This window comes from Kitasatospora sp. MAA19 (assembly GCF_029894125.1).
In the GTDB taxonomy this organism is placed as follows: domain Bacteria; phylum Actinomycetota; class Actinomycetes; order Streptomycetales; family Streptomycetaceae; genus Kitasatospora.
The window spans coordinates 57,672-107,897 of sequence record NZ_JARXYZ010000028.1 but is presented as its reverse complement, the minus strand read 5'-3'; the positions used below and the strand labels follow the sequence as shown (position 1 = coordinate 107,897).

Here is a 50,226-nt window from a genome sequence, read left to right as displayed (position 1 = left end):
GGTTCTTCTGCAGGTGGCCACGTTCGGCCGCGACCACCCCGTCGTCCGGCATCCGCTCCTGGTCGCCGATCCGGTCCGCCAGGACGATCCGGCGCGCAGGCGGGGACCCTGCGCCGGTCACGGCAGCCACGGCCAGGGCAGTGAACAAGGCGACGACCACCACACCCGCGACCCAGGCCGTGCGGGGCACCGTGCGGTACCAGGGCAGTGGAGCTGCCGGCTCCAGGGTGTTGGCCCAGATCGCTTGGAGGCCACTGGGCTTCTCGGATGGCTGCTCGGTTTCCATGCCCGCCATGTCATCTCAATTCATGCAAACAAACGTTCAACAGATTGCCGGATGGTACGTCAGCACTCGAATGCATTGCAGCCGCCTTCCGGATCCGACGAACGCTCACCACCGCGGTGCCCCGCACCCCACCCCGCTGAACAGCGCGACCTGGACGGCACTCCAGCGCTGCCTGGACCACAGAGCCGAGACCGCGACGGCGAACCCCCACATCCTGACCACCCGCCGAACCACCACCACCCGCGCACCCGCGGGCCCCGCCCACATCCGCGACAGCCTCGCCCGCTAGATGATTGATGCCAAGGGCTCGTTGACACGCAGGAGATGAAGCGAGGGAGTCCAAAGGTCGGTTGTGACGCCTGACCTGGACTCCCTCGCGACCGCACTCTAGGTGAAGACCGACGGCCTGCTGAAGGAATCGCCGCATCTGGCGCCGTGGCGGCCCGAGATCGGCATCGCGCCCCGGCTCAGTGACGCCGAGCTGGTCACCCTCGCCGCGATGCAGGCCCTGCTCGGCTTCACCTCCGAACGCCGCTGGATCCGCCACGCCCAGGCGCACCTGCGGCACCTGTTCCCCTACGTGCCCGGGCAGTCGGGCTGCAACCGGCGGCTGCGCAAGGCAGCCGACCTGGTCGCACGGGTCAACCGCCTGCTGGCGACCGACACCTCACCCCGGGACGGCGCCATGGCCTCCTGCCCGGTGCCGGCCGCGGGCGGTGCGACGGCTTCGCCGCTGGACCGGACGGCGTCCAGGACGCGCTGGTGGTACCGGGCCAGGGACTCGCCCACGGGCAGGAGAGCGGGGGTGCGGTCAGGGTGTACCACTCATCGGCGCCGCGGTACTGGACCGCGACCCACGCCTGCCCGTTCGGGAAGGCGGTGGTCACGACGGTCACCTCGCCGGTGATGCAGCCGACCTCCTCGGTCATCACCCCGCCGAGCCCGGCGGTCACGTGCGCCTGGTGGCGCTCGGCGTCCGGCGGGACGCTCACTGGCCGCAGGTGTCGAGCATGTCGGACAGGGCCTGCTTCTCGGGCCCGGTGACGTTCAGCTGGTAGTGGCTCTTCACCTCGACCCACGCACGCGAGTAGGTGCACCAGTACGACCGCAGCGGCGGCCGCCAGGCCTCCGGACCCTTGTCGCCCTTCGACCTGTTACTGACCGCGGTGTAGGTTCCGCGTCTGGGTGTCCAATGGCATCGTCGTGACCTGCAGGGCTTCGGCATTCCGCGCTCGTGTCCTCCGAACGCGTTCCGCAGAACAGTGTCCAATCCTCGCCGGCCTGTTTCGCGTGGCGGGCGGGCCTCAGCTCTTGACGGCCTCTGCGATCTGCAGGGCTGTCTGTGCGGGCGTGAGGTGGGTGGTGTCGATGACCTCGGCCTCGCCGTGTAGCCACCTGCGGGCCGCCTCGGCGTAGGGCTCAAGGTATTTGAGACGGAACGGGGAGTTGGGGCCAAGAACAGTATCGCCCGCGATGCGCCCACGGAGGGTGTCCTGGTCAGCGTGGAGGACGAAGTGCCGTACCAGAATGGCATGTTGAGTGAGGCCCGTGCTGATCTCGCGCCAGTACTCCTCGATCAGGACAGTCATGGGCATCACCAGAGTGCCGCCGGTGTAGTCGAGTACGCGGCGGGCGGGCGGCAGCCTGGTTGAGCCATGATCCATCCCATGAAGAGGGTCGTGGATCTCGACGAGGCAGTTGCAGAGGTGGCTGTGCGGACGCCTGATTGGCAGGCCGCCGGGCTCAGGGTGGGCGAGGTGACGTGGCGTCATGAAACGGCGCCATGGCCGCAGATCCTTCAGACGGACAGGTCACAGGTGAGCGATCCCGACTCGGTAGGTGTTCTTATCTCCGGCCCCGCGGAGGCCCTGCTGTCCGTGGTGCTCTTCCGAGGCGGCTGGGCCGACGTCGACTATCTCGCCAACGTGGACGACGCTGGGGCGCTTCCGGGTGCGGAGATCGACTCGGCGGCGGCGTTCGGCATCCGGATCGACGAATGGGTGGTCCGCGTGTTCGGCGTGCGGGCTGCGTGACGCGGGCCTTCCTCGGTGTCGCAGGATGTGGTGTGGCCCGTCTCGAAGGTGAGCTTGAGTGGCTGTTGTCCTTCCGGGCTTGAGGGCTGCGTTTCCGCTGGTCAGGAATAGGGTCGGCGGTCTCGGGGAGTGGTGACGTGTCGAGTCGTCGCTCTGGTGGAGGTCGGGGATGCCGTCGGTCGTGGGGGCTGCTGGAAGAGCGTGAGCTGACCGCTCGCCGTCGTGTGGACGCGCTGCGGGAGGAGGCGGACCGTATCCCGGCCGAGTTGGCCGTGGCCGAGCGGGAGTGGAACGAGTGGATCACCGCCCGTTCACGCGTCGGCGAGGTGCTGTCCCCGGGCGAAGGCGACGTCGCCGGCCCGGATGCCGCCGAGGAGTCGTCGGATTGCGGTGAACCGCCGGTGCCGCCTGCATCTTCGGAGGCGGCGAAGCCGAAATCGGTGGTGCCGGTGTGGCGTGCGGGCCTGGTCTGGTCGGCACTGTCGGCGGACTACCAGCGGATCCTGCAGGCTCTCGCGGACCGCAACCGTCTGGGTCAAGGTCCGCTGACGTGCCAGGAGATGGCCGCCTGCTTCGGCCTGGACCCGGTGCCCGCGAAGATCGAGGTGTTGCGGTCGAAGGCGAAACGGCTGACAGCGCGCGGGTGGCTGGCCGAGCCGGCGCCGGGACGGTTCACGCTCGCGAAGGCCGTGGCCGGGCCAGGCGGCGGGTCATGAGCAGGGTCATCGACCAGTAGACCATCGCCTCCGCGCTGCCGGTGGATCGCTCGAAGTCGCGCACGAGGCGACGGCTTCGCATCAAGTGGGCGAAGAACCGCTCCACGATCCACCGCTTGGGCAGCACGACGAAACCGCGCATGTCGTCACTGCGCTTGACGATCGCCAGGACCAGGGCGAGAGCGGCCAGGCAGTGCTCGACGAGGCTGCCGGTGTAGCCGCCGTCGAAGGCGTCCGGCGTCATGTGGTCGATTCCGCCCGGTCCGCTGAGCGCCAGGCGCAGCTGGGCGGCGCGCAGCCGGTGCTCGCGCGCCGCCAGCGCGCGGCTTCGCAGGATGACCGCGGCGGCGGCGCCGGCCGCGAGGGCGAGGGCGGCGGGGATCCACCAGTTCGCTGCCAGCCACCGCAGGATGGCGGCCGCCGCGCTCAACCCCAGGAGTGCCACCAGGGCGTAGGCGATCCAGGTGGCGTCGTCGCGCCGTACGGGCCGGCGTCCGCGCGGTCGCCGCGCCGGTGGCCTGCGCCTAGCCATCCGCTGCTCCGGGCCTGTTCACGTCGGTGTCCTTCCTGCGGGCCACCGTACCGGCCGGGGAGCGGATTTGCGATGTGCGGTCAGTGGGTGGCTTCGACGGCGATGCCGACGAGCTGGAGGATCGCGTGGCCCCAGGTAGTGGCGGCGATCAGGCCGCCGAACACGACGGCGGTGAAGACGGTGAACGCCTCGTCCGTGCGGCGGCGGGCCTCGGTACGGCGCCGGAGCCGGATGACGATGAGGATCGCGAGGAACGCCGTCGCGCTGATCGTGTACTGCACTGCCCACCCCGGCCCGATAGTTGACCCTGTGTGAGGCTGCGATTACCCGGAGCCTGCCGCCATTCGGGTGAGCATGCCAGAGTCTCCGGCGGCCCGGGGCCGCTTTGGAAAAATCAGGCGCCTGCGAACGGCCCCGCGCGACGCTGTCCGCCGGTTCGCGCGGGGGAATCCCGCGATTCCCCCGCGCGAACCGGCCGCCGTTCGTACGATCGGCTCGACCTGGCCCGCCAGAACGGCCTCCAGGCACAGGAACCGAGAAAGGGGACCGATGGGGACTGTCGGCTGGGTCGTGGTCATCGTTCTGGTGGTCGCCGGTGCGGTGGTCTGGCTGATGCTGCGCTACCCCGGGGGATGGCGGTACGCCTTCAGTACGCAGTACGCCGAGAACCGGCGCGACCTGGACGCCGCCCGCGGCAAGCTTCGCGGACTGCGGCACGAGGCTGGCCGCGAACGCGCCACGGCCCGCTCCGGCGTCGAAGCGGCCGAGCGCGCCCACCAGGACCGGGTCAACCAGGCCCGGGCGCACCTGGCCTGGCTCCGGGCCCCTGGCCGGGGCGTACTCCGGTCCTCGCTCGGGGAGCACCTGCGGCTGTACGACCACGCGCTGGAGATGACGGTGGACGGCCGCACCGTCGAGTGCCCGCTGCACGAGGTCTCGATCCGCGACGAGTACTCGCGCACGGCCGGCCACGTCTACGTGGTGCTCCCGACCGGCCGCCAGCAGATGGTGATCGTCTCCCCGGAGGAGACGCCCGAGGCCGAGGTGCGGAAGTTCGTGGTAGCGGTGTTCAACGCCGCCGCCGACGCCAAGGTATCCAAGGCCGAGCGCCAGGCGCTCGTGCCACAGGCCGAGGCCGAACTGCGCGACGCGATCGCCGACACGGCCGCTCAGGAGCAGGCCCGGCGCCGACTCGCCGAGGTCGAGGCTCGTCAGAAGTCGGACGCGCGTATTCCACGAGCGCGCCAGGAACTGGATGCGGCCCGTGACCGGTGGCAGCAGCTCACCGGCCGCCGGCCGGAATAGGACGGGCCGCCAAGAGGGCCAGAGCCCGAGGCCGCCCACCGGGCGCCACGCGGGTCGTCGCGAAGCCGGTCGAAGTAGTAGGGATGGAACATCTTGAAGTTGTCGCCGACGAGCCGGACGGTCCCCGGGCGCATCGCGCGCTTGACCAGCCGGGCGGCCTCGGTCCTTCCCGGCGCCGGGCTGGCACGACGCATTCCGGCCGTCGACGCGGTGCTCACCTGGTGATGTCGCCGTCCGGCACGTCTTGGACGGTGACCTTCCTGCCCTGTCGGCCCAAGAGCTTGGCCACCACGTCACCGATCCCCTTCGCGTCGCCCGTCGGCTCGGGAGCCGCCCCGTCGGTGTACCGCTCGATGGCCTTCTCGAAGTACGAGGGGTTCCAGGCCCCGACGGCCCCGCTGACATCGACGGCCTTCACCGGCCGGTCACCGACGGCACGCTTGACGGCCGGAAGGACCTCGTCCGAGCTGTACTTCCCCGGGACCTGGAACAGGCTCGCATGGCCGCCGACCTTGCCGCCGTCCCGCAGGTAGACGGTGACGACCAGGCAACTGGTCACCGACGGATAGGTGATCGTCCCCTGCGGACCCACCTCGCCGACCTCACCCTCCGCGATCGAGACGCCGGTGGCGGCCGGCGCCCGCCGCACGGTCCCGGGCGCACCGGCCTGCCAGACCCCGGCCACCGGGCCGGACGCCCGATCCTCCAGGTCCAACGCAGTGCCGAACTCGGTGACGTCCTTGGCCTCGGCGGCCTTACCGAGCGCGGCGTTGACGGAGTTGACCGTCTCGGTGGCGGCCGGGCCGTGCGCCGGCCTGCCGGACCTCGGCCAACCGGCCGCCGCTCCATCGCCCCCGCCCACCGAACAGGCCGCCAACACCAACGCCGAGCCGACGACCAGACCGGCCTTCCCCGCGAACCGCTCGGACACCACGAACTTCATAACCCCACACCCCAGGCAACCGGTCTGCGCACACCCGCGCACGCACGCGGCGACACATGGTCCCGGGCACGAACAATCTCGTCAACCCAATACCCGGCGGCCACCCGGAAGGGGCGCCTCCTGGGGGGCGAGCTCCCGCCCGCCGTCCGACGGGACCTCGCCGGTGGTGTTCCGTCAGCTGGCCCGCCGTGACGAAAGGCGCTCGGCCACCACGACGTCCCGCACCCTGCTGCTCCCCGGCCGCGGTCACGTTCCACCCGGGTGTTCGCCGCACCCCTGCCGTGTCCCGGGCGCCGGCCTGCCATAGCCCGGCCGCCGCCACTCGCTCGCCGTCGCTGTCGCCCACGTTTCGCAGACCTGCTCCCAGACGGTGAGGATCTGCTGGCGCTGATCGGCGGCGAAGGTGTCGGCGGCGGGCTCGAGAAGGGTGTGGAGTTCGTGGTTTCGCGCGATCGGTGAACGTGCCCGGATCCGTGCGAAGTCGAGCCACCGCGGCCGGTCCTCGCTCAGCGCGCATTCCACGGCGCGCGCTTCGGCGTTGGCGGCCACAATCCGCATGCAGGCTTCCCAGAGCGCCCCTGTCACCGGGTCCGGGGAGAGGGGCAGTTGGAGCACAGCGAGACCAGAGCGTCTTCGTCCGGACACGCTGCCGGGACGTTGCGGTCCGCCTTCGGCCAGCCGCCGGCCCGGCTGAGGCCGAGCTGCTCCGCGTCAGCCGGGTGGTCGCTCCCCGGAAGACCTCGTCCAGGTGCCACTTGTCGCCCGCCTTCGGGCGTCTGCGGAGCAGGGCGGCGGCGTAGGCGGGGCCGAACCGGCGCGTCCACTGGTGGACCGTCTCGTAGGACACCACGACACCGCGCTCGAGCATCAGCTCCTCGACGTCGCGCAAGCTCAGATTGAACCGGTGGTACAGCCACACGCAGTGGGAGATGGCCTCCGGCGGGAAGCGGAAACCCCGGTACGACGGCGCCGCCTCGGTCCCCTCCGCGATCCTTTCCCGGTGATCAACAAACCCGGCGATCATCCCAGCCCGCCACTCAACCTGACAACACCCCGTACACCTCCCCTACCAGGTCGCCGGCTACCAACCGGTCCTGTTCACCCTCGACTCCCCGGCCGCCGCGCCGGAACGGCCGAGGCCGCTTCCGCCGACGGGAAACGGCCGACGTGGGCAAAAGGTTCAGCCGGCAACCGGACAACTCCCTTACGGCCAAGGAGAGATGCCTTTCACGGCACGATCGGTCCGCATGCGGACCTCTCACGGGAGCAAATGTTGATCAAGTGTCAGTCGCTGCGTAAGGATGGGGATCGAAGCCCGGCGCGACCGACCGCCGGCCTTCCGCCACGGCCCGGCCGCCCCCTGCCCACCCCGTCCCGCCAGAGGTATCCATGAACAAGACCACAACCGCGCTCGCCACCCTCGCCCTGCTCGCCAGCGCCGCACTGACCGCCACCCCCGCGCAGGCCGCCGACCTCCCCCAGGTCTGCACCAGCAAGCACGGCTTCGACAACGGCAGCTTCTACTGCGGCGGCGCCTACGGCGACGGCGAGAGCCTTTGGCCGCTGCGCACCGGCGACTGGGTGGACTTCGTGATCGGCCTCGACCACGCCGTCTGGTTCCGCACCACCACCAGCAACTGGAACTCGCTGGGCGGCTACTTCACCGGCAAGGTGACGTTCAGCAAGAAGCTCGACGACCTCAACTTCACCATCAACGCCCTCGGTTCCGACGGCGTGACGACATGGTCCCGCGACCGCACCCACAAGGGGTTCGTCACCGCGTGGTACGTCAAGGGCTGAGGCCCCTCCGGCCGGTCGAGCCCCGAGCCCCGGCCGCTCGACCGGCCCCCGGCCCCCGCAACGGCGGCCGACGACAGTCCGTAGTCCGTCGAGCCGCCTGTAGGGCATCGGCGGCATCGGCCGGTGCCACCTCTGGAAGCTGTTCGGACATGCGGACGAGGCTGTCGGCACAACCTGTCACCGAAGCCTCTGACGAGCAGACGTGTCACACAGCACGGGGCGCTGTCCGGATCGGCAAGGAGCTCGGTCAGGGCCGCCGGGTCGGTGAGGTGGTCGATGCGGACGATCCGCCCGAAGCCGGTGCCAGGGTCGCGATGATGGTCCGCGTAGGGGATCTCCCGGGCGCGAATGTAGTCGCCGAGCAGCAGCGCGGTGATCAGCTTGGCGAAGGACGAAGCCGAGCGGGCCGGGCCAGGCTGAGGGCCTACGTTCCGGTGGTGCCGGATCGCCGTGCGCATGGACGCTGCGCCGAAGTACGGCTGGTCGGCGGGGATCCGACCTCGCCACCACGACTGTCGCCGGTCGTGCTCTCGGCGGCCAGCGGGCGCGTCGATGGCGAGATGGTCGCCGACACGGAGTAGCACCGGCCCGGGAAAGCCGTGAAGGAAGACTGCGGTCACGCTGGCACGGGCCGCGCCGAAGGTGTCCCTGGCGAGGACGATTCCGGGGGCCGACAGAGAGAGCCCCGAGTTCCTCGCAGAGGACGAGGTTCTCCCGGCGTGCGGAGTTCTGCCGACGGCGCGGGGCGCGCTGTGCAGGCGCGGCAGACGGGAGGCCGCGGGCTGGAGTGGTGGGCGGCGGGCTCACACGGCGCGCGGCGGCCGCGGACGCGGGGTCACCGCCTGGGCGAGCGGACGGTGTCGTACCGGCCGGACGGGCGGCCAGCGGTGCTGCCCCGAACGACCGCCAGCCGACGACGACCGCGAGCCGGGCCTGGACGACGACCAGCGGTTGGCCCGGATCGGGCCGGTGGACGGCGGCGCGCTGACGCCGTCGCGCCCGGGCTCCCCGCACATGCTGCCGCTGGGGCTACTCGCCGTCCTGCTGCGCCTGACGCGCGCCCGCCGCTACCGGCACCTGTTCCTCGCGCTCCCACCGGGCATGGCGGCCGACCTGGTCGCCCTGGATGTCGCGCACGGCCACGTCTGCGGGCAGTCGCTCGCCGACCACCTACGGATCGACACCGTAGCCGCCACTGTGAACCTCTCCCGTCTGGAGGACGACCTCGGTTGCGGCGAACGGCTCCTGGACCACGGACTCGCCATCGGCCCCGACGACCGGCGAACCGTCGCCGAGACCGCCGCCCAGCACCTCGAAAGCGCCGACGTGGTGGTCACCTCGAACGCGAACGACCCGGATCCCGCCACCTCCGCGCGCGCCGTCGCGCTGATGCACCACCTCTGCGCCGGCCGCGCCATCCGAGGTCGCGGCCACCTGTGGCCGGCCAACCGGCCCCACTCCATCTACCGGCGGGACTCCGCCGGCGAGCACCTCGCCATCCGAGCCGCCGGATCCTGGCTTCCTGAGCACGACAGCAAGGCCTGGCAGGCCGCCTCGGCGCAGCGTCGCACCCTCGCGTCGCTACTCTGGGACCCCTACGACGGCGAGCGCCGCTTCGAGTCGACGTTCACCGGCATCGACGTCGATCTCCCCGGACTGCACCGGCACGCTCCCGCGCAGTCGGTCACATCGACGGGGCAGGCCGCTCCCGTGGCGGCGCTCGCCCTGGCCGTCGGCGCTGCGGCTCCCGACTTCGCGCTGCTGCCGCACCCCGTGGCGAGCAGGGCAACCGCGGCGGCCACGCCGCACAACACGCGAGCGCATGAGACTCTCCCGGTGACCCGAACCACCTGGGGCCGCCACTGCGAGCCCGCCCAGGCAGTCGGACCGAGCGCCATGCGAGTTCCCGCGTTCCACCAAGATTCTCGGAGCAGCGCCGGGCCGCCCAGCCTGCCCGACCTGTCCACTGCTGACCTGATAACTCCCTTGCCCTTCAAGGAGTTTGACAGAGCCTCACCACTGGGCATCGAAGAGGCGACAGTTCACGCTCACGACAGCGGCAACCCGAGGTGGCGCACATGCACGGCACCAGCACGCAACCGATCGCGACCTTCTGCGGCAACTGCAACTGCGGCTGTCCGCAGCTGTTCCTGGACCCGGCAGCGCCCGAGGACCGGCGGGTACGGATCACCGACGACTTCGGCCAGCAGGTACAGATGAGCGAGGAGCAGTTCCGCGACCTCGTCGCCCAGGCCAAGAGCGGCACATTGGACACGCTGGCCGCCACGGCTGCCTGACACCGCCTGTCGGCGCGGCCCGAGGTCCTGCTCGAATCGGGCCGGCCGGCCTTCTGCTCGTCGATCCAGCGCGTGGTCCGCCGAGGACATCCGCGTGACGATCGGCGCACAGTCGCGTCGCCGGGTCCGCAGCGTGCTGCGCGACCTGGTCACCCAGGGCCTGCTGGAAGAGGTCCAGCGCAAGGCCCGTCACGTCCTGTTCCGCATCCCGCCGGCAACCCCGCCCACACGCTGACACCAGGTCACTCCCCTCGACGGGTTTGGCGCAACGCTGCGGCAGCGCGAGACCCGCGCCGGCCGCCGCCCGTCCGAGGCCATCGAAGCCCTCATCGGCCAGACCGGCAGCCCGGGGCCGGTACCCGGCACCCCGCCCAGGTACGTGGCCGCTGACCCCCTGCTGGCCGTGTGCTGCCAGGCGGCCTCACAGTTGGATGGGCAGGTGACGGGGTCCGCGGAGCATGGCGTTCTGCCGGTAGGGGGGCGGGTCCTGGACCAGGCGTGCTGTGCCGAGGTGGGGAATCAGCGCGCCGAGCGCGGCCTGGGCTTCGATGCGGGCGAGTGGTGCGCCGTAGCACAGGTGGATACCGCTGCCGAAGCCGAGGTGCTGGTTGTCCGGGCGGGTGGGGTCGAACCGGTCGGGCTCGTGGAACCGCTTGGGGTCGCGGTTGCCCGAAGCCAGCGCGAGCACGACGGAGGTGCCTTCGGGGATGGTGGTGCCGGCGACGTCGATGTCGGCGAGGGGGATGCGCTCACGCATGTGGACCGGGGGTTCGTAGCGCAGCAGTTCCTCCACCGCTCGCGGCAGCAGGTCCGGTTCGCGACGCAGCTGGTCCAGATGCTCGGGCTGACGCAGTAGGGTGAGCACCCCGTTGGTGATCAGATTCACCGTGGTCTCGTGTCCCGCGATGAGCAACAGCACGGCGGTTTCCGCGAGTTCCTCCTGGGTGAGCCGCCGGTCCGGATCCGGCTCGTTGGCGAAGGCGGAGAGCAGGTCGTCGCTCGGCTTGCCACGGCGCTTCTCGGCGAGGTCCACCAGGTACCGGCCCATCTCGCTCCGCGCCTGGTCGCCCGCCTCGTCCCGCTCGGTGGAATCCTCCTCGGGCCTGACGTCGGCGGACGCGACGATCGCGTCGGACCATTCCCGGAAGAGCGGTTCGTCCTCGCGCGGCACGCCGAGCAGGCGGCAGATCACCGTGACGGGCAGCGGGTAGGCGAAGTCGTCGACGATGTCGATCTGGCGGCCCGCCTGGAATGGCTCCATCAGTTCCTCGGTGAGCTGGTCGATCTCGCCGCGCATGGCATCGACCCGGCCGGGGCTGTGCGGGGGGCCGAACGGTCGCATGGCCAGGGTGCGCAGTCGGTGGTGCTCCGGGTCGTCGAGCCGCAGGAACGGCGGCTTGTGTGTTGTCTCGCCGCGGATGCGGGGATCGACACTCATCCGTGGATCGTGGAGCAGGGCGGCGATCTCGTGGTAGGTGCCGACCAGGTAGCTGCCGTCTGCCTGCCGTACCACGGGACCGGCCTCGCGGAGTTCCGCGTACAGCGGGTAGGGGTTGGGGCGGTTCACGTAGTCGGTGATCCGTGCCAGCAAGGTGTCGGAGTCCATGGTGGCTCCTCGTCGTCGGGCGGGACGTGGGTCAGCCGCGGGGCTGCACCACGGTCAGTCGGCGGTCGGGCAGGTATCCGGTGAGCGCCACGGTGGGGCCGTGGGACAGCCCCTTCGGATCCGGCACGTCGGACGGAACCGGGATGTCGGCCGCGATCGCGCGGTCCGCCGCGCCGGGCGGGGGCGGGAACGGAGCAGCGGTCTCGATCAGGTGCCGGTAGTAGTCGAGCGACTTGGCCATGTCGACGGTGACCGCGGCGGTGACCCGCCCCTGGTAGCCGTAGACCATCGCCAGACGGCGCGCCTCCAAGGAACCCTGGGCGATGACCACGTGGTCAGAGAAGGTGGGCACGCCCACCGACTTGATGTTGAGCCCGAACTGGGTCGACCAGAACGTCGGGAGGGCGAGGTGCGGGCGCCGCAGGGGCCCCGGGTTGACCATGTTGTGGGCCGCGACCTCGGCCTGCTCGACCGCGTTTCCCCAGTGCTCGAGGGAGAGCATCTGGTAACCGAACAGCGGGTGGGGGAAGCGGGAGACGTCGCCGGCGACGAAGATGTCGTCGGTGACGATTCCGTACATGTTGAAGGCGCGGCACCCGGCGTCGCAGGCGATTCCGCGCGGGCCCGCCGCCAGCCCGGAGTCCGCCAGCCACTCGACGTTGCGGACCGCGCCCAACGCCACGACGCACACGTCCGCCTCGACGCGGCTGCCGTCGGACAGCTCCGCGCCGCTGAAGCGGCCGCTGCCGTCCCCGCGCAAGGTGGTGACCGTCACTCCGGTGCGCAGGTCCACGCCGTGGTTGCGCTGCATGACGGCCGCGAGTTTCGACAGGGTGCCGCCGAGCGCGCCCACCAGGGGTGCGGGACCGCGTTCGGCGACGGTGACGTCCAGTCCGCGTTCCCGGCAGGCCGAGGCGATCTCCGATCCGGTGAAGCCGCCGCCGATCACCAGCACGCGCCGTGGCCCCGCGGCCAGCCGCTCGGCCAAGCCGCCGGCGTCCTCACGGGTGCGCAGGGTGAACACCCCGTCCAGGGCGGCCTCCTCCGCCTTGGGCCAGGGGCGCGCCCGGGTCCCGGTGGTAATCAGCACCCGGTCGTACGGCACCGACTCGCCGTCGGCCAGCAGCACCCGCTTCCCGAGGGGGTCCAGGCCGGTGGCGCGTACGCCCAGCCGCCACTCGGCGTCCGGATCCCGGCGCATCGGCAGCCCGGTGGAGTCCGCCGCCACCAGGCCGAGCAGCACCTGCTTGGACAGCGGAGGCCGGTCGTAGGGCGGATGGGGCTCGTCGCCGACCACGGTCAGTGAGCCGGTGAAGCCCTCCTCGCGCAGCGCCTCCGCAGCCCTCAACCCGGCCAGCGACGCGCCGATGATGACGATGCGGCCGTCCCGAAGGTCACCGGCCATCGACGCTCACCTCCTCACCGAGGAGGATGGCCTGGACCGGGCACGCCGCCGCGGCCTGGCGCACGCGCTCGGCCTGGTCGTCCGGGACGGCCGGGGCGTACAGCAGTCCCTCCTCGCCGTGCAGCTGGAACACCTTCGGTGCGAGGAACACGCACTGTGCGTAGCCCTGGCAGTGCGTGAGGTCCACAACGGTTCGCATCCCCACCACTCCCTCTATCGCCGCCCCCTGTCTTCCAGCATGGGACGAGAACCGGACCCTCGCACGGCGACTGCTCGGGGAACGCCGCGGGTGGCCTTCTCCGCATCGATGAAGAGACACATAGTGCCTACTTCACGATCTCCTTCGCGAAGAAGGCCGCGGTGCGCTCAGATCTCGTTCGCCTTCTTGACCTCGGCAAGCTCGCGGCGGACGCGGCGCAACTCCTCGCGCTCATCACTGGTCAAGGCACCCGTCGGCCCCTCGCCCCGGTCGGTCTTCGCCTGCTTGACCCAGCCGCGCAGGCCCTCCGGGCTGACCCCCGGTTCCCGGGCGATCTCGGTCACGTTCCGATGCGGCGAGGATCGGACGAGTGCGATCGCGTCCCGCTTGAACTCCGCCGTGTACCGCTTGCTCATGTTGCTCTTGCCACTCACTACCTGAGCTGCTTCCTCCGGGGCCATCCGTCCCAGTATCAGGCTGTCCAGTTCGGCGGGGGAACTTCAGTTGCAGCTTCCGCAGAACCGCGCCACCGGCTCCTGCACGGACTCGGACACGGGAACCTCCGCTTGTTGATAGTGGGCACCGGGCACGGCGCTGCTCCTCAGGGGTGCACCCGTTCGCTCGGCCATGCTCACCCATTGAGTCGCTCCGGTGGCCGAAAGTGTCGGGTCGCGTTCCCTGCACCTTCCCGCTAGCGTCTTCGATGAACTCAGGGCTCCCGGACCGACTGTCCGACGCGGGTTCCTGCTCTCCCCCTCAACGGAGTCTGAGCCGTTGGATCAGTGGGCGCCGCGCAGGAAGCCACGACCGGTCCGTGCGGACGTCAGAACTTTCCGGAAGGGATCGCGTCATGCGTGCGCTGCGTTTCGCTCGCTTCAGATCATCCGGCGACGTCCTGGAGATCGTCGACATCCCCGCCCCCGACACCGGGGACGACGAGGCCCTGGTCGCGATCAAGGCGGCGTCGGTGAACCAGTCGGATGTGAAGAACCACGACGCCGCCCTGGACACGATGGCCCGCGAGGAACTCGGGCTGGACCCGGACAACTCGGCTCGCCGTGGTCGGCGGCCCTCTCCAGCCTCGCCTCCTTCGCCTCCTTCGCCACCGGGGCCGTCATGGTCGTCCTGCCCTACCTGTTCGCCTCCGGTACAGCCGAACTGGCCGCCGTTGTCGCCCTGGCCGCCGGCGCGCTGTTCACCGTCGACTCCGTCATCGGCATGCTCAACGGCCGCGCGCCGCTACGCTCGGGCGCCCGACAGCTCCTCGTGGGCCGGGGTGCCGCCGCGGCCGTCTTCGGCATCGGACACACGATCGGAACAGGGGCCAAGTGACCAGGTTCATCCAGCACTCTCCTGACGAGGGAGGAGCGGCACGGATCTCCTCACCCACCCGGAAACACAGGGAACGAACACTTTCGTACGGAGGCTGACCATGCGTACCACCACACTGGGAATGACCGGACTTGAGGTCTCGCGCATCGCCTTCGGCACCTGGCAGTTGGGCGGCGACTGGGGCGGCTTCGCCGAGGACGAGGCCAGGGCCGCCATCCGCCGGGCGCTCGACCTCGGGGTCAACTTCTTCGACACCGCCCAGGCCTACGGTTTCGGCGCGTCGGAGCGGCTCCTGGGCGAGTCCCTGCGCGGCGAACTGCGCAGCCGGCGCGACGAGCTGGTGATCGCCACCAAGGGCGGCCTGCGCGAGACCGACACCGGCATCGCCCGCGACGCCAGCCCCCAGGCGCTGCGCGAGGGCGTGGACGCCAGCCTGACCGCGCTCGGCGTCGACCACATCGACCTCTACCAGGTCCACTGGCCCGACCCGAAGGTGCCGTTCGCCGAGACCGCAGGCGCACTGAAACAACTGATCGAGGCCGGCAAGATCCGCCACGTCGGTGTGTCCAACTACAACGTCGAGCAGATCGCCGAGTTCTCCCGGACCCTGCCGGTGGAGACACTGCAACCGCCGTACCACCTCTTCCGCCGCGAGATCGAGGACGCGGTCCTGCCCTACACCCGGCAGCACGACATCGGTGTACTGGTCTACGGCCCGCTCGCGCACGGCCTGCTCACCGGCACCCTCAGCAAAGACACCGCCTTCCCCGCCGACGACTGGCGCGCCAAGAGCAGCGTCTTCCGCGGCGAGGACTACCGTCGCAACCTCTCCGTCGTCCGTGCGCTCCAGGAGTTCGCCGCCTTGCGCGACATGACGGTCAGCCAGCTTGCCATCGCATGGACCCTGGCCCGTCCCGGAGTGCACGTGGCCATCGTCGGCACCCGGCGCGCCCACCACGTCGACGACAGTCTCGCGGCGGCGGACATCACGCTAGACGAGGCCGACCTGAAGGCCATCGACTCCATCACGGCCGCGGCCACCCCGGTCGCCGGCCCGTCCCCGGAGAGTGTGTGATGACCGAGCAAGCCAAGACCGACGGGACAAAAGTCGCCGTCCTCGGCATCGGCGTCATGGGAGCCCCCATCGCGCGGAACCTTCTGCGCGCCGGCTTCGACGTGACGGTGTGGAACCGGACCAAGGAGAAGGCCGAAGCACTCGCCGCCCAGGGCGCGTACGTCGCGTCCTCTCCGGCCGAGGCGGCTTCGGACGTCGAGTTCCTGATCACCATGCTCACCGACGGCGCCGCGGTGGAAGCCGCGATGACAGGCCCCGAAGGCGCCCTGACCGCGCTGCCCCCGGACGCGGTGTGGATCCAGATGAGCACGGTCGGCGTCGCAGCAACCCAACGCCTGGCCAAGCTCGCCGTCCAGCGCGTCGGCTTCGTGGACGCTCCCGTCTCCGGCAGTTCGGAACCCGCCGAGCGAGGGGAACTGCTCATCCTCGCCTCCGGGAGCCCGGCACTGCGACCGCGTGTGCGACCACTGTTCGACGCCCTCGGCCACCGGGCCCTGTGGCTGAACCGTCTCGGCGACGGCAACCGGTTCAAGCTCGTACTCAACAACTGGCTGGCCGTTCTGACGGAAGGAATGGCCGAAACGATCGGTCTCGCCGAGTCCCTGGGCCTGGACCCCGACCTCCTCCTCGACACACTCGCCGAGAGCCCGCTGGGTTCCGCCTACGCGATAGCCAAGGGCCACGCCATGGTCCAGCGCGACTTCACCCCCGGCTTCCCGCTGCACCACGCGGGCAAGGACGCCGCCCTCGCGCTCGATGCCGCCCACGGACACGGGATCGATCTACCGCTCACCGAGGCACTGTCGAAGCGCTGGGACAAAGCAATCGTCCTGGGCCACGCGAACGACGACGTGGCCGCGGCCATCACCACAGCCCGATAGCGGCCCAGGTGCGTCGAGCTCCTGACGGTCTGCGGGAGATTGTCAGTTGCGGATCGTCGCGTGGTATCAGTGAAGAGATGACCTGTAGCCCAACCGGACCGTATCTCGCGGGGTGGGGTGGGGGTGGGCCGTGATGAGCAGAGCGAACCCACGGGCTATTGCACATATAGCGAAACGCTGCACTACTGATCGGCGACACCCGATCCGAACGTCATCCCCTTACCCGCTGCCCGGGTCGCGCGCCGGCAAGCCGTCGCCGGGCTCATCAACGAATACCACCGAACAGGCTGACCGCCCGCCAAACCCCAGGTCGGCGCGTCGTTGGGCCACGGCACGCCCCAGCCAGCCGCTTCCCCCTACCACGATCGAAGTGGTCACGTCAGCGGTCCCTTCGGATCGACGGGCGGCCGAGGACTGATTCCATGGAACCACGACGACGTGGCGGTGACTCGATGCGATCCGTCCAGGATGCGTCCCGCCGGAGGACGGGAGAGGATCGGACCATGACGATACGGCTGGGTCTCGGGTTGCCACAGACCAAGCAGTACGACCTGGCGCGTGACCCCGCGCGGGTGGCGCGGGCAGCCGAGCAGATCGGTTACGAGAGCCTCTGGGTATTCGAACGACTACTCGTCCCAGAGCATCCGCGCCAGGGGCTGTACGGCATCCCCGGACGCGCGTGGCCGGACGCCTACCGCTCGGTGGCCCATCCACTGGTAGTCCTCTCGCTCGCCGCCGCGGCGACCGAACGGGCACGACTGGGAAGCAGCGTCCTGATCGCGCCATTGCACGTGCCGCTCCAACTCGCCCGCGCCCTGGCGACTTTGGATGCGGCGAGCGGTGGCCGGGTGGTGGCCGGATTCGGGACGGGCTGGTCGCTGGACGAGTACGCGGCGGCGTCCATCGCCCCGTTCGAGGAGCGCGGCACGGTGCTGGACGAACTCCTCGATGTCTGCGCCGCGGTGTGGGGTCCAGACCCGGTGTCGTACCACGGCGCTCACACGGTGATCGACGAGGCGGAGGTCGGGCCGAAGCCCGCCCGCCCCATCCCCGTCTACCTGGCGGCGTCCAGCAGGAAGGCACTCGACCGACTGGCCCGACGCGCCGACGGCTGGATGCCGACGGGCGTCCCACCTGCTGACCTGGCGCCGCAGTTGCGGAGACTGAAGGAACTGGCCGCCTCGCACGGCCGCGACTCGGACGCACTGACCATGTGCGTCAGGGCCAACACGCATCTCACCGACACACCGGTCGGGGACGCGGAGCGCCAGCCGTTCACGGGAACGATCGAGCAGATCGTGGCAGACGTGGCCGCGTACTCCGCCGTGGGGGCCGAGGAGGTCCTGCTCGACCTCCAGTGGAACGTCGGCGACGCCGACGAACTCATCGACCTGGCAGCCCGGATCCACGCAGCGGTACGCGACGCCAACCTCTGACCGAGGCGTGTGGCCGAAGTGCTCCTCAACGGCCGGTCGCTGTCGAGCTGAATGGGTCGCGCCGTCGGCTCTCCTGCCGCCCGCCCGTCCGAGCGGACCATCTCGGGCGACCGATCGGGACAGCTCCTGGGCCATCCGAGTGGACCAGTCCGGCCGCGCCCGCACCGCCCATAACTAACCGCATAAGATCCGTCATCGGCCGCATGTCCGCTGGAAGGGACCACTGCCTCGTGACCACCTCGATCATCGTCGGAGGAAGCGGCGCCCTGGGGCGCGTTCTGGCGCAGCGATTCGCCGACCGCGGCGACACCGTCGTCATCACCAGCCGAACCAGGGAGCGTGCTGACGCCGCGGCCGCCGAAATTGCCGACACGGTCCGGGGCTTGGCCCTTGACCTGTCGCGGCCGGAGACCATCGCGGAAGCGCTCGTCGACGTACGGGAAGTCGACAACCTGGTGCTAGCCGGCGTCCCGGCGGGTTTCAACACCCTCGCGCAGTTCGACATCGCGAAGGCCGTCGAAGCAGTGACCACCAAGCTGGTGGGGTACACCGAGACCGTGCGAGTCCTGCGTGACCGGTTCACCCGCGACGCGTCGGTCGTACTCTTCGGCGGCCTGGCCAAAGAACGTCCCTACCCCGGCTCCACCATCGTGACCGCCATCAATTCGGGTGTCACCGGACTGGTGAAGACCCTCGCAGTGGAGATCGCACCCCATCGCGTCAACGCGATCCACCCAGGCGTGGTGGGCGACAGTCCGAGGTGGCGTGACGTGCCCGACCACCCCCACGTACCGCGTACCCCAATCGGTCGTCTCGTGACGATGGCGGAGGTCGCCGACGCCGCCGACTTCCTCCTACGCAACACCGGCGTCAATGCCGAGGATCTCTTCATCGACGGCGGACTGCGCGCCACCTGACACGACCGCCGCTTCCGGTCCTGCCCAGCCGCATCGCAGCCGACGGGTGCCAACCCGGTTACCGCTCGCCGTGCGACACCGCCTGCCGGGCGCTCGGCCGCGCAGGGCTCCCCTCCGGCCCCAAGAACGCAGGCCAGCCAATACCGCACCCGGACCACTCGCGCTCACTCACCGTGAAACCACCGGCTGTAGTACTCGCCTAGGCGTGTTGCCAAAGTGGATCAAGGTCGTGGGTTATCGCGTGCTGCGGAGCCGGAGGGACTGGCATACTCCGCGCCGTGACGACTGACCGCAGCCCCAGCCTGATTCCGACCACCGGCGAGCGCGACGCCGAACTCAACGACCGATTGACCGAGGAACCGGTCGCCTTCAACACGGCCGCCACCGGCACGTCCGATCGCGGCACATTCTCGGTCAAGGTCACCAATGAGTACTTTTCAACCTGAAGTTGCAGGTCACGGGGCTGGTGTGGGGCTGGGTTGGGATGCTCGGGCCGGTCGGAGGCGTGATCGGCAGCAGGTGATCGTTTGCCGTGTGGCCGGTGCGCCGGAATCGCCCTGCCGAACCGGATCCGCCTGGCGCATCGAGCACGACTACCGCGAGATGAAGCACGGCCTGGGCCTGGACCACTTCGAGGGCCGCACCTGGCGCAGCTGGCACCACCACGTCACCCTCGTCACCGCCGCCCACGCCTTCCTCACCCTGAGGCGCCTCGACCCAAAAGTCGAGGCGCCGGCCTGACCTTCTACCGAGTCCTCGACGCCGTCCAGGACCTGACACGGGCCTGGACCGGCGAATGCCCCACCTGCCACCGCGACTTACCCACCCCACGACGGCCCGGCCGTCCCCAACCACGCCAGACCTAACGAAGTACTACTAGGCGTTTCATCCCCGGTTTTGAGAGTCAGGTTCCGCGCCAGGTGGGGGTGGAACCTGACCCTCAGAGGGTGGTAAATGACCTGATGTCCGGTTCGGTGTCGCCTGATCGTGTGACTGTGGGGACTCCCGGCCGGTCGACGGGTTTGGCGGTGCTGGAGTGGCAGGGCGAGCGACCGCAAGCCCTACAAGAGTGACTTAGAGCCCGCGCAGATAGGCGGGGCGGGGTCCCCGGGTAGCGAGGCGGGCACAGGTCCCCGCGATCATGGAGTTGCGACGCTCTGTGATCACTGGGGGGGACCTGTGCCCGTGCTTCCATCATGGCTGACCGACCCGCTCTGGGACCAATTCGCTGCCCTGCTGCCCGAGCGCCCGGCGGTCGATCCGTTCCACCCGCTGGGTTGCCACCGGCCCCGCATCAGCGACCGGATCGTGTTCGACAAGCTACTGCAGCTGCTGCGGTTCGGCTGCTCCTACCAGGCGATCGCCGACACGACCTGCTCGGCGACGCTGGACCTGCTGGCCGACCTCGGGCCGCTGCCCGACGACATCACCGTGCACCTGGACGCCGGCTACGACTCGGACAAGACCCGCACCGAACTCACCGCCCGCAACCTGCACGGCCGTATCGCGCACAAGGGCGAGAAAGCACCGATCCAGGCCAGTCAGCGGTGGCATGTCGAGCGCACGCACGCCTGGCAGAACGCCTTCCACCGCCTCGCCCGCTGCTACGAGCGCCGCGCAACCGTCATCAACGCCTTCTTCGACTTCGCAGACACGATCATCACCGTCCGTAACCTGATCCTCCGAGCCTGGACCACCCACCGCTGGAGCACCCGGCCCCGACGCCGACCATAAGCAGCCGCCTACCCGAACGACCCATGACGAGGTATTCCCGCGTGGGTACGGGCGACCCGCACTGTCGCGGACCGCGAGTGACGGTTCGAACGCTCTCCTACCTTCGCCGGTACGCCTCGATGAGGAAGCGCTGCGAGTGAGCCACGAACGGACCATGGCGCTCGATGAAGGAGTGGAGTTCCGCCAGGCGGTCGCGGTAGGCGTCCACCGTGAAACCGGGAACGATCCAGATCACCTTGCGCAGGAAGTGGACCACCGCCGCGATGTCGTGGAACTCCATTCGGAGAGCTTCCTGACGCACGTCAACGACGTCCAAACCCACCGCCTCCGCGGCAGCCACCGCCGCGATCGGGCTGGTGCCCGCGTAAGTGGTGGCCGCCGGCACTGGGTGCGACCCCGGCGGCTGAGGCCCCATCATGAACTCGGTCAGTTCCCGCACCGAGCCGGAACCGACGTGTTGGGCCAGGTACACGCCGTCGGGGCGTAGCACCCGTCGCACCTCGTCCCAGCGGGTCACCACGGGGTGTCGGCTGACTACCAGGTCGAACGACTCCTTCGCGAACGGCAGGTCGGATGCGTCCTCGGCCTCGACGACGGTCGCGTCGAACTTCGCCAGGGTACGACGGGCGATCGCGATGTTCGGGGGCCAGGACTCCGTCACTGCTAGCACCGGCGGGGCGCCAGGGATCGAGGCCAGCACCTCGCCACCACCCGTCTGGATGTCGAGTCCGGCCGCAGCCTTCGCCATCCGCTCGGCGAGCAGCCTCGCATAGCCCCAGGATGGCCGCTGCTCGCTGGCGCGACCTGCGAACCAGGAGAAGTCCCACCCCTCGGTGGGGACGGCCTCTCCTTCCTCTACGAGCTCTTCGAACGTACGCATGGCGCCGAGGATGGCAGGCGGGAGCGGCGCACGCATCCGAGTTTCGACGGTTCACCATCCGGCGCGAGTCGCCTCGCGATTCCCATACGCCCCTCGGGCCACGACACCGCAGACACAGGTCCCTCGGCGATCACAGAGCGTAGCAACTCCTTGATCGCGAAACCTGTGCCTGCCCCATCTGCCAGCGCGACCTGTCGGCCGCCTATCCGCGCGAGCTCTTATCCGACGAACGCTGGACGCTGATCGAGCCGGTGACCACTGCGTGGAAGGCGAAGCACCCGTCCGTCAGCGGCCACCAGGGCGACTACGAGATGCGAGAGATCGCCAACACGACCTCAACAACGTCCGCATCAAACTGAAGCGCCTGACCGGGCGCGGAGTCCTGGCCGAGACCGAGCCGGGACTGTTCACCAGGCCGAGACCGTAACCGCCCGGCAAACCCACGACCAGCCCACTCACCCAAATCGCAACGACGAAACGGACACCAGCTCACGTACCGCCCTCTCAAAGCCGGGATGCTCTTGCCCGCCGAGGACGGAGGCCCGTGCGTCTGGATCGACCTCGGCGACCCGATCTCCTTCTTCAGCAGCTACATGCGCGATCCCGCCAGAGCGCGGCAGTTCGCTCTCGATCTGCGCGGCTTCGCCGACCGGGTCGATGGAATCGCCGCGGAGTTCTCCGCTCTCCTGAGGGGGAGCAGCTCGTGATCCCCCTCAGGAACCCCGTACTTCGCGGATCGTGGCAATCCACAAGCCCGCGACGGGTACCCCACTCGCCGAGTGGGGCTACCTCACACCGATCGAGATTCGCCAGCGGCACCGGCAGGGTCAAACCCTCGCGGCGTAGACGGACAGTGTCCAACTGCGGGGTGGAACTTCAGCCGTATGCCGCGGTCCAGTCGGTGAGCTGTAGGGCCGCATAGGTCGAGCCGTCTTCCAGGACCGAGGTACAGAAATGACGTATGTCGCCCAGGACCGCCCGCGCATCGGCTGGATCGGTACCGGCCGCATGGGCTTCCAGCTCGCCGCCCGGCTGCTGGACGCGGGGCACGACGTAGCCGTCTACAACAGGACCCGCGCCAGGGCCGAACCGCTGGCTGAACGGGGAGCCCGATCGTCGACCGGCCGGCCGGGGGCTTCGCCGCCATGTCCGGCCACCCACGTGACGTTGCATAGCATCGCAATTCCTGGCGATGGCGACGTTGTTCATTTTCCCCTAACCTTGGAAGCAAGCCAAGCGCGGACGGCCGTCGGAGCGGGAATTGTCCATCCTTTCTCAATCGCCGATCCAGAAGCAACTTCCCAGAGGAAGGATCTTCGGAAGTGGCAAATTCCTATGGCGTAAAGCCCTATGGTGAAAAGAAGACTGCCGTCGTCAAGGGGCGACGTATGGCCTATATTGAGGAGGGCTCGGGGGTTCCGATCGTTTTTCAGCACGGAAATCCGACATCCTCCTATCTGTGGCGCAATATCATGCCCCATCTTGAGGGGCTTGGGCGCCTCGTCGCGTGTGACCTGATCGGCATGGGCGACTCGGAGAAACTGAGCCCTTCCGGGCCGGAGCGTTACTCCTACGTGGAGCAGCGGGAATATCTCTTCGCCTTGTGGGAACAGTTGGGGATCGACCAGGATGTCGTGCTGGTGCTGCACGACTGGGGTTCCGCTCTCGGATTCGACTGGGCTAACCAGCATCGGGGCCGCGTAGCAGGAATTTCCTACATGGAATCAATCGTCACACCACTGGTGTGGGACGACTGGATAGTTCCCGCGCGACGTGAGGCCTTTGAGGGCCTGCGGTCGCCCGCAGGCGAGGCGATGGTGCTGGAGGACAACTTCTTTGTCGAGACGCACATGCCCAGAGGGATCCTGCGTACGCTGAGCTCTGAGGAGATGGCGCGTTACATCGAGCCGTTCGCAACTCCTGGAGAGGACAGGCGTCCTACGCTCACTTGGCCCCGCGAGGTGCCGATCGACGGATACCCTCCGAACGTCGTAGACATTGTTCATGGCTACAGCAACTGGCTGGCGCAGTCAGACGTCCCCAAGCTCTTTATTAACGCGGAGCCGGGGGCGCTGCTCACCGGCCGACCCCGAGAATTCTGCCGAACTTGGAGCAACCAGACAGAAGTTACCGTGCCTGGGAAGCATTTTGTACAAGAGGACAGTCCTGACCAGATCGGCGAGGCCATCCGTCGGTTCGTTCAGGGCCTTCGACGACCGTAGCGCAAAAGTAGTCAGGGCACGCCTGGAGTCCTCAAGTTTTCATTCGCAGCGTCCCCTTGAACTTGTCGGGTGCGACCACGACCGGGCCGGCTGACGGTACTGCTCGGGACATGCCGTCACGTCTCACCGATGGTCCGCGTGGCTCAGGCCGCTTTGGGTCGGACCTACCGCGGCTCCGCCCTCGGCCGAGCGGCGTCGTTGAACTGCGCCACGCCCAGCGGCGAGTAGCGCTCCGCCACGGCCCGGCCGACTTCATCCGCCCCTTGACTGGGGGCATCAAATCTCATGCGGCGGAGGCGGCTCCGTCAACCTTCGCTGAGCTGAGATCGCCCAGGGCTCGATGAGACAGGCCACCGGCAGCCGCCCGCGGCGGTTCCCAGATTGGGAACGTGGGACCTGGCGGGGGATCTCCGGTCAATCTTGGTAGGTGAACTCGTTGGCCAGCGCCACGGCCTGGCGACGAGCTGGATTCGAGCAGCGTCCGGCTCGACCGGACCGCGGAGACGCTCGACGTTCCCGGCGTCGAGGCCTGCGGCCGCAACGACATCTTCGATGCGATGTGGTCCAAGTGGGTTTTCATCACCAGCAGCGCGGTCACCTCCACGATGCGTGCCCCGGTGGGCGATAAAGTCGCGGCGTCGGGCTATACGGCCTTCGGGGAGGTGGTCCTCACCGAGCGGCTGGCGTCGCCCGCGCGGCAGGCCATCCGATAGCGGAGGGCGATCTGGCGGCAACTCGGACCCGCCCTGACGGGGATCACCAACGACGTCCTGGATGTCGCGGAACCTTGCCGAAGGGCGCTATACAGAGGTGGACAGTCCGCCCTGTGACCTCTGCGGGCGCGCCCGCGTATTGCGCGCCGACACGCCGATGAGCGGGGTTCGCCGCACTTGTGCCGTGAGTCCACAACCGCCGCGTCCTGCAGGCAACCGTCGGACCGCGCCCACGCCACGCACCAGATGCCGAAAGACCGGACGTCCAAGGAGGCTGTCATGCCCTTTATCAACATGACCGTGCGAGAAGGCGCACTCACCACCGAGCAGCGCCACGAGGCCATGGCCCGCCTGACAGACGCGCTCATGTTCTGGGAAAAGGTGCCCGAGACGCCCGCGGCCCGCAAGATTATGAAGGGCTGGGTCTACGAGGTCGCCGCCGACGCCGACTACAACGGCGGCAGCCCGGATCACGAGAAACCGTTCTACTTCATCGAGGTGCGCATCCTGAGCGGACGCCTCGACGTATTGGACAAGCAGGGCGTCATCCGCGACTTCACCGAGATCATCATGCGGATCGAGAACAGCGAGCGCACTCCCGAGAACCTTCGTCGAGTCTGGGTGACGATCAACGAACTCGACCGCGACGACTGGGGCATCGGCGGCCACACCGACTGGCTACGCGATTACACCACCGCTCTGGAAGAAAACGGCTGAAACGGAGCCTGACGTTTTAACCTGCGGCGAGGCCTTCCAACGGCACCTACGTGGCCCTCCGCAAGCTGCACACCCGGGTCGCCGCCTACCGCCGGTACCTGAACGCCAACGCCTCCTCGCCCGAAGAATAAGAGCTGCTCGCGGCGAAGGTGGTGGGCCGCTGGCGCAGCGGGGCGCCCCTCATGCTCGCCCCCGAGCACGACGACCCCGCCCTCGCCGCCGATCCGCAGAAAGTCAACGACTTCACCTACCACCAGGAAGATCCGCGCGGCCTGCGCTGCCCCCCTCGGCTCCCACATCCGGCGTGCCAACCCCCGCGACTGCCTGACGGGCGAACTCGTCGACCCGAGCATCCACCGTGCCCTGCGCCGAACTCGACGACTGAGCGGGGGGCGAGTCGGGCCCGACCCGCGACACCAGGTACTGCCAACGGCGCTGCCCCCGGCCACGAGCGGCGCCCCCTGCCGAAGTCGAGCGGTCCTTACCATCGCGGCGACCTGCGTCCACCCCCAGATGATCGACGCGATCGCGTGGGAGTTCCAGGCCGGCTTCGGTTTCAGCCGCCAGGGGCTCTGTTCGGGCCAGTTATGCAGAATCGTGGATCCTGGACCGCCCGCTGGGACGATTCTGTTGGTGCTGCCCCGAGTGGCAGCACGGCCATGGGAGATGACACGCCCGGCCGAGATGCCGCTTGAAGAGTTCGCACGGGCGGAAGGGGCATCAATGCGGCGCGGAGCTCATGAGCTCCTGCTGAGGCGCCGGCGGGAGCCGGCGTCGAAGCCCTTAGGGCACCTGCGCCAGCTCCGACCAGCCGCGACGACTGACGAACGAGTCATACCGACGGTCACCGGCGACGTACGCCTGCCCCTGAACCCGCTGCGGGGCCCGCTTGAACCTCTGCCACCGCACTGACCCAGCACCTGCCAGCACCGAGCCTCAACTGCGCGTCTTCTGCCCGCATCGTGTGAAGCGCCGAAGTAGGGAGTCCTGACCGTGCCGTCCTTGCTGAACTACGCCATCCTCACCGATCCGACCTCGCTCTTGGCGTCGCAGCCCGGGGCACCGTCCGTGGGAACGGTGTACGTGATCGTCTCCAACACCCACCAGTCCGAGGTGCGGTGGGATTTCATCGATGTGGAGATACCGGTCGGCAGCGGTCCCAACGACCTGACGGGTAACCCCACGGCGATCAGCGCGAGCATCGAGAAGGACTACAAGGTCAACCGGGAGCCGGAGCCGACCTTCGACTGGGACGGTACGCTCGGCCGCTTCCGGGCGCATGACCCCTCCGGGGGGAGGCTGACCCTGCCTGAGGAGGAGTCGCTGGTCCTGAAGCTGGAGAACATACCGGTTTCCGACATGGCGGGGCTGGTCCGCCTGAAGATCCACGAGCGCTCCGGCGGCGGCGACAACAACATCCCCATTCGGCGGGCGAACTTCACCACCACTCTCGGGCTGGTGAAGCAGGCTCCGAAGATCCCACGCAACTTCCGCCCGGAGAAGAACTCCCTGGTGGACGTGGACGCGAGCCAGAACGTCGTGCTGACGTGGGAGGGGCCGGACAACCTCGACTACTGGATCCGCGATCCGCAGGGGAACGAGGTGCTCGTCCAGCCGGCGGCCCAAGGACCGCGGGTGACCCAGCAGCCCTACACCTGGTCACCCCCCTCCGCGCCGAGGCGAGGCACCACCTACACCCTCATCGCCGGGACGACCACCGCCGCACAGCAGCACCAGGGGTACTTCCTCACCACCACGGTCCACGCACTCGTCCCCGAGTTCGACAGCGGGACGCGCACTCCGTGGGTCGAGCAGGCGCCGACCAGGAGCCGTGTCACCTTCTCCGCGGCCGGGGTGGAGATCCACAACGGGACCGGCGCCCTGGGAACCGTCCTGGCCGACAGGGTCGATGTGGACCGCGTGAACGCCAGGACGGTGCACGGCAGCAACTCCAGCGACGGATGGATCGACTTCCCGCAAGCCGGAGTGGAGGTCCATCAGGGCGGCTCGACGCAGCTGGGCACCCTCTCGGCCGACAAGGCCGAGGTGGACCGCGTGAACACCAGGTCAGTGCACGGCCGCAACCCCAGCGACGGATGGATCGACTTCCCGCAAGCCGGAGTGGACGTGCACAAGGAGGGGAAGCAGGACCGGGGGACCGTCTCGGCCGACAGGGCTGACGTGAACGGTGTGAAGACCGCATGGGTGCAGGGGCCGAGCGACAGCGACGGGTGGATCGAGTTCCCGCAGTCCGGGCTGAACGTGTTCCACGGCCAGGGAAGGGCCTGGGGAACCGTCTGGGCCGACAGGGCCGACCTGAACAGCGTGACCACACATTGGGCAGAGGGGCCGGACGGGAAGAAGAGCCGCATCGCCTTCACCGAAACGGGCGTGAAGATCACCGACCCCGAGAAGAAGAGGGGCACTGTGGTCGCCGGCGAGACCAACGTTCGCAGCGTGGTCACCCCCTGGGTGTCGGGGCCCCAGGCTGGAGCGGGATGGATCTCCTTCCCGAACGAGGGGGTGGACGTGCACCGGGACGGAGAGGTTTCCTTCGGAAGGATTCGATATGCCTCGTATAAGGAATCGCAAACGGTGAATGAACGCCCCGTGCACCGCAGGCTGCCCCCTTACGAGTGGCCGCCGCGGTCCGGGAACTAGTCGCGGGCGAGATGCGAGTTTGGCGGCTGTGGTCCTCCGACCGCTGGGTCGAATTGGCCATCGGTCAGGCCGATCCCGAGCGGCCTTTCCAGCTGCTCGCCGCTGTTGGTGAGGCTTCCTCCCTTTCGGAACGACTGCCGCACAACCGCCAACCCGCCTGCCCGAGTTCGGTCACGACTGCGTTGCTCGGACAAGATCGGTCTCGGGGGTGGATCTCCGAAACCGGTGACAACAAGACCGGCCATGCACCGCAGGTGACAGCAAAGATGGCCGAACGGTGCCAACCAGCCTGTCCCGGCACGACCGAACGCGCAGGCCACGCTCTGCGTCCGGTGACAACTGGTGCCGCGTCAGACAACCTTCGCCCCGCGATGTGTACGTGGCCGGGGCGGATCCTTCTGGAACCGCCCCGTCGCCGTTGCGCGGGTCAATCCTTCAAGCCCTCCACCAGGTCGATGTACTGCTGCTGCGCCGCTTCCTGCGTCGAGCCCTTGAGCTCGTTCCAGGCATCCCACTTGGCCCGGCCCACGAAGTCGGTCATCCCCGGGCGCTCGCCCTGGACGTCCCCGCTGCTGCCCTGCTTGAACAGGGCGTACCTCTTCAGCATCGTCATGTTGTCCGGACGCTCGGAGAGCGTCTTGGAATCGGCCTGCGCCTGCGCAAACTGAGCCTGAAGCGTCATCAGGATCTCCTTGATGAGGGCATGGACATGGCGTCCAGACTGTATCGGCCGAGATCCCAGTGATGGGTGGGTAACGTCGGAAGCGGCGTGTCCGTGGCGACATGCAGTCAGGACCAGTTCGGCCGCTCGCCGACGTTCCGAGAGGGCAAAGGTTGTCTGACGCGGCACTAGCGAGTCTCGGCACACCTGAGCGGCGCTATCGAGTCTGGGCGGTGGTCGCCGATCGGGGTTCAGATCTGGACGAGGCCGCCGTCGACGAAGAGTTCGGCCCCGGTGGTGAAGGAGCTCTGGTCCGAGGCGAGGAAGACGGCTGCGGCGGCGACTTCGTCGGTGCGTCCGATCCGGCCGAGCGGAACCATCGTCGCGAGGGCGTCCGCCAGTTGCTGTTCACCTTGTGCCGGGGTCCCCAGGCTGCGGATGCCGGGAGTCTCGATCGGGCCGGGGCTGATGGCGTTGACCCGGATGCCACGGCCCGCGAGCTCGGCGGCCCAGGTGCGGGCGAAGTTGCGGTCAGCGGCCTTGGTGGCGCTGTAGACGCTCATCGCCTCGACGCCCATCGACGCATTGGTGGAAGAGAGCACGATCACCGAGGCGCCGTCCGGCAGCAGGGGTAGTGCCTTCTGGACGGTGAAGAGCGTCCCCTTGACGTTGATGTCGAAAGTCTTGTCGTACTGCTCCTCGGTGATCTCGCCCAGTCGGGCGGGTTCGGCGACGCCGGCGTTGGCCACAACGACGTCCAGCCGTCCGCTGCGCTCCTTGATAGTCGCGAAGAGGCGGTCGAGATCATCGAGATTCGACGCATCGCTTTGAACGCCGGTGGCACGTTCGCCGACGGCTTCCACGGCCGCGTCCAGCTCGGTCTTGCGCCGGCCGGTGAGGTAGACGGTGGCGCCGTCGGCGGCGAACCGGCGGGCGATGGCCAGCCCGATACCGGTCGATCCACCAGTCACCAGGGTGACCTTCTCATCGAGCTGTCCCATGATGTCCACTTCCTTGAAGTAACCAATTTCATTACATCTGGGATCTTTCGTTACACCCTGGAGCGTCGAAGCCTGGGTTGGGTATTCCGCGTCCTATGTGCCCGACGACCCACGCTTCGTGTGCTCGGCGCACCGAATGCCGCGCTCCCTCCTCTTGGCCAGCGGCTTCAGTCACTGCTCAAACCGCAGAAGGCTGGCGCACCACCGCCGCGTCGGTTCTCGCCCCCTGACTGGCCCGGAGGAGTTCTGGATCGCCGGCCAGTGGACTACTGACGACAGCTGCGCCGAACCAGAGCACCCGAGACAGCACCCGGTATCCAAGCGCCCGGGACCAGAGCAACTGAGATTCCCGGCGCCGCCGCCTCCGACGCCCTGGCGACCGCGGCCTGGGCCCTGACCCACGGCCTGAGCCCGCGACCGCGACCGCCGCTCCGGCAACAAACTGCACAAGTAACTTGGCAAAGTTCCTTGTGTAGTTTTACGCTGAGGTCATGAACACGAACCCCAGGCCGCGGCAGTCCACTGCGACCGCGCAGCGCCTCAACGACGCGATCAAGCGGCTGCGCGCACGCCTGCGCGCGGAATCGGGGCAGCATGCGACCGGCCTGACCGTCACGCAGGTCGCCGTGCTGGCGAGCGTGGTACGGGAAGGCCCTATCACCGCGGCCCGGCTCGCCGCGCTGGAGCACGTCAGCGGCCAGTCCATCGCGCAGAGCCTGGCGGTGCTCAAGGCCGCCGGACTGGTCCACAGCGAGCCCGATCCGCAGGACGGCCGCAAGAAGCTGATGAGCGCCGATCCCTCCGCGACCGAGCTGATCGAGAAGCTGCTCGCGGGCCGCGCGTCCTTCCTGGCGCGGGCCATCGACCAGGTCGTCGCGCCGGACGAGCGCAAGGACCTGGGGAAGGCCATCGAGCTGCTGGAGCGTCTCGCCGCGGCCGACCTGAACGACGGCGGCATATGAGAACCGACACCACCCGGGCCGACGCTGCGGCGCGCGGTCTCGCGCGCAAGCCCTTCGCATGGACGTTCACGACCCCGCTCTACGTGGGCTCCAGCCTCAACCCGATCAACAGCTCCATCATCGCGACCGCCCTGGTGCCCATCGCCGCAGCACTGCACGTCTCGGTGGGCAGCACCGCCGTACTGGTCTCCTCGCTCTACCTGGCCAGCGCCGTCGCGCAGCCCACAGCGGGCAAACTGGCGGAGGTATTCGGCGCGCGCCGGATCTTCCTCTCCGGCATCATGCTGGTGCTGCTCGGCGGCCTGGTCGGCGGCCTCGGCCAGAACCTGGCGATGCTGACCGTCGCCCGGGTGCTGATCGGCATCGGCACCTCGGCCGCCTTCCCCTGCTCGATGGTGCTGATCCGGCGCCGCGCCGAGGAGACCGGCCTGGACGCGCCGCCCGGCGGGGTGCTCGGCGGCATCGCGATCGCGGGCATGGCCACAGCCGCCGTCGGCCCTCCGATCGGCGGACTGCTGGTGGGCGCCGCGGGCTGGCGCTGGGCCTTCCTGATCAACATCCCGGTCACCGCGATCGCCATGGCGATGGCCCTGCGCTGGCTGCCCAAGGACCCCGTGCCCGACCCCGGACACGGCGGTTTCCGTAAGGTCGCCGACCGGATCGACCTGCCCGGCATCCTCGGCTTCGCCGGGTCGATGACCGCGCTGGTCATCTTCCTGATGAGCCTCCCCCACGTCGAGTGGATCGCTCTCGCCGTCTTCGTCCTGGCCGCCCTGCCCACGGTCGTGTGGGAGCTACGGAAGACCGCGCCGTTCTTCGACTTCCGCGGCCTCGCCGCCAACGGCCCCCTCGCCCGCACCTACCTGCGCCAGGCCCTCACCCTGCTCGGCGTCTACTCCGTGATGTACGGCATGACCCAGTGGATGGAGGCCGCACACGGGATTTCCACCGTGGCGGCGGGACTCCTGCTCCTGCCGATGGGCGCCGTCTCCGCGCTGCTCTCGCGCCCGCTCGCCAGCCGTAACCTGGTACGCGGACCGCTGATCGCCTCGGCGGTGACCATGCTGCTCGGCTCGGTCGGCATCATGCTGCTCACCTCGCACAGCCCGGCGATCGCGATCGTGCTGGTCTCCCTGATCTTCGGCGTCACGTCCGCCTCCACCACGGTCGGCAACCAGACCGCCCTCTACCTCGCGGCACCGCCCGACCAGATCGGCACCGCCTCCGGACTGTTCCGGACCTTCGGATACCTCGGAACCATCACCTCCGCCGTGATCGGCGGCATCGTCTTCCGCGACGGGGTCAGCGACCACGGCCTGCACACCCTCGGCATCGTGCTGGTCGCGGCGGGCCTCGCGGTCCTCCTGCTGACCGTCCTCGACCGCCGCCTGATGAACCGCGACACGAACCGACCGACCGACACCCCCAGCACCGTTGAGAACCCCGCCAAGGAGAATCCCGCGTGAGCACCCCCACCCACCCCACGATCACCCCCGAGCGAACCGCCCTGCTGGCCATGGACTTCCAGAACGGGATCGTCCCCCTCGCCCCCGACGCCGACGCACTCGTCGAACGGGTCAAGGGCGCCATCGCCGACGTCCGCGCCGCCGGCGGCACCATCGGTTACGTCCGTGTCGCCTTCACCGAGAACGACTGGGCAACGATTCCGGAGACCAACAAAGCCTTCACCGCGGTCGCCGCGGGCAAGATGCTCCACCACGAGGACCCCGCCACCCAGATCGACGAGCGGATCGCCCCCGCGCACGGCGACATCGTCGTCCGCAAGACCCGCTACGGCTCGGCCTCCACCACCGACCTCCACCAACAGCTGACCGACCGCGGCATCGACACCCTGGTGCTCACCGGGATCAGCACCAGCGGCGTCGTTCTGTCCACCCTCATCGACGCCGCCGACCGCGACTACCGGATCTACGTTCTGTCCGACGGCATCGCCGACCCCGATCCCAAGACCCACCAGGTACTGGTCGACAACGTGTTCCCCTCCCGCGCCCACGTCATCGACACCACCGAACTGCGCGGGCTGCTGCACTCCGCCTGACACGGCAGCCCCCGGCGGCCCTGGCCACGCAGACCTGCTCGATCATCTGGGGCAGTACCGGGCGAGCGTGGTGATGTCCGCACAGAACGCGGGCATGCCGAAGGACACCAAGACGCCTCCGGTACAGGCAGTGGGGACACTCAAGACCACGGGGTGACCCCCGACACGAACGCAGCCACCCCGCACCCGGTCACCCGGTGCGGGGCGGCTGCGTTGTCCCCCATAGCTCGAATTCCTTCGTGGTGGACAGCGGGTCTGCCCTTCCCGTCCGCACTCGTCACCAGCAGGGGTTCAACTATTGTCGACAGCCGGAGCCTTGAGGCTCCAGCTTCTCTTTGTGTCAACAGGCCTGGGAGACAGCAGAGTTCATGCACACCGGCAGACACTTCGGACGGCCGCCGTCGCAGCGAGGTGACGAGCCGTCAGCGTTCACTTCGTGCACAGGCGCCCGTTATGACCCACGGGCGCCCATGAGCGCTCATCGCGCGTGGTCCCCAAGTGCTCCCCAGGGCCGCCATCCGTCGCCGGTTACGCCCAGCAACGGAAATCTGACGCCAACTCAGCAGGAGCCTTCACGAGCGCCTGGCAGCCCCGGTCACCGCGGCACGCACCTGCTCGCCGAGTCGGCCAGTGCGGGCAGATCATGGTCGCTTACCCACCGGCTACGGATCGTGATCTTCAAGGCGGTGTGTCGTCTTGAGCGTGTCCTGCCCGACCGGCCCCTTCGTGCCCCCCGCCCCGCACGCTCTGCCGACGCACCCGACCACCAGACGAACCTTGGACCCGTAACCACCCACTCCAAGGAGGAACCACCCATGGGACAGCGGACGAAGCGCGGCAGGGTCTACCGCCGATGCGGCTGCCAGGACGAGCACAAGAAGCAGCTCGGCCCCTGGTGCATGCGCCTGCTGGCGGACGCGAAGCACGGAACGTGGACCTACGCCGTCGACCTCGCCCGCGAGGACGACCGGCGCCGCGTCCGCCGCAGGGGCGGCTTCGCCAGCCGAGCCGAAGCCGCCCGCGCGATGGCCGCCGTCCGAGAAGCGGGCGCCGGCTGGCAGATAGGAGCCGAGCTGGTGTTTGAATTCTTCGCGTCGGCTGGTGCGGCTCGACAGTTGCTCGACACCGGGTTCACACGCCAAGGGTGACCTTCCGGCCATCTCTCCCGTTCTTCAGGTACACCGCCGGCAGCTTCACGCCGATCTGCCCCGAGCAGCCCTGCGGAAACCGAGCGTCCACGGGGGCACACGCCCGCTGCCCCGTGAAGCCCCGGCGCGTTGACCGGGCCTCCGCGGCAGCGTGCCACGCCTCATGCACGTCCCCGGTGACCGCATCGGCCCGGCGGAGGTGGCTCGCCGAGCGGCAGCGCATACCGAAGGCAATGGAAGAGAAGGCACTGATGAGCGAGACCCACGTGACCGCGACGAGCGCAGTACGCCCAGACGCCACCGACCGGACGGCGCCCCGGGGACAGCAGACGCCCCGTCGGCACATCGCCGCTGTCCCGGCCGGACCGGCGCTGTGATCCCGGCGCAGGCCACGCGGCCTCGCAGGAACGGGCGAGTCGTGGTCGTCGGTGCGGGGTTCTCCGGCATCGGGGCCGCCATCCGACTGCGCGAGGCAGGGGTCCACGACGTACTGATCCTGGAGAAGGCGCCGCAACTCGGCGGTACCTGGCGGGAGAACACCTACCCCGGCTGTGCCTGCGACGTGCCCTCGACGCTCTACAGCTACTCGTTCACCCCGGACACCGCCTGGAGCAGGCTCTTCGCCGGACAGCGCGAGATCCACGCCTACCTGCGGACGACGGCCGAACGGTACGGGCTCGACGACGCCCTGCGCTGCGGAGTGCACGTGCGGGAAGCCCGGTGGGATCCGGCCGGCGAGCGCTGGCTGCTGGACACCAGCGACGGGCCCTACAGCGCCACGGCCCTGGTCCTGGCCACCGGGCCATGGCACCTCCCGCGCGACCTCGACGTCCCCGGGATCGAGGAGTTCAGCGGTCCCGTGCTCCACACCGCCCGGTGGGACGAGAACATCGACCTGACGGGACGCCGCGTTGCCGTGGTGGGCAGCGGTGCCTCCGCCGTCCAACTCGTCCCGGCCATCGCGGACCAGGCAGCGAACGTGCACCTCTTCCAGCGGACCGCCCAGTGGGTACTGCCCAAACCCGACCTGCCGGTACCCGCGGCGGTCAACCGGCTCCTGGACCGCCTGCCCGGCGCCCGCGGCGCCCTGCGCGCCGGACAGTACATCCTGCAGGAGGGCTTCAACTACGCCTTCCGCCACCCGCGGCTCGCCCGCCTCCTCGAAGTCGGAGCCCGGGCACACCTGCGGCTCGCGGTACACGACCGGGAGCTGCGCCAGGCACTCACACCGGACTACCGGCTGGGCTGCAAGCGGCTGCTGACCTCCAGCACCTTCTACCGCGCCCTCACCCAACCGCACGTCCGTCTGCACTCCACCGCCGTGACGGCCGTGCGCGGCAACGAGGTCGTCGGCGCCGACGGCACCGCAGTCCAGGCCGACGTCCTCATCACGGCCACCGGCTTCCGCATGGGCGAACCGCCGCTGGCCCAGAGCCTGTACGGCAGGGACGGCCGGACCCTGCACGAAGCCTGGGACGGCGAACCGCAGGCGTACCTGGGCACCACCGTCACCGGCTTCCCCAACCTCTTCCTGCTGCTGGGGCCCAACCTGCTCGGCGGCTCCACCTCCGCGATCACCGTCCTGGAAGCCCAACTGACCTACCTCACCGCCGCCCTGGCCCACCTCGACCACAGCGGCCACCGAGCCGTCGAGGTCCACCCGGCCGCCCAGGCCGAGCACAACACAGCGGTGCAGGAGGCGTTGCGGACCACCGTGTACAACTCCGGCGGCTGCACCAGTTACTACTTCAGCCCCAGCGGCCGGAACACCTTCGCCTGGCCTTGGTCCACCGGGCGCCTCGTCCGGCAACTGAGCCGCTTCGACCCCGCCGTCTACACCCGGCACGCAGCCACCGGACCCACGCCCCTGCCCTCCCCGACGGTGCCCCAGGACGACGACCGTACCGTTCCGGCGCGGGGAGAGTAGCGATGAGGGGCGGCCCGAGGGCAGTCGACTCGCCGTAGGGGGCCTTGCGCGGAGGGTGCCGCTTCAACCGGCGAGGCCGGCTGAAGCGGCAGCCCGGACGGAAAGACCGTGATCAGCTCGCGTGGGCGGTCTGCGCCGTGGCCATGGGAAGCAGGAGCGCCGCCATGCCGACGCTCGCTGTCCTGAGGACTCGCTTCATCGCTTCTCTCGTCCGGGGAGCCCGGTGTCGGTGGCCTGTCGCGGTCAGACAACGGGACGACGGGCCTCGGCAATCACGTAGCCGAGCTTCTCGGTGTAGATGGACACGCCGGTGGGGAGCAGCCGGTCCATCTGGGTGGTGAAGTCCGCTCCGTAGTGGGCGGCCAGGTCTTCCCGGTGGTCGGCGTAGCGAAATTCGATCCAGCGGATGTTCTGCCTGGTTTCGGCGGTGACGTCGTGGATCTGGACGACTTCGAGGCCCGCTTGGGTGATGACGTCGGCGTAAGTGTCTGCGCGTAGGAGGGTGGAGAAGGCGAATCCCTGGGTGAGGAGGTTCCAGTCGTCTTCGGTGAGGTGGTCGGTCTGGATGAAGTCGGCGAGGACGAGGCGGCCTCCCGGTTTGAGGGTGCGGTGGATCTCCCGCAGGACTTGGAGGCGGTCGGGGACGTGGAAGAGCATCTCGATGGCCCAGGCGGCGTCGAAGGTCTCGGGCTCGTGGGGCAGGTGCATGGCGTCGGCCTGGATGAATTGCAGTTGTGCGGCGAGGCCGGCGGTGTGGGCCTTCTCGGTGGCCCGGGCGACCTGGGTGGGGCTGATGCTCACTCCGAGGACCCTGGCTTGGGTGCGTTCGGCCAGTCGCAGGGCGGGGTGTCCGGTGCCGCAGCCGACATCGAGGAGGTAGTCGTCGTCCCGCAGGTGCAGGGTGTCGATCAGGCGGTCGGTGAGCCGGTTCTGGGCTTCGGGCATGGACGGGTTCGGGTCGTCGTCCCAGAGTCCGAAGTGGATGTTCTCGCCGTAGAGTGAGTCGAAGAACAGTCCCATGTGGTCGTAGAACTCGCCCACTGACTCGCTGGTGGGGGCGGGCGTGTTGTTCGGGCTCGCTGGCATAGAGACTCCTTCTGGGCTGGTTTTGCTAGGTATTGCCGATGCGGGGCGACCGCTTGCGGTGCTGGTGAGGGTGCGTCACGCCGTCAGCGGTGCGGGGGTGAGGCGGTGGTCGAGGTGTCCGAGGGCGAGCAGGGTGAACACATCGGCGAGGGCGGGGACGCTGAAGCCGAACGGACGTGGCCCGATGGAGTCCGGGATGCTGCTGATGGAGCCGTCGGGGCGTTGCTGGGTGAGCAGGTAGGCGGTGCCGCGGGCGGCAGGGGCGGGCGCAGGATGTCCGGTGAGGGTGATGAGGGCGTAGGCAGTACTCAGGGCGTCGCTCGCATCGCCATCCTGCTGGCCCCAGCCGCCGTCGCTGTTCTGGGAGTTGAGTGCCAGCTGGGTGGCTCGTCGGATGATGCGCCGGGCGGGGCTGTCGGGTGGGCCGGGGCGGTGGGCGGCCGCGAGGGTGGCACGGAAGACGGTGTGGTGGCGGCTGCTGCTCCAGTCGGGCGCGAAGGATCCGTCGGGCCGTTGCTGGGAGGCGAGGTGGTCGAGGGCGGCATCGAGGGCGTGGCGGCGTATCGGTCCCTGGGTGCTGAGGGCGTTGGCGGCGGCGGCCGTCATACAGGCTTCCGAGGGTGCGCCGGCCAGGTAGGTGGGGAAGCCGCCGTCCGGTGCTTGCAGGGCCATCAGGTGGTCGATGGCGCGGCGGATCGCGGTGCGGTGCGTGTCGGGGTCGGCGAGGTGGAGGGCTTCGAGGGCGGCGGAGGTGCAGTCCACGTCGGCGAGTTGGGCCCGTTCGGTGTAGGACCAGCCGCCGGGGTGCTGGAGACGCAGCAGGCGCTGGGCGACGGTGTCCATGGCAGCGCGTGGGGCGCCGGCGGTGTGCAGGGCCACTGCGGCGGTTGCGGTGACCCAGGTGTCTTCGTCGCTGATGAACGGGATTCCGCCGTCGGGGCGCTGGTGGGCGAGCGCGGTGCGTATGCCGTCGGCGACCATGCGGTGCTGGCCGGGCAGGGGGGCCAGGGCGTGCAGCACGGACAGGTGGATGAGGAGGTTGCCCTCCCAGGGTGTGCCCAGGTGCTGGGTGGAGCGGAGCAGGGCCAAGTCGTCCTCGGAGATGGCGGCGCTACGGCCGTACGCGTGGGCGAGGATGGCCTTGACCGCGGTGACCTGCACGCGCGCCCACGCGTGCAGGCCGTGCGGGGAGAAGGCGTCGGGATCCGGGAACCCGGTCGTCGGGGCGGCGCCGAGCAGCAGGAGGACCGCGTGCAGCAGGGCGTGTTTGCGCGCGCTGGTGAAGTCCGGCGCGTGGGCGAGGAAGTCCGCCACGTCCAGCGGGACGAGTGACGCGGCGGTCGGGCCGCCCAGTGCGGCCCGGGCCAGCAGCCGGTCCAGCCGGCGGGGGGAGTCGCGGTGCGTGGCCAGGTAGTCGGCGAGCCGGGCACGTGCGTCGGGTTCCAGGCCGGTGCGGTCCAGCAGGGCCATGAGGAGCGCGGATTCCAGGACGCGGCTGTGGCATGGGGAACGCACTGCTCCGTCGGCCTCGATCCGCCCCTCAAGGTGGCTGCGCAGCCTGGTGGTGGCCCCCACCAGGTCGGTGGGGAACGCGGCGCGCGGCCAGCGGGGCAGGCTCGCGGGGATCGGGGCGGGTCTCATCCGAGCCCGCTCCACTCACCGTCGGTCCCGGGCTGCCGCCGAGGCGGGTCGGTGCGGAGCGCATCCGCTGCGGCAGGCTCCTGGCTGCGATGCGCGGGCTCGTCGTCGAGGGCGAAGCGTCCGGTGCTCGCCAGCCAGTGCAGGGTCGCGGCCATGAACGTCTCCACCAGGTCGACGTAGCGCCGCAGTTCCCGCAGCTGAGGCTGCGGCAGAGTGGGGGTCGTGCGCAGCGCCAGCGCGGTGGCGCGGAACTCGGCTCGGCGCTGTTCGATCATCGCGGCCACCCGTGCCCGGGCCTGGTCGGTGGGGCAGTCGTCCCGGCGGGCGATCAGGGACACCAGGTTGTCCTGGCCAGCGGCCGCGTCCTGCACCTGGGAGGCCAGGTCGTTGGCCCAGCCCGCGACGTCGGCCAGCGCCCAGCGCAAGTCCCGCAACTGGGCGTCCACCAGCGGGTCCTCCACCAGGTGGGCGTGACCGGTGCGCTCCAGGACGTTCAGCATGGGCAGCAGGGTGATCGTGCGGCGCCGCAGTTCGACGTAATCCGCCAGTGGCAGCCGGGTCCCGGAGCGGCGCGCCGCGACCTCCTCTTCACAGGCGTCCAGGAAGTCCCGGTAGTCCGCGGTGAAGCGTTTCCGCCACCGGTCGGACATGCCAGCGGCCGTACGCTCCCACAACCACGCCAAGACCACCGCCTGCGGGGCGTCCGCCGCAGACGTCGCGGCGTCGCAGGTGAGCACCCGGCGCAGCGAGGTTGTGAACCGCTCCAGTTCCCCTGGCACCGATCCCAGGCCCCGGCGGTCGATCTGGTCGTCCACCCAGCAGACGAACGCCGCCCAGTGGGCCGTCAGCTCCACATCCGCCGTACCGCCCCGCGGGAGAGCACGGCCGGCCAGCACATCGAGCCGCATCGCGGCAAGGCGGCGCTCCTCGCTGATGCCCGCCGCCAAGCCCATCTGGCGCGCCCACCGCAGCACCGCCTCGGACGCCAACGCCCCCGCGCCCGATGGCGTGTCAGTCATATCCTGATCTTGTCAGACCATCATCAAGTGCGGAAGGCTCGTCGTCGCACCGCCGACCGCTGCCGCGCGCCGGAGCAGGCATCGCGACCGGTGATGCGACGCGCGACCGAGCGGGCCTCGCAGCCTTCCGGCCAGGTTCCGCAAAGTGATGATTCACCGTCCAGTCCCGCACTACCGTGATGCCAGCCCCTGCCTGCGGAGGACACGATGGCTCGAACAGCCCTCCGGGACAACGCCGTAGTCGTCGGCGGCGGCTACGCGGGCCTGCTCGCCGCCCGCGTCCTGTCCGGACACTTCCGCCGCGTCACCGTCCTGGAGCAGGACATCCCACCCGGCACCGGAGCTCGCCCGGGCGTCCCCCAGTCCCACCACCCCCACGCTCTGCTGGCCCGCGGCGCTACGCAGCTGGAGGAGTTCTTCCCCGGCCTGCGCACCGAACTCCTCGCCCATGGCTGCCCGGTGATCGACTTCGCCGAAGGCACGAAGATCCTCTTCCCCACCGGCTGGGCACCGCGCACCCCCGTCGGAATCGACGTGCAACTGCTGCCCCGCGCCCTGCTGGAACACGCCATCCGTGAACGCGTCACCGCCCTGGACAACGTCACCCTCCAGCACGGACTGCGCGTCGACCGGCTGCTGCTCAACTGCGGCGACGACACCATCGCGGTCGCCGCCCACCCCCGCTCATCCGAGCGACCGGACAACGACGAACAGCTCATCCGCGCCGACCTCGTCGTGGACGCCACCGGCCGAGGCAGCCGACTCCCCCAGTGGCTCGCCCAGGCCGGCTACCGCCTCCCCGCCACCCTCACGGTCGACGGGCAGGCCTGTTACGCCTCCCGCCTCTACACCGTGCAGACCGATCCGGACCGGGACTGGTGTGCCTCCTACCAACCCACCATCGCCCCTGTCTCCCCTCGTGGAGGCGTCGTCGTGCGCATCGCACCGGACCGATGGCTGCTCGGCCTGCTCGGAGCCGCCGGTCACACCCCGCCCACCGACGATGACGGCTTCCGCGCCTACGCCGCCGGGCTGCGCAACCCCGACTTCGCCAGGATCATCGACGAAGGCACACCCGCCGGCCCCATCCACCGCACCCACACCACCGCCAACCGCTGGCACCGCTACCACCGCGTCCCCAACTGGCCCAGCCGCCTCATCGCCCTGGGCGACTCCGTCTGCGCCTTCAACCCCGTCTACGGCCAGGGCATGACGGTGGCCGCCCTGCAGAGCAAGCTCCTCGACGCCCTGCTCACCCGCCACGCCCGGCGAGGGGAGCCGGACCGCCTCGGCCCCACCTTCCAACGCGGCGCCGCCGCCCTCGTCCGCAGCCCGTGGTTGGTGAGCACCTCCACCGACCGGGCCTGGCAGGACACCGCGATGCCGCTGTCGAGCCGGATCGCCACCGGCTTCATGGGCGCCGTCACCGCCCGACTGCCCCACCACCAGGGCCTGTACCTGCGATTCGTCCGCACCATGCAGATGCTCGACTCACCCGCCACCCTCGCCACACCCCGCGCCCTCGCCCAACTCGCCTCGCTGCCGTCCATCCCCCGCCACCAAGCGACCTGCACCTGCCCCGGCGCCAACCCCTGACCGCACCGTGCACCAGAACAGCCCCGGCAGGCGCCGCCCGGACGACCCGGGCCCGAGGCGAATTCGCCCCCACGACAGGCTCGATCCTCCGCCGCCCCACATCGGTCCGACAGACGATGCGACAGCTTTCCGGATGGCGCCTATGAACCCCGCTCCCACCGCAGCCCAGCGGCGCGGCGGACCCCATCTCAACGCTGGGATCCGCCGCGCCGCTGTGCCGGAAGGGCCGTGTCAGGTCCCGAGGTATTCGAGGAGCCAGCTGATGGGCAGGCTGTCCGCCATGTCCCCGGCGTCCTTCTTCATCCGGCCGATGACGACCTTCTGGGTGCCCGGGGGGGGAGTCTCTCGGCGAGACGATTGCCACCGTCGGGGACGTCGTAGTCGCGGACCAGCCTGCGGTGCAGCATCAAGATCCCGTTGGTCTGCTCCACCCTCCAGCGGATCGGCTGCGGGACGAAGCCGCGGTCGACCGGGTTGCGCTCGACAATCTCCACCGCGATGCCAAGGCCGGCGCCGTGGTCGGCCACGGTCTTCTTGAACCCCTGGTCCACCAACGCCTTCGTCACCCTGGAGGTCCCGGCGGCGACCTTGTCCAGCAACGCGGTGCCAAAGGCGTTGTCGTGCGTGGAAGCGGCCAGCACCACCACGGCGACCACCAGGCCCAGCACGTCAACAGCCAGCCCTCGCTTGCGGCACGGCACCTTCTTGGCGGCGTCCCGTCCGGTCGTGGCCGCAGGTACCCCGGCGGCGGCGTGCAGGCTCTGGGTGTCGAGCACCACCAGACTCGGATCGGCTAACCGTCCCCGGCTCTCACGCACCTGCCAGCGCAACAGGTCATGGATGAGCGTGTGGAGCCAGTCCTTGAAGAAGTCGCTGAGCCACAACATGGCGTGGCCGCGGAATCCGGTCCCCACGGCGCCGTGCTGCCATAGTCGCCCGCAGTCGACGGTCACGGTGAGGTTGCCGGGTAGGTGCTCGCCGGCGTGTCTGGCGAAGGTCCGCACGACGTCGGCCAGGCGCTGGTCGGGGTGGACTTCGAGGAGCGGGCGGATGCGTGCTCGCACGTCGACGCTGGACCCTGTTGGGCCCGCCCGTGCCGCGGGCGGGCCCAACAGGGGTGCCGGGAGGGTTAGTTGGGCTGGCGGGTCGGCATGATGGTGACCTGCTGGAGATTCACGCGCGGTGGCAGCGTGGCGATGAAGCCGACGGTTTCGGCGATGTCCTGCGGCGTGAGCCACTCCATCGTCTCCTTGGAGCCCTCCAGCCACTGAAGCGCACCGTCATCGGTGACGTGGTTCTGCAGCTCGGTCTCGACGATGCCCGGCTCGATCGCCGACACCCGCACGTTCTTGGCGCCCAGCTCGACACGCAGATGACGCGAGAGGTGGGTGACGTACGCCTTGGTGCCGGAGTACACGGCGAAGTTCGGGAAGATGTTCTGCGCCGCGATCGACGAGGTGTTGATCAGGTCGGCCACGCCTCGCTCTCCGGCGGCCTTGACCAACTGCGGGGTGAACCCGCCGATGACGTTCATCAGTCCGGTGATGTTGAGGTCGATCTGACGCTGCCACTGGTCGGTGGCCAGCTCCTCGATCGGGGCGGGCAGCATCACGCCCGCGTTGTTGAACAGCAGGTCGGCGCCGCCCAGCTCGGCCGCCACCCGGCCGGCGGCCGACCGCACGGCCGCGGCATCGGTCACGTCGACAGCGATCGCCAGGGCGGTGCCGCCGCTCTTCTCGATCCGGGAGACCAGCTCGTTCAGCCGGTCCGCGCGCCGCGCCAGAACGGCGACGCGTGCGCCCAGCCCCGCCAGATGTTCGGCCGAGGCCTCACCGATGCCGCTGGAGGCTCCGGTGACGACCGCCACGCGGCCGGTCAGGGGCTTGGCAAGGGTTTCCGTGGACATGCGGCACACCTTCCGAAAGGGGACGACTCAAGGGGGACCGCGGCCGCCTGCGCGGAGGGCCGGCATTACGGTCATACCGCCCGATGGATGCAGCCGTACGGTGCAACTGGTCCGAGGTTGCGGTCGGCACCCGGCGCGGCAGCCGTCAGCGCGCGAGGGGCACGGCGAACGGCTGGAATCCGCGGCGGCGCAGGAGGTGCGGGCCCAGGAGGATGAGCTCAGTGAGCGAAGCGGCTCACACAGACGGCTCTGGCCTCCCGCCGCCGAGGTCTTGACGCCGTGGACTGGTTCGGGGGCGCTATTTCCGCATGTAGTCCTCGGCGGCGTCGACGATCAGGTTTTTGACCGCCTCCGGCTGGGAGAGGAGGGACACGTGCGAGGAGTCGATCTCAACCGTCTTGCGGGCATTCGCCCGCTTTGCTTCGAATCGCTCCAGACTCGGATTGATCGCCCGGTCCTGCTTGCCGACAAGGGCGTAAACGGGCTTGTTTCGCCATGCCGCGCCGGTGAGCTTGTCCGTGAACGCCGACAGCGCGATCGGACGCTGTGTGACTGCCAGAATGTCGGTCCGACTCGTGGGCAGGTCCTCGGCGAAGACCAGGTGCAGTCTGTCCGGCTGTATATACGCGTCCGTGCCGGTAGTGCCGTCGCCATTTCGGAAGGGCACCTGCTTCAAAGCCTTGGTGAGTTCAGGGGGAGCAAAATTCGCCGAGAGGCTGGAGGACGACTCATCCACATCGGGCATGATCGCGTTGATGTACACGAGGGCCTTGACGTTGTCGTTTCCGACGGAAGCCTGCGAGATCACCTCTCCGCCATAGGAATGACCAACCAGGACGATCGGTCCCTTGACGGACTCCAGGAAACTCGCGAGGTAGGTCGAGTCCTGGGGAATGCCGCGGAGGGGGTTGGCCGGTGCGGCCACCCGGTAGCCGTTCTTCTGGAGCCGTTCCGCGACGCCGTTCCAGCTCGACGCGTCGGTGAAGGCACCGTGTACGAGCACGATGGTGGGCTTCTCCCCGCCGGGATCACCACTCGGACCACCGGACTGCGCCATGACGGCCGCCAGGACGGAGGCGGTTCCCGATACCGCCAGAAATGCCGCACCCCAACGAACGATGTTCAAGTCGCGGCGCGACTTCCAGGATATTCGCATGCCACTCCTTCTGCGCGAAGGCGTCAGACGACGCCCGGGATTCCAGAGTCGAGGACACCAGTCGGCTCGTCTCCGTGTACGGGCCATCCGAGTGAACGCACCCCAGCGGCCCGGAGTCCTCCCACCTTCCCGAGCACCCTCGACCAGGACCGACTCGCACGGTCTGCACCACTCATCCCCCGCACCCACCCGGAATGAGTCCGCCGGGTCGTTCACCAACCCCCGGGCGCCTTCCAGGATGGCGTCCCGTGGAGTGGTGTAGGAGGGAAAGTGAGCTGCCCCGACTTTCGTGGAGTCCGCGATCGTGTGATCAAGCGACTTGCGGGTGTTGCTCCAGTCCCGTCCAGTACGCCTGCTCGTACTCGTCGGGCGGCATGTAGCCGAGGGCGGAGTGGAGGCGCTCGCTGTTGTACCACGCGACCCACTGGAAGACGGCCCGCTCGACCTCGTCGAAGTCCCGCCACGGCCCCTGATGTTCGATCAGTTCGGCCTTGAACGTGCCGTTCAGGGCCTCGGCCATCGCGTTGTCGTACGAGTCCGCGACGGACCCGACGGATGCCGAGGCGCCGACCTCGACCAACCTCTCGGTGGCGCCCTTGCGTCCGTACCGCGTGGCGATGTACGGCTGACGGACCGAGTCGGAAATCGGTGGAGTCGGCCCCATCCCGACCGGGAGCGGTCGACAGCCCCGCTGACTGTGCAGCGCGGCGACAGCCATCTGGAACACCTCGCAGAGGCAATGGGTTCAGTTGACCGGCAGTTCGTCGTTCTCCCGTCGGGAGGCTGTGCCGAGCAATGTACGTGCGACGTCTTCCAGCGATCCGAGCAGCGGGTTGGGGTCGTCAGCGCGCGTGACGAGCACGACCTCGCAGGGATCGATGTCGATGACGGGCACCAGGGCGATGTCCTCGCGCACAGCAGCGCGTCGATCACCGGCCGGGAAGATCGCGACACAGTGGCCGGTGGCGATGAGTTCCAGCTTGTCCTCAAAGCTGTCGTCGATCGCGGGCGGGGGTGGTGCCGGGCGGTTGCCGACGGGCTTGGGCGTGCTCCACAGGACCGGAGTGCTGACGCAGCCGACCAGTTCCTCGTCCGACAGAGCCCGCAGGCTGACGGTTCTCTCGTTCGCCAGATGATGACGTGCCGACGTGACCAGTACCCGCGACTCCTCGTGGAGTCTGGTCACCCGGAAGCCGTCCGTGGGCAAGGGCAGGGGCCCGTACGCGACGAGGGCGTCGACCCGCCCCTCGGCGAGGGCGCGCGTGTCCCGCCAGTCGAGGTGCCTGGTGCGGACCTGGCCGTCAGGGTGCCGGCGGCGCAGTTCCTGCACACAGACGGTGATGACCAGTCCTTCGGCGCAGCCGACGGTGATGGTACGGGGATGGACGGCGGCTCTGGCCGTGTGAGCGGCTTGCTCGGCCTCTTGGAGCAGTATCCGGGCCCTGGGAAGGAAGGCCTGGCCGGCGTCGGTGAGGCTGCTGCCTTGCGGCGAGCGGTCGAATAGCCGGACGCCGAGCTGAGCCTCCAGTCGCTGGATCTGACGGCTCAGCGACGGCTGCGCCAGGTGGAGCCTGGTGGCGGCCCGGCCGAAGTTGCCGTACTCCGCCACGATCGTGAAGTAGCGCACGAGTCGCAGGTCGAGGTCCATTCGCCCAGGGTACGTCGCGCGCCGTCATGCGCCTGGGACATGACGGCATGCGGAACAGGTCTTGGACAGGGTGTGCGGGTGGATATTTGACTTGAGGGCATGACCACTTATGACGGCAAGAAGATCGTGATCACGGGCGGGGGCAGCGGTATTGGCCTGGCTACGGCCCGGTTGTTCGCGGACGGTGGGGCGCACGTACTGATCACCGGCCGTACCCGATCCACCCTGGACGCCGCGCTGGAGCAGTTGGGGGACAAGGCGATCGCCGTCCGCAGCGATGCCGCGTCCCTGACGGACATCAGGGCGCTGGCCGGCACGGTCCAGGAGCGGTTCGGCGTGGTGGACGCGCTGTTCGTCAACGCCGGTGTCACTGCGTCCGCGCCGTTCGACTCGACGACGGAGGAGATGTACGACGCGCTGTTCGGCGTCAACGCCAAGGGCCCGTACTTCACGGTGCAGGCGTTGGCGCCGCTGTTGCGCGAGGGAAGCGGCGTGGTCCTCACCACGTCGGTGGTGAACGTCCTGGGCCTGGACGCGCTCAGTGTCTACTCGGCGAGCAAGGCAGCCCTGCGGTCGATGACGCGCACCCTGGCCCGTGAGCTGCTGCCGCGCAAGGTGCGCGTCAATGCCGTGAGCCCCGGGCCGATCGACACGGGCATCCTGGACCGCTCCTTGCCTGCCGACGTCGTCGAGATGATGAAGGACACCTACCGGAGCACGATCCCGATGCAGCGGCTGGGGGCGTCCGAGGAAGTGGCCGCCGCGGTGGCGTACTTGGCGTTCGGTGCGACCTTCTCGACGGGAGCGGAGTTCCCTGTCGACGGAGGGGGTTCGCAACTCTAGGTGCTCTGACCGCATAGGTTCGCCGGGTCGTTCAGGCCGCGGCGGCGAGGGGGCGTCCGACCCAGCGGACGCTCTTCTCGCTGCGGATGCGGGCGCGTTCCTTGCGTTCGGCGGCCAGGACGTCGCGGTGGCGGGCATTGGCGTTGCGCCAGCGCAGGTAGGCGTGCAGGGTCCGGGTCTGAGTCGTGTGGTTGGGGTGGTTCGAGTTGGCGATGGTGAACTGCCGCAGCGGTCCGAAGTGGGCCTCGATCGGGTGCCGTGAAAGTAACGCACCCCGTGGGTGCGGTGATAGGTCGCGGGATGCCGCTCGGGCTGGCCTTGCTCGGCCCGGCACGACCCGGCGGTGGGCCGGATGCCGAGCGGCCCGAACTCGTCGAACGCGAACGTGCGGTCCGGGAAGTGTTCCAGGACGTGCTCGATCCGGTCGAGCTTGGCGTCGTACTCGGGATCGGTGGACTTCGGTCGCCCCGGTGCTGCGTCGGCGTTACGGGGTGGAGTTCTGTGCTGTGGCGAGTGCCTGGATGTGGGTGGGGACGACGCAGGCCTGACGGGCGAGCAGGTCCGCGAACGTGGTGGTCAGCGGGTCCGGCCGGGTGCGGGTGTAGGCGGTGAGGGTGCGGCGGACCGGCGGGTCCGGCAGGCGCAGCAGGCCGTCGAAGTCCAGGGGGACGATGTTGGCCGGGACCAGGGCCGGTCCGAGTCCGGCGGCGGCGAGCAGTGGTGCGGCCGAGGTCTGCTCGGCGTGGACGGCGGTCGTGGGGGTGAAGCCCGCCTGGCGGCAGGCTTGGTCGAGCAGGTCGGCGAGCCCGTTGCCGGGGGCGTAGCGCACCCAGGCGCGGTCGGCCAGCATGGCCAGTGCCAACGGTCCCGGCGGTTGGCTCGCGAGCGGGTCGTCGTTGGGCAGCACGATGACGAACTCCTCGATGCCCAGGTCGCGGATCGGTCCCTCCCAGTCGGCCGGGGTCGGGCCGATGCCGAGGTCGGCCTGTCCTGCTGCCATCGCGGCCTGCAGTTGGTCGGCGTGCGCGAATTCGCGCAGCCGGATCCGCACGCCCGGGTGTTGTCGGCGCCAGGCGCGTAGGACGGGCGGCAGGATGCCCAGGCTGACCGAGTAGACGGTGGCGACCTCCAGTTCGCCGCCCTCCAGTCCGGCCGCCCGCCGCGCGGCGGTGTGCAGGCGCTCGCTCTCGGCGAGTGCGGCCCGGGCGTGCGGCAGCACCGCGCGGCCCATCGGGGTGGGCCGGATCGCGCGCGGCAGGCGTTCCAGCAGCGGGCCGCCGAGCGAGCTCTCCAGCGCCCGGATCTGGTGGGACAGGGCCGGCTGCGTCACGTGCAGCAACTCGGCCGCCTGTGTGAACGAGCCGGTGTCGACCACGGTGACCAGGTATTCGAGCTGCCTCAGCGTTGCCATAAACAGATTTTATCGTGCTGAGAGAAAACAAGCCTTGGACTCATCAGTTGAGGTCGGGAGAGGGTCAGGACAAGCCCACTACCTCTCCTTGGGAGTTCGACATGACAACCTCTGCGGATCTCACCGGACAGCGCCTGGTCGTCGTCGGCGCCGGTTCACGCACCGGCCGGCTGCTGGCCCAGACCGCCTCGGCGGCCGGCGCCGACCTGGTCCTCGCCGGGCCCGACCCGCGCAAGCTCGAATGGACCGCCGGCGAGCTGGCCGGCCCGGCCGAGGTGGTCCCGGTCGACCTGGCCGACGAGGCCTCGATCGCTGCCCTCGCCAAGCGGGTCGGCCGGTTCGACCACCTGGTCTCGACCGCCGCGATGCCCGCCAACGGCCCGCTGGCCGAACTCGAACTCGCCGACGTGCAGCGCGCTTTCGCGGCCAAGGTGATCGGCCCGCTGCTGCTCGCCAAGCACCTGGCCGGCCAGGTGCGCGAGGGCGGCTCGTTCACCTTCTTCTCCGGCGTGGCCGCCTGGCGTCCCGCCCCCGCCCGGACCGTGATGGCCACCACCAACGGCGCGCTGGCCTTCCTGGTCCAGGCCCTCGCGGTGGAGATCGCCCCGGTGCGCGTCAACGCCGTCTCCCCCGGCATCGTCGACACCGGCTCCTGGGACGGACTCGGCGCCGGCAAGGAGGACTTCCTGCGCACCATCGCCGAACGCAACCCCGCCCGTCGGGTCGGCACCCCGGACGACCTGATCAAGGCCGTCCTCTACGCCATCGACAACCCCTACGTCACCGGCACCGTGCTGCACGTCGACGGCGGCGGCCGGCTCGCCTGACGGGAGGCGAACTGATGGATCTTCACCTGCACGACAAGGTCTTCCTCGTCACCGGAGCCTCCGCGGGGATCGGCGCGGCCACGGCACGGCTGCTCGACGCCGAGGGCGCCACCGTCGTCGGCGTGGCCCGCCACCCGGAGGGCATCGACGGATCGGGGCCACGCACAACGGGCCTGCCCGCCGACCTGACCCTCCCAGGTGCCGCCGAGCGCGTGGTGGGCGAGGTGCTGGCCCGGCACGGGCGGCTCGACGGCGTGGTCAACAACGTGGGTGGCCTACAGGCCCGGACCGGTTTCCTCGACGTCGCCGACGAGCAGTGGCATCGGACCTTCGACCTCAACTTCCACTCCTGCGTGCGGATGACCAGGGCCGCCCTGCCCGCGCTGCTGGAGCGCGGCGGCTCCCTCGTCCACGTCACCAGCGAGGCCGCCCGGCTGCCCGACGTCCCGCTGGTGGACTACGCGGCAGCGAAGACCGCCCTGCTCTCGGTCTCCAAGGCACTCGCGGTCGAGTTCGGCCCGCACGGTGTGCGCTCCAACGTGGTCTCGCCGGGCCCGACCCGGACCCGGCTGTGGGATGCCCCCGGTGGGTTCGCCGAGCAGCTCGGCGCCCAGTTCGGCCTGGAGCCGGACGCCGCGATCGACCACTTCGTGCGCGAGGTCCGGCGGCTGCCCACGGCACGGTTGGGCGCCCCGGAAGACGTCGCCCGCGTCATCACGTACCTGCTCTCCCCCCTCGCCCGCCAGATCACCGGCGCGGAGTGGGCCGTCGACGGCGGCGCCCTGCGCCAGCTCTGACACACCGCCGTCACCTTCTCTTCCTAGGAGTACTCTCATGCGTTCCCGTACCCTGATCCGCGCCGTCGCCGTCGCCGCCTCGGTCGCCGCTCTGGCCGGCGGCACCGTCGCGGTCGCCTCCGCCCACGACGACGGCACCCGCTCCACGCACGCCTGGCCGCAGCGCCTGATCGACCGCTCCCCCGACCTGGTCCAGCCCGAGTCGCTGACCGTCGACCACTCGATCGGCCAGCGCCGGGCCGCGCAGGAGGTGCACCTGGCCCAGCAGCTCTACACCTTCTGGAACACCGGGCAGCAGAAGTACCTGGACGCCGCCATCAGCCCCCAGTTCAAGGACAACACGCTGCCCGCCGGCCGCCCGCAGGGCCCCGCAGGCCCGGTCTTCGCCTCGAAGAACTTCCGCACCGCCGTGCCGGACCTGACCTGCGAGCTGTCCGACGTGCTGGTCACCGGCGACAAGATCACCGCCCGGATGGTCTTCCACGGCCACTTCACCGGCACCTTCAACGGCGTCCAGGGCAAGGGCCAGACCGTCGACTTCAACGCCATCGACATCCAGCACGTCGGCACCGACAAGATCATCGAGGACTGGCACATCGAGGACAACCAGACCCTGATGAACCAGCTCGGCGTCAACAACTGATGCCCGCCGTCCTGTACGCCCTCGCGGCGGCGGCCTTCGCCATCGGCACTACCGAGTTCGTGGTGGTCGGCCCGCTCCCCACGTTGGCCACCGCGCTCTCGGTCCCGGTGCCGACGGCCGGACTGCTGGTCATCGGCTACGCCGCCGGAGTCGCCGTCGGCGGGCCGCTGCTCCCGGTGATCCTGCTGCTCCTCGCGCTCGTTCT

General features: G+C 69.5%; 53 protein-coding genes and 7 pseudogenes (1 of these 60 cut by a window edge). 34 read left to right on the top strand and 26 right to left on the bottom strand.

Going from position 1 to position 50,226, the window contains the following annotated elements; genetic code table 11:
• Positions 1–286, bottom strand: a 286-nt coding sequence (locus P3T27_RS31455) for a hypothetical protein (RefSeq protein WP_280684638.1), incomplete at its 3' end; no start/stop codon positions are given.
• Positions 287–677: 391 nt separating this feature from the next.
• On the opposite strand from P3T27_RS31455, the pseudogene P3T27_RS31450 reads away from it, so the two are divergent.
• A pseudogene (locus P3T27_RS31450) lies at positions 678–956 on the top strand (IS982 family transposase); the annotation flags it as partial.
• Positions 957–1,274: 318 nt separating this feature from the next.
• Here P3T27_RS31450 and P3T27_RS31440 read toward each other — a convergent pair.
• Both P3T27_RS31440 and P3T27_RS31435 read right to left on the bottom strand, forming a co-directional pair.
• Positions 1,275–1,511: a hypothetical protein gene (locus P3T27_RS31440; RefSeq protein WP_348534159.1), complete on the bottom strand. Its 237-nt coding sequence runs from the start codon at positions 1,509–1,511 to the stop codon at positions 1,275–1,277.
• Between the two features lie 79 nt (positions 1,512–1,590).
• A pseudogene (locus tag P3T27_RS31435) lies at positions 1,591–1,920 on the bottom strand (ATP-binding protein); the annotation flags it as partial.
• Between the two features lie 45 nt (positions 1,921–1,965).
• On the opposite strand from P3T27_RS31435, the gene P3T27_RS31430 reads away from it, so the two are divergent.
• Together P3T27_RS31430 and P3T27_RS31425 are read left to right on the top strand one after the other, a co-directional pair.
• Positions 1,966–2,319, top strand: coding sequence for a hypothetical protein (locus P3T27_RS31430; protein ID WP_280684636.1), 354 nt, complete (start codon positions 1,966–1,968; stop codon positions 2,317–2,319).
• A 169-nt stretch (positions 2,320–2,488) separates the two neighbouring features.
• Positions 2,489–3,035: pseudogene (locus P3T27_RS31425) on the top strand (hypothetical protein).
• Here P3T27_RS31425 and P3T27_RS31420 read toward each other — a convergent pair.
• Complete coding sequence (locus tag P3T27_RS31420; RefSeq protein WP_280684634.1) at positions 2,992–3,567, bottom strand: hypothetical protein; 576 nt, start codon at positions 3,565–3,567, stop codon at positions 2,992–2,994. The pseudogene P3T27_RS31425 and the gene P3T27_RS31420 sit on opposite strands and share 44 nt — an antisense overlap.
• 80 nt (positions 3,568–3,647) lie before the next feature.
• Positions 3,648–3,848, bottom strand: coding sequence for a hypothetical protein (locus P3T27_RS31415; protein WP_280684632.1), 201 nt, complete (start codon positions 3,846–3,848; stop codon positions 3,648–3,650).
• 268 nt (positions 3,849–4,116) lie between these two features.
• Between P3T27_RS31415 and P3T27_RS31410 the strand changes: the two genes are divergently transcribed.
• Positions 4,117–4,872 (top strand): hypothetical protein, encoded by a 756-nt coding sequence (locus P3T27_RS31410; protein ID WP_280684630.1) that lies wholly within the window; start codon positions 4,117–4,119, stop codon positions 4,870–4,872.
• Positions 4,873–5,086: 214 nt separating this feature from the next.
• On the opposite strand, the gene P3T27_RS31405 is transcribed toward P3T27_RS31410, so the two are convergent.
• From P3T27_RS31405 to P3T27_RS31395, 3 genes and pseudogenes are all read right to left on the bottom strand, one after another.
• A complete protein-coding gene (locus P3T27_RS31405; RefSeq protein WP_280684628.1) occupies positions 5,087–5,815 on the bottom strand; it encodes a hypothetical protein in 729 nt (242 codons plus the stop codon).
• A 246-nt stretch (positions 5,816–6,061) separates the two neighbouring features.
• Complete coding sequence (locus P3T27_RS31400; protein ID WP_280684627.1) at positions 6,062–6,373, bottom strand: hypothetical protein; 312 nt, start codon at positions 6,371–6,373, stop codon at positions 6,062–6,064.
• 178 nt (positions 6,374–6,551) lie between these two features.
• A pseudogene (locus P3T27_RS31395) lies at positions 6,552–6,839 on the bottom strand (hypothetical protein); the annotation flags it as partial.
• Between the two features lie 365 nt (positions 6,840–7,204).
• Between P3T27_RS31395 and P3T27_RS31390 the strand changes: the two are divergent.
• Together P3T27_RS31390 and P3T27_RS31385 are read left to right on the top strand one after the other, a co-directional pair.
• The gene (locus tag P3T27_RS31390; protein ID WP_280684625.1) at positions 7,205–7,615 is read left to right on the top strand and encodes a hypothetical protein; all 411 of its coding nucleotides are present in this window, start codon (positions 7,205–7,207) and stop codon (positions 7,613–7,615) included.
• A 149-nt stretch (positions 7,616–7,764) separates the two neighbouring features.
• Entirely contained in the window at positions 7,765–8,196 is a 432-nt protein-coding gene (locus P3T27_RS31385) for a hypothetical protein (protein ID WP_280684623.1), read from the top strand.
• 589 nt (positions 8,197–8,785) lie between these two features.
• On the opposite strand, the gene P3T27_RS31380 is transcribed toward P3T27_RS31385, so the two are convergent.
• Positions 8,786–9,049 (bottom strand): hypothetical protein, encoded by a 264-nt coding sequence (locus P3T27_RS31380; protein ID WP_280684621.1) that lies wholly within the window; start codon positions 9,047–9,049, stop codon positions 8,786–8,788.
• A gap of 644 nt (positions 9,050–9,693) precedes the next feature.
• Here P3T27_RS31380 and P3T27_RS31375 point away from each other — a divergent pair.
• Both P3T27_RS31375 and P3T27_RS31370 read left to right on the top strand, forming a co-directional pair.
• Entirely contained in the window at positions 9,694–9,912 is a 219-nt protein-coding gene (locus tag P3T27_RS31375; protein ID WP_280684619.1) for a hypothetical protein, read from the top strand.
• 94 nt (positions 9,913–10,006) lie between these two features.
• Positions 10,007–10,147, top strand: a complete 141-nt coding sequence (locus tag P3T27_RS31370) for a hypothetical protein (protein WP_280684617.1) — start codon at positions 10,007–10,009, stop codon at positions 10,145–10,147.
• A 186-nt stretch (positions 10,148–10,333) separates the two neighbouring features.
• Here the strand turns inward: P3T27_RS31370 and P3T27_RS31365 are convergent, their stop codons facing one another.
• From P3T27_RS31365 to P3T27_RS31350, 4 genes are all read right to left on the bottom strand, one after another.
• Positions 10,334–11,518: a cytochrome P450 gene (locus tag P3T27_RS31365; protein ID WP_280684615.1), complete on the bottom strand. Its 1,185-nt coding sequence runs from the start codon at positions 11,516–11,518 to the stop codon at positions 10,334–10,336.
• Positions 11,519–11,549: 31 nt separating this feature from the next.
• On the bottom strand, positions 11,550–12,923 hold the full coding sequence (locus P3T27_RS31360; RefSeq protein ID WP_280684612.1) for an FAD-dependent oxidoreductase: 1,374 nt from the start codon (positions 12,921–12,923) through the stop codon (positions 11,550–11,552).
• Complete coding sequence (locus tag P3T27_RS31355) at positions 12,913–13,122, bottom strand: ferredoxin (RefSeq protein WP_280684610.1); 210 nt, start codon at positions 13,120–13,122, stop codon at positions 12,913–12,915. Before P3T27_RS31355 ends, P3T27_RS31360 begins: the two co-directional genes overlap by 11 nt.
• Positions 13,123–13,289: 167 nt before the next feature.
• Entirely contained in the window at positions 13,290–13,583 is a 294-nt protein-coding gene (locus tag P3T27_RS31350) for a transposase (RefSeq protein WP_280684608.1), read from the bottom strand.
• 190 nt (positions 13,584–13,773) lie between these two features.
• Here P3T27_RS31350 and P3T27_RS31345 point away from each other — a divergent pair, with 190 nt between their 5' ends.
• The 8 genes and pseudogenes from P3T27_RS31345 (at position 13,774) to P3T27_RS31310 (ending at position 20,497) form a co-directional block, all read left to right on the top strand.
• On the top strand, positions 13,774–14,454 hold the full coding sequence (locus P3T27_RS31345; protein ID WP_280684605.1) for a VIT1/CCC1 transporter family protein: 681 nt from the start codon (positions 13,774–13,776) through the stop codon (positions 14,452–14,454).
• Between the two features lie 100 nt (positions 14,455–14,554).
• On the top strand, positions 14,555–15,529 hold the full coding sequence (locus P3T27_RS31340; RefSeq protein WP_280684604.1) for an aldo/keto reductase: 975 nt from the start codon (positions 14,555–14,557) through the stop codon (positions 15,527–15,529).
• The gene (locus P3T27_RS31335) at positions 15,529–16,410 is read left to right on the top strand and encodes an NAD(P)-dependent oxidoreductase (protein ID WP_280684602.1); all 882 of its coding nucleotides are present in this window, start codon (positions 15,529–15,531) and stop codon (positions 16,408–16,410) included. The genes P3T27_RS31340 and P3T27_RS31335 overlap by 1 nt, the downstream gene beginning before the upstream one ends.
• A 503-nt stretch (positions 16,411–16,913) precedes the next feature.
• Complete coding sequence (locus tag P3T27_RS31330; RefSeq protein WP_280684600.1) at positions 16,914–17,846, top strand: LLM class F420-dependent oxidoreductase; 933 nt, start codon at positions 16,914–16,916, stop codon at positions 17,844–17,846.
• Between the two features lie 230 nt (positions 17,847–18,076).
• Positions 18,077–18,763 carry an SDR family oxidoreductase gene (locus P3T27_RS31325; RefSeq protein WP_280684598.1) on the top strand — a complete coding sequence of 229 codons (687 nt, stop codon included), beginning with the start codon at positions 18,077–18,079 and terminating at the stop codon, positions 18,761–18,763.
• A 278-nt stretch (positions 18,764–19,041) separates the two neighbouring features.
• Complete coding sequence (locus tag P3T27_RS31320) at positions 19,042–19,209, top strand: hypothetical protein (protein ID WP_280684596.1); 168 nt, start codon at positions 19,042–19,044, stop codon at positions 19,207–19,209.
• A gap of 130 nt (positions 19,210–19,339) precedes the next feature.
• Positions 19,340–19,504 (top strand): annotated as a pseudogene (locus P3T27_RS31315) (IS701 family transposase); the annotation flags it as partial.
• Between the two features lie 438 nt (positions 19,505–19,942).
• Entirely contained in the window at positions 19,943–20,497 is a 555-nt protein-coding gene (locus P3T27_RS31310) for a transposase (RefSeq protein WP_280684594.1), read from the top strand.
• A gap of 97 nt (positions 20,498–20,594) precedes the next feature.
• On the opposite strand, the gene P3T27_RS31305 is transcribed toward P3T27_RS31310, so the two are convergent.
• Entirely contained in the window at positions 20,595–21,377 is a 783-nt protein-coding gene (locus P3T27_RS31305; protein WP_280684645.1) for a class I SAM-dependent methyltransferase, read from the bottom strand.
• A gap of 191 nt (positions 21,378–21,568) precedes the next feature.
• Between P3T27_RS31305 and P3T27_RS41080 the strand changes: the two are divergent.
• The 7 genes and pseudogenes from P3T27_RS41080 to P3T27_RS31275 form a co-directional block, all read left to right on the top strand.
• Positions 21,569–21,706 (top strand): annotated as a pseudogene (locus P3T27_RS41080) (IS5/IS1182 family transposase); the annotation flags it as partial.
• A 186-nt stretch (positions 21,707–21,892) separates the two neighbouring features.
• Positions 21,893–22,084, top strand: a complete 192-nt coding sequence (locus tag P3T27_RS31300; RefSeq protein ID WP_280684592.1) for a hypothetical protein — start codon at positions 21,893–21,895, stop codon at positions 22,082–22,084.
• A gap of 247 nt (positions 22,085–22,331) precedes the next feature.
• Positions 22,332–22,721, top strand: coding sequence for an NAD(P)-binding domain-containing protein (locus P3T27_RS41075; protein ID WP_348534158.1), 390 nt, complete (start codon positions 22,332–22,334; stop codon positions 22,719–22,721).
• On the top strand, positions 22,700–23,599 hold the full coding sequence (locus tag P3T27_RS31290; RefSeq protein WP_280684590.1) for a haloalkane dehalogenase: 900 nt from the start codon (positions 22,700–22,702) through the stop codon (positions 23,597–23,599). Before P3T27_RS41075 ends, P3T27_RS31290 begins: the two co-directional genes overlap by 22 nt.
• Before the next feature lie 557 nt (positions 23,600–24,156).
• Positions 24,157–24,312 carry a hypothetical protein gene (locus P3T27_RS31285; protein WP_280684589.1) on the top strand — a complete coding sequence of 52 codons (156 nt, stop codon included), beginning with the start codon at positions 24,157–24,159 and terminating at the stop codon, positions 24,310–24,312.
• Between the two features lie 279 nt (positions 24,313–24,591).
• Positions 24,592–25,029 (top strand): hypothetical protein, encoded by a 438-nt coding sequence (locus P3T27_RS31280; RefSeq protein ID WP_280684587.1) that lies wholly within the window; start codon positions 24,592–24,594, stop codon positions 25,027–25,029.
• Positions 25,030–26,022: 993 nt separating this feature from the next.
• On the top strand, positions 26,023–27,690 hold the full coding sequence (locus P3T27_RS31275) for a hypothetical protein (RefSeq protein WP_280684585.1): 1,668 nt from the start codon (positions 26,023–26,025) through the stop codon (positions 27,688–27,690).
• A gap of 427 nt (positions 27,691–28,117) precedes the next feature.
• On the opposite strand, the gene P3T27_RS31270 is transcribed toward P3T27_RS31275, so the two are convergent.
• Both P3T27_RS31270 and P3T27_RS31265 read right to left on the bottom strand, forming a co-directional pair.
• Positions 28,118–28,372, bottom strand: coding sequence for an acyl-CoA-binding protein (locus P3T27_RS31270; protein ID WP_280684583.1), 255 nt, complete (start codon positions 28,370–28,372; stop codon positions 28,118–28,120).
• 230 nt (positions 28,373–28,602) lie between these two features.
• Positions 28,603–29,352 carry an SDR family oxidoreductase gene (locus tag P3T27_RS31265; RefSeq protein WP_280684582.1) on the bottom strand — a complete coding sequence of 250 codons (750 nt, stop codon included), beginning with the start codon at positions 29,350–29,352 and terminating at the stop codon, positions 28,603–28,605.
• A gap of 491 nt (positions 29,353–29,843) precedes the next feature.
• Between P3T27_RS31265 and P3T27_RS31260 the strand changes: the two genes are divergently transcribed.
• The 5 genes from P3T27_RS31260 (at position 29,844) to P3T27_RS31240 (ending at position 35,448) form a co-directional block, all read left to right on the top strand.
• Entirely contained in the window at positions 29,844–30,314 is a 471-nt protein-coding gene (locus P3T27_RS31260) for a MarR family transcriptional regulator (protein WP_280684580.1), read from the top strand.
• Positions 30,311–31,780, top strand: a complete 1,470-nt coding sequence (locus P3T27_RS31255; protein WP_280684578.1) for an MFS transporter — start codon at positions 30,311–30,313, stop codon at positions 31,778–31,780. The genes P3T27_RS31260 and P3T27_RS31255 overlap by 4 nt, the downstream gene beginning before the upstream one ends.
• Positions 31,777–32,373: an isochorismatase family cysteine hydrolase gene (locus P3T27_RS31250; RefSeq protein WP_280684576.1), complete on the top strand. Its 597-nt coding sequence runs from the start codon at positions 31,777–31,779 to the stop codon at positions 32,371–32,373. The genes P3T27_RS31255 and P3T27_RS31250 overlap by 4 nt, the downstream gene beginning before the upstream one ends.
• Positions 32,374–33,188: 815 nt before the next feature.
• A complete protein-coding gene (locus P3T27_RS31245) occupies positions 33,189–33,521 on the top strand; it encodes a hypothetical protein (protein WP_280684574.1) in 333 nt (110 codons plus the stop codon).
• A gap of 418 nt (positions 33,522–33,939) precedes the next feature.
• A complete protein-coding gene (locus P3T27_RS31240; protein WP_280684572.1) occupies positions 33,940–35,448 on the top strand; it encodes an NAD(P)/FAD-dependent oxidoreductase in 1,509 nt (502 codons plus the stop codon).
• 243 nt (positions 35,449–35,691) lie between these two features.
• Here the strand turns inward: P3T27_RS31240 and P3T27_RS31235 are convergent, their stop codons facing one another.
• The 3 genes from P3T27_RS31235 to P3T27_RS31225 all read right to left on the bottom strand — a co-directional run bounded on the left by P3T27_RS31235 (position 35,692) and on the right by P3T27_RS31225 (position 39,194).
• Positions 35,692–36,534 carry a class I SAM-dependent methyltransferase gene (locus tag P3T27_RS31235; protein WP_280684570.1) on the bottom strand — a complete coding sequence of 281 codons (843 nt, stop codon included), beginning with the start codon at positions 36,532–36,534 and terminating at the stop codon, positions 35,692–35,694.
• A 75-nt stretch (positions 36,535–36,609) separates the two neighbouring features.
• Positions 36,610–38,175, bottom strand: a complete 1,566-nt coding sequence (locus tag P3T27_RS31230) for a terpene cyclase/mutase family protein (protein WP_280684568.1) — start codon at positions 38,173–38,175, stop codon at positions 36,610–36,612.
• A complete protein-coding gene (locus P3T27_RS31225) occupies positions 38,172–39,194 on the bottom strand; it encodes a terpene synthase family protein (RefSeq protein WP_280684566.1) in 1,023 nt (340 codons plus the stop codon). Before P3T27_RS31225 ends, P3T27_RS31230 begins: the two co-directional genes overlap by 4 nt.
• A gap of 207 nt (positions 39,195–39,401) precedes the next feature.
• On the opposite strand from P3T27_RS31225, the gene P3T27_RS31220 reads away from it, so the two are divergent.
• Positions 39,402–40,790, top strand: coding sequence for an NAD(P)-binding protein (locus tag P3T27_RS31220; protein ID WP_280684564.1), 1,389 nt, complete (start codon positions 39,402–39,404; stop codon positions 40,788–40,790).
• A gap of 299 nt (positions 40,791–41,089) precedes the next feature.
• Here the strand turns inward: P3T27_RS31220 and P3T27_RS31215 are convergent, their stop codons facing one another.
• From P3T27_RS31215 to P3T27_RS31195, 5 genes are all read right to left on the bottom strand, one after another.
• Positions 41,090–41,854 carry a transposase gene (locus P3T27_RS31215; RefSeq protein WP_280684562.1) on the bottom strand — a complete coding sequence of 255 codons (765 nt, stop codon included), beginning with the start codon at positions 41,852–41,854 and terminating at the stop codon, positions 41,090–41,092.
• Between the two features lie 65 nt (positions 41,855–41,919).
• On the bottom strand, positions 41,920–42,696 hold the full coding sequence (locus P3T27_RS31210) for an SDR family oxidoreductase (RefSeq protein ID WP_280684559.1): 777 nt from the start codon (positions 42,694–42,696) through the stop codon (positions 41,920–41,922).
• A 298-nt stretch (positions 42,697–42,994) separates the two neighbouring features.
• Entirely contained in the window at positions 42,995–43,852 is an 858-nt protein-coding gene (locus P3T27_RS31205; RefSeq protein ID WP_280684557.1) for an alpha/beta fold hydrolase, read from the bottom strand.
• Positions 43,853–44,162: 310 nt separating this feature from the next.
• A complete protein-coding gene (locus P3T27_RS31200; protein ID WP_280684555.1) occupies positions 44,163–44,570 on the bottom strand; it encodes an integrase core domain-containing protein in 408 nt (135 codons plus the stop codon).
• Positions 44,571–44,597: 27 nt separating this feature from the next.
• Positions 44,598–45,500, bottom strand: coding sequence for a LysR family transcriptional regulator (locus P3T27_RS31195; protein WP_280684553.1), 903 nt, complete (start codon positions 45,498–45,500; stop codon positions 44,598–44,600).
• Positions 45,501–45,599: 99 nt separating this feature from the next.
• Here P3T27_RS31195 and P3T27_RS31190 point away from each other — a divergent pair, with 99 nt between their 5' ends.
• On the top strand, positions 45,600–46,343 hold the full coding sequence (locus P3T27_RS31190; RefSeq protein ID WP_280684551.1) for an SDR family oxidoreductase: 744 nt from the start codon (positions 45,600–45,602) through the stop codon (positions 46,341–46,343).
• Between the two features lie 31 nt (positions 46,344–46,374).
• Here the strand turns inward: P3T27_RS31190 and P3T27_RS31185 are convergent.
• Both P3T27_RS31185 and P3T27_RS31180 read right to left on the bottom strand, forming a co-directional pair.
• Positions 46,375–46,802 (bottom strand): annotated as a pseudogene (locus P3T27_RS31185) (IS630 family transposase); the annotation flags it as partial.
• 25 nt (positions 46,803–46,827) lie between these two features.
• Complete coding sequence (locus tag P3T27_RS31180) at positions 46,828–47,754, bottom strand: LysR family transcriptional regulator (RefSeq protein WP_280684549.1); 927 nt, start codon at positions 47,752–47,754, stop codon at positions 46,828–46,830.
• 101 nt (positions 47,755–47,855) lie between these two features.
• On the opposite strand from P3T27_RS31180, the gene P3T27_RS31175 reads away from it, so the two are divergent.
• The 4 genes in view from P3T27_RS31175 to P3T27_RS41070 are tightly spaced (at most 37 nt apart) and all read left to right on the top strand, a layout consistent with a single transcriptional unit that may run on beyond the window.
• A complete protein-coding gene (locus tag P3T27_RS31175; protein ID WP_280684547.1) occupies positions 47,856–48,581 on the top strand; it encodes an SDR family oxidoreductase in 726 nt (241 codons plus the stop codon).
• 14 nt (positions 48,582–48,595) lie between these two features.
• On the top strand, positions 48,596–49,378 hold the full coding sequence (locus P3T27_RS31170) for an SDR family oxidoreductase (RefSeq protein ID WP_280684545.1): 783 nt from the start codon (positions 48,596–48,598) through the stop codon (positions 49,376–49,378).
• A gap of 37 nt (positions 49,379–49,415) precedes the next feature.
• On the top strand, positions 49,416–50,021 hold the full coding sequence (locus P3T27_RS31165; RefSeq protein ID WP_280684543.1) for an ester cyclase: 606 nt from the start codon (positions 49,416–49,418) through the stop codon (positions 50,019–50,021).
• Positions 50,021–50,226, top strand: partial view of a hypothetical protein gene (locus P3T27_RS41070; protein WP_348534157.1) — the beginning only. Its footprint extends 331 nt past the window's final position; the window shows 206 of its 537 coding nt (coding positions 1–206); its start codon is at positions 50,021–50,023; its stop codon lies off the right edge, out of view. Before P3T27_RS31165 ends, P3T27_RS41070 begins: the two co-directional genes overlap by 1 nt.

Bases quoted from the DNA above. Each gene is read 5' to 3' on its own strand.
- P3T27_RS31355 (WP_280684610.1), bottom strand. From the start codon at position 13,122: ATGCGAACCGTTGTGGACCTCACGCACTGCCAGGGCTACGCACAGTGC.
- P3T27_RS31180 (WP_280684549.1), bottom strand. From the start codon at position 47,754: ATGGCAACGCTGAGGCAGCTCGAATACCTGGTCACCGTGGTCGACACC.
- P3T27_RS31220 (WP_280684564.1), top strand. From the start codon at position 39,402: ATGGCTCGAACAGCCCTCCGGGACAACGCCGTAGTCGTCGGCGGCGGC.
- P3T27_RS31300 (WP_280684592.1), top strand. From the start codon at position 21,893: ATGCTCTTGCCCGCCGAGGACGGAGGCCCGTGCGTCTGGATCGACCTC.
- P3T27_RS31390 (WP_280684625.1), top strand. From the start codon at position 7,205: ATGAACAAGACCACAACCGCGCTCGCCACCCTCGCCCTGCTCGCCAGC.
- P3T27_RS31405 (WP_280684628.1), bottom strand. From the start codon at position 5,815: ATGAAGTTCGTGGTGTCCGAGCGGTTCGCGGGGAAGGCCGGTCTGGTC.
- P3T27_RS31340 (WP_280684604.1), top strand. From the start codon at position 14,555: ATGCGTACCACCACACTGGGAATGACCGGACTTGAGGTCTCGCGCATC.
- P3T27_RS31260 (WP_280684580.1), top strand. From the start codon at position 29,844: ATGAACACGAACCCCAGGCCGCGGCAGTCCACTGCGACCGCGCAGCGC.
- P3T27_RS31200 (WP_280684555.1), bottom strand. From the start codon at position 44,570: ATGGCTGTCGCCGCGCTGCACAGTCAGCGGGGCTGTCGACCGCTCCCG.
- P3T27_RS31175 (WP_280684547.1), top strand. From the start codon at position 47,856: ATGACAACCTCTGCGGATCTCACCGGACAGCGCCTGGTCGTCGTCGGC.
- P3T27_RS31225 (WP_280684566.1), bottom strand. From the start codon at position 39,194: ATGACTGACACGCCATCGGGCGCGGGGGCGTTGGCGTCCGAGGCGGTG.
- P3T27_RS31265 (WP_280684582.1), bottom strand. From the start codon at position 29,352: ATGGGACAGCTCGATGAGAAGGTCACCCTGGTGACTGGTGGATCGACC.
- P3T27_RS31235 (WP_280684570.1), bottom strand. From the start codon at position 36,534: ATGCCAGCGAGCCCGAACAACACGCCCGCCCCCACCAGCGAGTCAGTG.
- P3T27_RS31195 (WP_280684553.1), bottom strand. From the start codon at position 45,500: ATGGACCTCGACCTGCGACTCGTGCGCTACTTCACGATCGTGGCGGAG.
- P3T27_RS31190 (WP_280684551.1), top strand. From the start codon at position 45,600: ATGACCACTTATGACGGCAAGAAGATCGTGATCACGGGCGGGGGCAGC.
- P3T27_RS31365 (WP_280684615.1), bottom strand. From the start codon at position 11,518: ATGGACTCCGACACCTTGCTGGCACGGATCACCGACTACGTGAACCGC.
- P3T27_RS31280 (WP_280684587.1), top strand. From the start codon at position 24,592: ATGCCCTTTATCAACATGACCGTGCGAGAAGGCGCACTCACCACCGAG.
- P3T27_RS31305 (WP_280684645.1), bottom strand. From the start codon at position 21,377: ATGCGTACGTTCGAAGAGCTCGTAGAGGAAGGAGAGGCCGTCCCCACC.
- P3T27_RS31210 (WP_280684559.1), bottom strand. From the start codon at position 42,696: ATGTCCACGGAAACCCTTGCCAAGCCCCTGACCGGCCGCGTGGCGGTC.
- P3T27_RS31385 (WP_280684623.1), top strand. From the start codon at position 7,765: ATGCGGACGAGGCTGTCGGCACAACCTGTCACCGAAGCCTCTGACGAG.
- P3T27_RS31420 (WP_280684634.1), bottom strand. From the start codon at position 3,567: ATGGCTAGGCGCAGGCCACCGGCGCGGCGACCGCGCGGACGCCGGCCC.
- P3T27_RS31440 (WP_348534159.1), bottom strand. From the start codon at position 1,511: ATGCCGAAGCCCTGCAGGTCACGACGATGCCATTGGACACCCAGACGC.
- P3T27_RS31165 (WP_280684543.1), top strand. From the start codon at position 49,416: ATGCGTTCCCGTACCCTGATCCGCGCCGTCGCCGTCGCCGCCTCGGTC.
- P3T27_RS31375 (WP_280684619.1), top strand. From the start codon at position 9,694: ATGCACGGCACCAGCACGCAACCGATCGCGACCTTCTGCGGCAACTGC.
- P3T27_RS31255 (WP_280684578.1), top strand. From the start codon at position 30,311: ATGAGAACCGACACCACCCGGGCCGACGCTGCGGCGCGCGGTCTCGCG.
- P3T27_RS31285 (WP_280684589.1), top strand. From the start codon at position 24,157: ATGTGGTCCAAGTGGGTTTTCATCACCAGCAGCGCGGTCACCTCCACG.
- P3T27_RS31330 (WP_280684600.1), top strand. From the start codon at position 16,914: ATGACGATACGGCTGGGTCTCGGGTTGCCACAGACCAAGCAGTACGAC.
- P3T27_RS31270 (WP_280684583.1), bottom strand. From the start codon at position 28,372: ATGACGCTTCAGGCTCAGTTTGCGCAGGCGCAGGCCGATTCCAAGACG.
- P3T27_RS31410 (WP_280684630.1), top strand. From the start codon at position 4,117: ATGGGGACTGTCGGCTGGGTCGTGGTCATCGTTCTGGTGGTCGCCGGT.
- P3T27_RS31400 (WP_280684627.1), bottom strand. From the start codon at position 6,373: ATGCGGATTGTGGCCGCCAACGCCGAAGCGCGCGCCGTGGAATGCGCG.
- P3T27_RS31205 (WP_280684557.1), bottom strand. From the start codon at position 43,852: ATGCGAATATCCTGGAAGTCGCGCCGCGACTTGAACATCGTTCGTTGG.
- P3T27_RS31230 (WP_280684568.1), bottom strand. From the start codon at position 38,175: ATGAGACCCGCCCCGATCCCCGCGAGCCTGCCCCGCTGGCCGCGCGCC.
- P3T27_RS31350 (WP_280684608.1), bottom strand. From the start codon at position 13,583: ATGGCCCCGGAGGAAGCAGCTCAGGTAGTGAGTGGCAAGAGCAACATG.
- P3T27_RS31170 (WP_280684545.1), top strand. From the start codon at position 48,596: ATGGATCTTCACCTGCACGACAAGGTCTTCCTCGTCACCGGAGCCTCC.
- P3T27_RS31335 (WP_280684602.1), top strand. From the start codon at position 15,529: ATGACCGAGCAAGCCAAGACCGACGGGACAAAAGTCGCCGTCCTCGGC.
- P3T27_RS31360 (WP_280684612.1), bottom strand. From the start codon at position 12,923: ATGGCCGGTGACCTTCGGGACGGCCGCATCGTCATCATCGGCGCGTCG.
- P3T27_RS31245 (WP_280684574.1), top strand. From the start codon at position 33,189: ATGGGACAGCGGACGAAGCGCGGCAGGGTCTACCGCCGATGCGGCTGC.
- P3T27_RS41075 (WP_348534158.1), top strand. From the start codon at position 22,332: ATGACGTATGTCGCCCAGGACCGCCCGCGCATCGGCTGGATCGGTACC.